The following is a 57,671-nucleotide window of genomic DNA, read 5'->3' as shown; positions in this document are numbered from 1 at the left end:
CGGCGAGCCCGTCGACGACCAGGACGCAGGAGCCGTTCGGGGCGGCCGTGGTGCGCAGATAGGCGAGGCGGCGCCCGTCCGGGGCCGGGGCCGGTGTCATGACCTGCGCGCTCGCGGTCTCGGTGTGCTCGACCACGACGGGGCCCGCGCCCCGGGCCGCCACGGAGGCGACGGTGCGCGCCTCCAGGGTGGTGCCGGTGGCGGTGACGACGCCCTTGGCCCGTACGAACAGGATGCGGGTCCCGTCCGGTGACCAGGCGGGGTCGAAGTCCTCCCACGGCCCGTCCTGGAGCGGCCCTTCCTGCCCGGGCAGACCGGTCACACGGTCCAGGGCGCCGGTGCGCAGGTCCAGGACGTGGATGCGGTACGGGCTGCCCTTGACCGGGTCGCCGCCGCGCTCGGAGGCGAAGGCGAGCCGGGTGCCGTCGGGCGACCAGGCGGGGCCCCGGTCGTCCCAGGGCCCGTCGGTGCGGCGGCGCAGGCCGGTGCCGTCGGGGCGCATCGTCCAGAGGTGGAAGCCGCCGTCGCGGTAGGCGCAGAACGCGACGAGTGCGCCGTCGGGCGCGTAGACCGGGCGGTTGGGTTCGAGGTCCCCCGGGGTGAGGGGCACGGCCTTGCCGCCGTCGCGGGGAGCGGCCCACAGGACGCCCTGCACCTCGGCGATCAGGCCCTCGCCCGTGGGCGAGAGCGTCGCCGAGCCGTTCGTGGCGCGGGTCAGGGACAGGGACACACGGGCGTCGGCTCTGGCCGCGGCGACGGCGGGGGCGGGGACACCGGCGGCCACGACGCCCGCCGCACCTGCGGCCACCAACAGTTGACGTCGCGTCAGTGACACCGGGGCGCATGAGGAGGCGGGAGAGGAAGGGGAGGCGAGAGGAGAGGGGGAGGAGAGAGCGGAGGGAGTGGAGGGAGAGACAGAAGGAGAGGGAGAGGGAGGCCGGGGGGCGGAGTTCCTGTCACGGTCGGAGTTCCTGTCACGGTCCATGACACTGCACACTCGCGCACCTCAGGGGCGCTGAGCAACACCACTTTTACGGACAGTCACGGAGGGGCGGGCGCCCCTGAGGGGGCACAGGGGCCGGGCGCCCCTCGGTGTGCGCCACCCTCACCCGCCGCGTCCGCCACGTCCACCCCAGCCGCATCTCCCCCTTCGCCCTAGGGACTTCCCTAGGTGCCGCACCGACGCGGCGGGCTCACGGCGGCTCCTATCCTGGTCGCCGTTGCCCCGCGTCACGGCTCACGCCCCGCACCGGCCCCGGGAGGCGTTGTGCGCTACGTCATCGAGGTGTACCGGTCGCACGAGGGGGTGGCCGGGAGCGTCGCCTGCGAGGACTCCGAGAGTCCCCGGCCCTTCCACGGCTGGCTGGAGCTGCTCGCGCTGCTCGAACCGCCGTCCCCGGAGATCCCCGGCTGGAGCGGGACGGCGCCGGAGGAGACTTCCTAGACAGCTGGAGACAGCTGGGGAGACCTGCCGGACAGCCGTCGCGTCGGCTCCGCCCACGGGAAGGACTTGCGAAACCCCTTGCGGATACCGGCAATTGGCTTGTGCCGACGGCACACCCCCACCACCCTGGTGTCCAGGGCCATGCGTCCGGCACGGGTCGCCGTCTGCTCACCGGCCACCCGAGGCCGGTACCGACGCGCGCGGGGGCGGTGATGACACCCGAGGACGTGAGCCACGACCTCCGCCACCCCACCGCGCCCGACGAGGCCTTCTGCGGCCGCGCGGCGGAACTCGACGCGCTGCGGGCCGACTTCGCCGACGCCCGCGCGGGCACGCCCCGCCTCGTACTCCTCGAAGGGCCCGGCGGCATCGGCAAGACGGCGCTCGTGCGCCGCTTCCTGGACACGGCGGACGGCACCGCCCTGGTGCTCCAGGCCAGCGGCGAGGAGAACGAGAGCGCGCTGCCCTGGGGGGTGCTCGCCCAGCTCGTCGGGCAGAGTCCGGCGCCGGTCCCTGAGACCCTCGCCGGGCTCGTCCGCGCCCCGCAGTCGCTGCACGCGAACCTGCCGTCGCTCACGGCCGGGTTCGGCCTCCTCGACCTGCTCAGCGAGGCACAGGGCAAGGGGCCTGTGGTGCTCGTCGTGGACGACGCGCACTGGGCCGACCCCGAGTCCCTGAACGCCCTGACCTTCGCGCTGCGCCGACTGCGCCACGACCGCGTCCTCGCGCTCGTCGCCCTGCGCGACCCGCACGTCCCCCAGCTGCCCGAGGGCCTGCGCCGACTCCTCACCGACGCCCGCACGCGCCGCCTCGCCCTCGACGGACTCAGCCCCGAGGAGCTGGCCGCGCTCAGCGACCGCCTCGGCGGCGCGCGCCTGCCGCACTCGGCGTCCCTGCGCCTGCACAGCCACACCCACGGCAACCCGCTGCACGCCCGCGCGCTCCTCGACCAGGTGCCCCCGGCCATGCTCCTCGACGTCACGACGCCGCTGCCCGCGCCCCGCTCGTACGCCATGCTGGTGCTCGCCAACCTCGCGGGCTGCGGCGCCCAGGCGCAGCGCCTGGTCCAGGCCGTCAGCGTGCTCGGCTTCTCCTGCCGGCTGCACGCCGCCGCGCGCCTGGCGCGGGTCGCGCAGCCGCTGCCCGCCCTGGAGCGGGCCGTGAAGGCCGGGCTGCTGCGCGAGTCGCCCGCGGGCGCGTCGGCGCCGGAGATCTCCTTCCCGCACCCCCTGGTGCACGCCGCGGTCTACCAGGACATCGGCCCCGCCCAGCGCGCCGCCCTGCACACCCGGGCCGCCGCCCTGGTCGAGGACGACTACACGAAGCTGCGCCACCGCGTGCTCGCCGCGACCGGCCCTGACGAGCGGCTCGCCGAGGCCCTCGCCGCGTGCGCGCGCCGCGAGGCGGCCACCGGCCAGTGGGCCGTCGCGGGCACGCACCTGCGGCACGCCTCGCGGGTGACGACGAGCCCGCTGGAGCGGGACCGGCTCGCCGTGGAGGCCGTCGAGGCGCTGCTGCTCGACGGCCGGGTGCGGGAGGCCGCCGAGCTCACCGGCGGTCTGCCCGAGGGCGCCGACCCGGCGCTGCGCGGCTACGCGCGCGGCTATGTGGCCCGGGTGCAGGGCCGTACGCAGGAGGCGTGGACCCTGCTGGTCGACGCCTGGCACCAGTGCGACCAGGAGCGCGACCCGGCCCTCGCGGCGCGCGCCGCCGAGCAGTTGAGCTACGCGGCCGTGATGTGCGGGCGGGCCGCCGTGGCCGCGCAGTGGGCCGAGCGGGCCCAGCGCCTGTCCACCGCGCAGGGCCCGAGCCGGATGCTGCGGTTCAACCACCTCATCGCGCTCGGCCTCAGCGGCCGCGCCAAGGACGGCATCGCGCTCGCCGCGGACCTGCCCGACCCCATGATCGTGCCGCTGCGCAGCACCGATCTGCTGCTGGCGCGCGGAGAGCTGCGGCTGTGGTCGGACGACCTGCACGGCGCCCGGCGCGACCTGCTCGGCGCCGTCGCCAACTGCCGCACCACGACGGTGCCGCTGCGGCTGCTCTCGACGTCGGCGCTCGCGCAGACCCTGCACCGGCTCGGGGAGTGGGACGAGGCCCTCATCCACGCCGAGTCGGCCGCCTCGATCGCCGACGACGCCGACCAGTGGTGGCTCAAGCCGGTCACCCACGGCGTCGCCGCCCAGATCCTCGCCGCGCGCGGCGCCTTCGACCGGGCGGCGGAGCACCTGCGCACGGCCGCCGAGGTGCCCGGCGGCGCCGAGACGCCGGTGGCGCACGCGTACGCGGTGTGCGCGCGGGGGCACTGCGCGGACGCCCGCGGCGAGCCGGAGGCCGTCGTGGAGGCGCTGCGGCCGCTCCTGGCCTTCGCCGAGCAGGACGGGGTCAACGAACCGGGCGTCGTGGACTGGCAGCCGCTGTTCGTCGACGCCCTGGTACAGCTCGGCGAGCTCGACGAGGCCGAAGCCGTCCTCGACCCCTTCGAGGAGCGGGCCCGGGCCCGCGGCCGGCACTCGGCGCTCGCCGCCGCCGCGCGCACCCGCGGCAATCTCGCCGCCGCGCGCCGCGACACCCACCGCGCCCAGGCGGCGTACGCGCGGGCGCAGGACCACGCGGCACAGGTCCCGCTGCCGCTCGGACAGGCGCGGGTGGCCCTGGACCACGGCGCGTTCCTGCGCCGCATCGGCCGCCGCTCCCTGGCGATCGCCCAGCTGCAGGCCGCGCACGCCACCATGACGCGGCTCGGCGCGCGGCCCTACCAGGCCCGGTGCGTGCGCGAGCTCAGCGCCTGCGGGCGCGCGGCCCCGCACCTCCCGGCCGAGGAACAGCCGCGCGACAGCGGCGCGCAGGCCCTGGACGGGACGCTCACGCCGCAGGAGCTCGCGGTGGCGCGGCTCGCCGCGCAGGGGCACACCAACCGTCAGATCGCCACCGCGCTCGCGCTGAGCGTGAAGACCATCGAGTACCACCTGGGGCACACGTACGCGAAGCTCGGCATCTCCTCGCGCATCGGCCTCGTCCAGCGGCTCGGGCCGCGGTCGCCCGCGCAGCCGCCGCCCCCGCAATCGTCGCCTTCGGCGGGGTGAGGCCGCGGGCGCGCGGCGCCGCGCGCGGACGCACCGGGGTAAACCCCGGCACGCTCCCGGAGGCGCGCGACGGGCGGCGCCCCGTACGGTCGTGCGCGACGGCAGGGCGTCGACGAGAGCCCCTGGAGGTGGCTCGATGGCTTCGATCACGTGCGCGGCGGCCGGTGACGAACGGACCGCGCTGCGACTGCGCCTGCTCGGCGGTTTCCGCCTCACCCGCGAGGGCCCGGCGAACCGCGGGGTGGGCATGGACTGCGAGGGCCGCCGCGGCCAGGGCGGCGACGAGGTGGACGTGCCCGCGTCCGGCCAGCAGGTCCTCGCCAGACTCGCGCTGTACGGCACGGCGACGCGCTCGGCGCTCGCGGGCACGCTGTGGCCCGACGCCACCGAGGCGCGGGCCCGCGCGAGCCTGCGGACCGCCATGTGGCGCCTGAACGGGGCGGGTTCGGCCCTGGCGGAGGCGCGCGGCGGTGCGCTGGCGCTCAGCTGCCGGGTGCGCCTGGACGTCGACGACTTCACGGACGCCGCCCGGTCGGTGCTCTCGGGGGCGCGGGGGCGCCTCGAGCCCACCGTCTACGTACTGCTCTGCGGGGGCGAGTTGCTGCCGGGCTGGCAGCAGGACTGGGTGTCCTTCGAGCGGGAGCGGCTGCACCAGCTGCGGCTGCACGCCCTGGAGGCGTTGTCGGCCCAGCTGCTTGCGCGCCGGGCCTACGGGGCCGCGCTGGAGGCGGCCTTGGAGAGCACCCGCATCGACCCGCTGCGCGAGAGCGCCCACCGCGCGGTGGTCTCGGTGCATCTGGCGGAGCACAACGTCACCGAGGCCGTGCGGCAGTTCGCGGCGTTCCGCGCGCTGCTGCGCCGGGAGCTCGGCGTCGAGCCGTCCGGGCAGTTCGCGGCGATGCTGCGGCACGTGACCGTGTGACGCGGCGGTGACGGTCGCGCGTCACGATGGTGGGGTCCCGTCCAGGATGCGGGGAGAAGGGGGAACCCCCTGCATGAGCGACGCGCCGGCCCGACAGGCCGCCACCTCGGCGCGCGACGCCCTGGACGGGGCTTTCGCCGCCCGCGCGGCGGCGCCCGCTCTCAGTCCGCGCGCCGCCCGCGCAGCCCCTCGATGGCCCGCTCCACCGGCTTGTGCGGAAGGCCCGTGCGGCGGCACAGCTCGTCCGGGGGCACCTCGCGCAGCACGTCCTCGACGGCCCGGTCCTCCAGGCGTGCGATCTCCTGGACGTAGGCCCGCACTCGGCTGACCGCGTCGGCGGCCAGCGGACGCCCGTCCCGCTCGTCCGCGCGGGGCGCCGCGGGGCCGCCGCGGGCGCTGAGCCTCGCGGGCAGCCGGTCCCGCTCCAGCCACGTCGTCCACACGCCGCGCCCGACCAGGCACTCGGCGACGTCCTCCGCCACGGAGCCGTCCTCGATCACGCCGGGGTCATCGGCGTCCGCCGCGATCAGCAGCCGGCAGGACGCGGCGAGGACGGGCGGCGAGGCGACGCGGGCCGGGGGCCCGTCGAGCAGGGTGCGCAGCGCGGCGAGATCCGGGTGGTCCGGCACGTGCGGTGCGAGGCGCCGTACGACCTCGTCGACGCGCCCCAGGTCGGGCCGGTGGTCCAGGAGCATCGCGTGCGCGCCGACGATGCCGAGGAGCGGGTCGGCGCGCCGCGAGTCGAGCATGGGAAGGAGCTGCTGGTCGGAGATGAGGTCGAGGCCCTGGCGCAGCCCGGACAGGGCGGCCTCGCGGGCGAGGTTCAGCTCCTCGTCGGCCGGGCTCCAGCCGGTGCCGTGCGGCGCCATCTCCACGGACGCGTGCTGCGGCTGGGCGCCGCGCGGCCCGTTGCTGACGAAGACGAGGGTGGTCCAGCCCCGGGACACCCACAGCGCCTGGGCCAGCGGCAGGCCCTCGCCCGAGGGCCTGCGCAGGCGCAGCCGGTAGCCCCCGGGCGGCAGGTCGCCGCTCCAGGCCGACCAGCCCTGCTGCTCGTCGACGCGCCAGCCGCGCTCGCCGCCGTCCACGGCCTCGCCGCCCGCCCCGGTGATCTGCAGGGCGTACGGGTCGAGCCGCCAGCCGCGGCGCAGATTGCGCAGGAGCACCATCAGGCTGGGCGTGCCGTCGCCGCGCGTCGGCTCCCCGCTCCAGCGCTGGGCGGCGGCGCGGTGCTCGTCGTGGGTGGTGGCCGTGCGCCGCACCGGCGCCGGGGCCGGGACGCGCGGCAGCGGCAGCCGCGCGGTGAACGCCTGGTGGCCGACCTCGACGAACTGGACGGCGACGGCGCCCGCGAAGCGCTGCTCGATGCGGTAGAGGCCAGGGGCCACGGTGGTCTCGATGGTGCCCATCCCGTACGCCACTTCGCGCAGCGTCTCGTCGGTGATGGTGACGCGCACCGAGGGGGTGTCGGGAATGACGACGAACGGCACCTCGGGGCGCGCCTGCTCAGAACTGGACACCGTGGCCACCTCCGGTGACGACCTCGAAGAATCCGCCGTCCCTGAAGTCCGGCGCGGTCAGGCTCTCCGGGACGACCTTGTACAGGCCCGGCACGAGCGGCTCGACGTGCCCGGCGCCGTCGGCGTCGGCGGCGCCGTCGACGTACAGCCTGCGGGGCTCGGTGACGTCGCGGCCCCGCAGCTCCACCCAGCCGCGGAACCCGGCGGGGAAGCGCAGGGTCACCGGGTAGGAGCCGACGCCCTCAAGGCCGTCGGCGAAGACGATGGGCGTGCTGGTCTCGCGCAGGAACCGGGCCTCCTGCGGGACGAGCGCGTCGGCCGTGCGGTCGCGCACGTGGCGGCGCACGTACTCGGTGAGGCTGTCGGAGGTCACCTGGCCCGCGGCGGTGACGGTGCCGCCGCCCGCGCCGCGCAGCCCCTCGATGAGCGCGGTGGTGAAGTGCCCGCGGGTCTGGTTGGGGTCGGGCGCCTGCTGTTCGTAGGCCGGGTCGCCGAGCGAACTGGCGTAGCCGACGAGGCACTCGACCTTGTCGGGCGCCTCGGTGGTGTCCGTGAACGGCGGGCCGAAGGCGGCGACCCCGCCGAAGCGGGTGCGGCAGCAGTCGGCGAAGAAGGCGACCTCGTGGAACGGCGACGCCGACTCGTACCACGACAGGTACGGGCGCACCGCGATGTGGTTGCCGAGCAGGTCGATCGCGGCGTTGGCCATGAGCAGCGCGGCGTCGCCGCCGAACGGGGCGATGCCGTGACCCGCGAGGAACAGATAGAGGCGGGTCTCGGACCAGGAGCCGCCGTCGGCGACGGCCCGCCGGACCGCGCGGTGGGCCTCGTACAGGGCGCGGTTGACGCTCTCGCGGGTCGGTACGGCGGTCATCACGTCGGCCTCGCGCTCGTCGCGCTCGGTGGCGGTGACGAGGGCGACGTTGTCCTCGGGCACCTGGCCGCCCGCCGGGTCCACGAGCCAGTCGCGGAACCGGCCCGCGTCGCCGCGCGCCCCGCGCAGGTCGCTGATCGCCGGGTACCGGTTGATCCCGACGACCACGGCGTAGTGCAGGTCGTTCATCGAGCTTTCCCCCTGATGGAGCGCGCTGGCGCGGCTCCCTGAGCGGCGGGGCCCTCCCCCGGCCGCGGTCGTTGGGTCAGTCGGCGAGCATCCGGGCGAGGCTCGCCATGATCTCCGGGTCGTCGTCGAACCCGGTGTGGGTGCGGGCGCCGGAGGTCAGTCCGGGCCCGCCGTCCACGGGTGACCACACGGTGCGGGTGGCGTCCGCGCGCAGGTACGCCCGCAGCTCCCGGCCGTCCTGGCCGCCGGTGTCGCCCTCGGCCAGGAACCAGCGCTGCAGGCCCGCGAGCGGGGCGACGGCCGTGTCGCCTTCGGGGCCGCGCTCCAGGACGCCGGAGACGAAGTACAGCAGGGAGCGCGGGTACAGGAACGGCACCAGGTGGTCGGCGCGTTCGGCGCGGTCGGTCAGGGTGAACATGCGCAGCCGGTCGAAGAGTTCGGCCTGGCGGCGCACGACCGCGGCCAGCTGGCCGACCGTGCAGGCGGGCGCGAGCAGGACGACGTCGCGGACGCGGAAGTCGGCGGGCAGCGGGTCCTCGGCGGCGGCCCGCCTGCGGGCCAGGTCGGCGAGGAGGTTGCCGATGAACACGGCGCCCGCGCTGTGTCCGACCAGCGTCACGCGGGGCCGGTCGCCGGAGCCGAGGAGCTGGCCGAAGCGGTCGAGGAAGCAGCGTCCGGCACGGGGTTCGGCGACGGCTTCGAAGGTCTGTTCGGTCTGCCGCTTCATGGCGTCCCAGAGGGCCGCGCCGACGTTGGCGAGGTAGAACTCGCGCAGGATCTCCTCGACGACCGTCGGGTACAGGCCGTGGTCGGTGCGGTGCCGGAAGCGGCCGACGACGGCGGAGACCACACGCACCGTCTTGCGCACCAGGAGCGCGGAGGTGACGACGGCGCGGCGGTTCTCGGCTTCGGTGGTGTCCGCAGCGAGCTCGGCGACGGTGGCGGGGGACATGAGGGTGGCGACCGCCGCGCGCCCCCCGTTGATGTCGCGCGCGGCGGTCGTCGGGGGTGCCGAGCGCAGGACCGTCCCCGCGATCTCCCGGTTGCGCTCGGCGAGTTCGGTGTCCGCCGACAGGTCGGCGGTGATGCGCACCCGCTCGGCCTCGCTGAGCTCGGGGACCTCCGCGGGCGCGGTCAGGCGCGCGTAGGGCTCCCTGCCGGTGCGCAGCAGGGCGAGTTCGGCGGCGACGGCGCGCGTGGACGGGGCGGCGAAGGAGCCGAGGGCGCGCTGTCCCGGCTGCTGGAAGACGGTGCCGGAGGCGAAGCGCAGGACCCGGTTGAGGAGGGTCTGGAAGACGCCTTCGCTGAGGATCTGGGGGAGGTTGCCCCGCAGGGTCTCGAGGAGGCCGCTGCTCCACACGAAGAACACCGGTTCGGCGCCCGCGGCCCGGTACACCGGGGCGAGCCGCTCGGCCGTCGCGAAGCCCAGCTGGTCGTCGACGAGTCCGCCGTGGAAGTGCAGCACGACGCGCGGCTGGTCCTTCAGGCGCGCGACGAGCGCGTCGATGTCCTCGGTGGTGGTCGAGGCGAGCCGCCCGCTCGGCCCGCTGTGGACGCAGCTCCTGCGGGATGGGTGCATGTCGCGAACCTCCGGCCCGCCCGGAGCTCACCGCAGCCGTCTGCGGCGCCCCTCAGCTCCCGGCGGGTGACCACCGTAGGTCCCGGGCCGCCCCCGCCGCCTCGGGGACGGGCCCAGGGATTACCCCGGGGTGCGCGGCTACGGCCTTCCCAGCCACTGGGCCTCGTACGCCGCGTACGTCCCGTCGTGCGTCGCGAGGTGCACGAACTGGTCGACGTACTCCTTGAACGGCTCGTCGCCGCGCGGCAGCGCGTAGGCCTTCTCGGCGAACGTGAAGGGCTTGTCGGGGTGGATCGAGCACAGTTCGGGGTGGAGCTTCGCCTGGTAGCGGGTCTCGCTGGCGTCCGTCATCATGACGTCCGCGCGGCCGTCGACGATCTCCTGGAAGATGGTGGTGTTGTCCGGGTGGACGGTGAGGGCGGCCCGCTTGATGTGGGCGCGGGCGAACTGCTCGTTGGTGCCGCCCGGGTTGACGATGACGCGGGTGCCGGGCCGGTCGATGTCCGCCAGCGTCTGGTAGGCGTCCTTGTCGGCGCAGCGCGCGATGGGGGTCTTGCCGTCCTCGCGGGTCGGTTCGCTGAAGTACGCCGCGCGGGCGCGCGGCAGGGTGACGGAGAGGCCGCCGACGGCGATGTCGCAGCGGCGCTCGGCGACGTCGTCGACGATCTCCTTCCAGGTGGTGGGGACGAACTTCGCGCTGGCGTCGAGGGACTTGGCGAGGTCGTGGGCCATCTCGATGTCGATGCCGCGGTAGGTGCCGTCGCTCTCGCGGTGGGTGAAGGGGCGGTAGTCGCCGGTGGTGCACACGCGCAGGACGCCGCTCTTCGGTACGGAGTCCAGGAGGGTGCCCTTGGTGCTCGGGTGGCGCCTGGCGGTGTCGGGGGGCGCGGCGGGTGCCGCGGCGGTGACGGCGAGCAGACAGACCAGGGCGGACAGGGTGGCGGCACGCTTGGTGGCGGCACGCTTCAGGACGGCGGGCTTCACGGCGGCGGGCTTCACGGCGGCGGGCTTCATGGCGGCGGGCTTCACGGCGGCGGGTTCCTCTCTCACGCGGTGAGCGGCGGCAGGTGGGACGCCGTCAGGTCGGGGCCAGGGCCCTCTTCGTAGGCGTCCTCGTCGAAGGGGTACAGGGGCCTGTCGACGCGGTGGTGGCCGAGGCGGCGCAGGTCCTGGTCGACGCCGCCGGGGGTCAGCGCGAGCAGCCAGTCGGCGGCCATCGCGTACAGCTCCGGCTCCAGGTAGCCGATCTTCACGACGACCAGGTCGTAGGTCCTGGGGTCGATGCCGAGGCCGCCGTCGGCGGGTCCGGTGAAGTCGGCGAGGGTGTGGAAGGGCTTGCGGCGCTCGACGAGGATCAGGGTGAGGCCGCCGACGCGCACCGCCGCCATGTCGACGCCCCGGTCGTAGGCGCCGCCCTCGGCCCGGTCCTTCTGGTCGGTGGCGCGCTGCAACGCCTCGACGGTGCCGGTGAGTTTGTACGGTCCGCCGTGGCCCGCGTCGACCTTGCCGCCGACGGAGAGCGACACCACCGCGCCCACGCCCGCCTCGAAACAGCGGGCGACCGCGACCGGGTCGGTGATGCCCGGGTGCACGGCGGTGACCTCGCCGGAGCGGATGGCGTCGTTGTCCAGGAGCTTGCCGAGCATGTAGGCGAGGTCGCCCGCGCCGCCCGCGGTGGGGTTGTCGCCGGAGTCGCTGATGAGGAACGGGCGCTTCGTCGAGGCCACGGCCTTGGCGACGCACTCCTCGGCGCTGCCGGTCGGGCCGACGAAGACGAAGTCGCGCCGGGCGTCCCAGTAGCGCCGCGCCAGCTTTCCGGCCTCGGCGGCCGCGCGTTCGGCGTCGTCGCCGGTGACGACGACCGCGGCCTGGCAGCGCGGCTCGTCGGCCCAGGCGTAGCCGACCCACAGGGCGGCGTCGAGGATGCCGGGAAGGCGTTCGATGTCGGCGAGGGAGGCGTACAGAGACTTGGCGGGCTCCAGGCGGGTGCTGGTCTTCTCGCCGGGCAGCAGGACGGGCACCTGGACCCAGGCGCGGTGGGGCCGCTTGCCCTCGCGCAGACAGCGCACCAGGTTGCGGGCGGCGCGCTCGCGGGTCTCCCAGGCGTCCTCGTGCGGCGCGAGGCGGTGCGCGGTGAGCAGGTCGACGGGCGCGGCGAAGCGGTGGGAGACGTTGCCGTGCAGGTCCATGGCCGCGGAGAGCATGGGGCGGCCGGTGCCGTCGGGGGTGCCCGCGGAGTCGAGGGCGGCCCGCACGGCCTCGGTGAGGTCGGCTTCGGCGTCGGTGAGGCCGACGACGCTCATGGCGCCGTGGATGTCGTACACGAGCCCGTCGAGGGGGCCCGCCGCGCGGACGCGGGTGATGAGTTCGTCCTTGAGGGTCAGGTACGACTCCGCTTCCACGGGGCCGCCGGGCAGGGCCGTGGCGTGCAGCAGCGGCACCCACTCGATGGGGCCGCCGAGGCAGGTGAGGTCGCTGTCGGGGCGTGTCCAGGCGTAGCGGTCGAGGAGTTCCTGGCCGCGGGTCTGGCGGAAGTCGTCGGTGGTGGAGCGGTGCGGGCAGAACGTGGACGACTCGATGCCGATGCCGCCGACGCCGATGCGCAGGGGGCGGCCGGTGACGGGGAGTGCGTTCATGCCGGGGTGCTCTCTTCCTGTGTGGTCAGCGGGTGGTGGCGCAGCGCGGTGAGGCCCGCGCCGAGGAGGCCCGCGTCCGGCCCCGTGACGGTCGTCGTGATCTCCAGGTCGGCGGTGGCGAGCGGCAGGCAGCGCTCGTAGAGCACCCCGCGCACGGCGGCGACCAGCGGTTCGGCGGTGGCGAGGACGCCGCCGATGGCCACGGCCTGGGGGTTGAAGAAGTTGACGACGACGGACAGGACCGTGCCGATGTGCCGGCCCGCGGTGCGCACGAGCGTGGTGGCCCGCGGGTCCCCGTCGGCGACGAGCCGCAGGAGCTCGCCGGTGGTGGCCACCTCCACGCCCTGGTGGGCGAGTTCGCGGATGAGGGCGGCGCCGCTCGCGACGGTCTCCAGGCAGCCGATGTTGCCGCAGCTGCAGGGGCGCTCGCCCGCCGCCTCGACGCGGACGTGGCTGATGTCGCCCGCGGCGCCGTTCGCGCCGTCGTGCGGGCGGCCCGCCGCGATCACGCCGCTGCCGATGCCCCGGCCCGCCTTGACGACGACGAGGTGGTCGAGTTCGGGGCGGGCGGCCCGGTGTTCGCCGACGGCCATCATGGTGGCGTCGTTCTCGACGGTCACGGGCATCCCGAGGCGTTCGGTGAGCGCCTCGCGCAGCGGGTAGCGGTGCCAGCCGGGCATGCGCGAGGGGCTGAGCACCCGCCCCTCGCCGGGCCGCACCGGGCCGGGGAAGGCGACGCCGAGGGCGCGCACGGCGCGGCCCGCGGCCCGCTGGCGGGCGGCGAGTTCGGCCACGCGCTCGCACAGCCAGTCGACGACGGGGTCGGGGCCGGCGGTGATGTCGTGCGGCAGGTCCACGGCGTCGTCGACGCCGCCACCGAGGTCGACGGCGGCGAGGCGGGCGTGGTGGCTGCCGAGGTCGGCGGCGAGGGCGACGCCTCCCTGGGCGCGCACCCGCAGGAGCCGGGGGCGGCGCCCGCCCCGGGACGCGCCTTCGCCGGACTCGGTGAGCACTCCGGCCGCGACCAGCTCCTGCACCCGCAGCGACACCGTGGACGGCGCGAGCCCCAGCTCCCGTACGAGGTCGGCCCGCGAGGTGGCCGCGCCCGACGACACCAGATGCACGATGTGCTGCGCCGATCCGGGTGCGCCGTGTGCGCCGCTTGCCATACCGCCCCCGTACGTTCGACGACTTGATTTGTTGCTCGGCCGAACACTAGAGGCCAGCAAAGGAAGTTGACCAGTCCCGTCAAAGAAATGCCGGGCCACACTCGGCTTTTCGCATTCTTTGCCGAACGAAGCTCTTGACTTGCTTTTCGCCACGGGCCTAGCGTGCGGGCCTCCCACCGCTCACCCGTGCGGACCCGGTCCCGGCGGAGGCAGTTCCCGTCCCGGCAGCTCCTGGAGGCCCCACCATGCGCTCACTGAAGGCGGTCGCGGCCGTGGGCCTCGCGCTCGCCGCCCTCGCGGGCTGCACCCGGGAGGGCGGCCGCGTCGACATGGGGCCGACCGGCGGCACGCCCGTCGAGGGCGGCGTCGTCACCATGGCCCTGCCCCCGGCCGCGACCCCCAACTGGATCTTCCCGATCGGGGCGCCCGGCTACGGCGCCTCGTACAACTCGGCCATCTACTCCCTGCTGTTCATGCCGGTGTACGACGCCGTCCTGGACAAGGCCAAGGGCGCGCTGACGACGCGCGGGCCGAGCACGCTGGGCCTCAAGCCGAGGTACTCCGACGGCAACAAGACCGTCACCGTGCCGCTGCGCGAGGGTGTGACCTGGTCCGACGGCAAGCCCGTCACGGCCCGCGACCTGGAGTTCTGGTTCAACCTCGTCAAGGCCAACAAGAAGTCCTGGGGCAATTACTCGGTCGGCACGATGCCCGACAACGTCAAGCGGTTCGAGACCCTCGACGCCCACACCGTCCGGCTGCGCCTGAACCGCGCGTACAACCCCGACTGGTTCACCGCCAACCAGCTCACGCTGATGCGCGTGCTGCCCCAGCACGCCTGGGGCGCGACCTCGGACGGCGGCGAGGCCGGTGACGCCGACCGCACCCACAAGGGCGCCGAGCAGGTCTTCGCGCGGCTCACCCGGCACGCCAAGAGCCTCGGCTCCTACGGCAGCGATCCACTGTGGAAGACCGTCAACGGCCCCTGGAAACTGGCGGGCTGGCGCGACAACGGCCAGGTCACCCTCGTACCGAACGAGAAGTTCACCGGACCGGCGTCCCAGCGCCCGCACTTGGACAAGGTCGTCTTCAAGCCCTTCACGACGGCCGACTCCGAGTACAACGTGCTCAGGTCCGGCGGCGTCGACTACGGCTACATCCCGCCGTCGGTCATGGCGCAGAAGGAGAAGTTCGAGGACCGGGGCTACCGCGTGGACCCCTGGGAGGGCTGGGCGGCCACGTACATCGTCTACAACTTCAACTCCACGCACGCCGGTCCGCTGCTGCGCCAGCTCTATCTGCGGCAGGCCATGCAGCACCTCGTGGACCAGAAGGCCATGAGCGAGGTCATCTGGCAGGGCAGCGCCACGCCCACGCTCGGCCCGGTGCCGGTGACCCCGAAGAGCCAGTACCTGTCGAAGGCCATGGAGCGCGATCCGTACCCCTTCTCCGTCGCCAGGGCCAAGGCCCTCCTGGCGGCGCACGGCTGGCGGACCGGGGACGGCACCGCGCGGTGCGTGCGCCCGGGAACCGGCCCGGACGAGTGCGGCGAGGGCATCGACGGCGGCGCGCGCCTGGAGCTGACCCTGCTGTCGCAGTCGGGCTCCACGGAGACGACGAACACGATGCAGGAGCTCAAGTCGTCGCTGTCCAAGGCCGGTATCGATCTCACGGTGCGCCAGCAGCCGCTCAACTCGGTGCTCGGCAACTCCGTGCCGTGCACCGCGAAGGACCCCGGCTGCGACTGGGACATGTCGTTCTTCGGCACGGCGGGCAGCTGGTACTACCCGCTCAACCCGAGCGGCGAGCAGCTGTTCTCCACCGGGGCGTCCGCCAATTTCGGCAACTACAGCGACAAGAAGGCCGACCGGATCATCCGGGCCGTGCAGTACGCGCCGGACATGAAGGCCGTGCACGCCTACGGCGAGTTCCTCGCTAAGCGGCTGCCCGTGATGTGGCTGCCCAACCCCGCCTACCAGGTCTCGGTCATCCGCAACGACCTGCGCGGCATCGAGCAGAACCCGACGGTCACGTTCGCGCCGCAGGACTGGTACTACGTCAAGAAGGCCCCCCGGGGCGAGAAGGGCGGGGCCAAGTGACCGCGTTCCTGGTCAAGCGCTTCCTCCAGGCGCTCGTCGTGCTCTTCCTCGTGTCGGTCATCGTCTTCGTCCTGCTGCACCTGCTGCCCGGAGGCCCCGCGCGGGCCATCCTCGGCCCGAAGGGCACACCGCAGCAGATCCAGGACTTCAACCACCAGCAGGGCTACGACCGTTCGCTGCCCACGCAGTACGTCATGTACCTCAAGCGCCTGTTCACCGGCGACCTCGGCGACTCGTACAAGCTCAACTCGCCCGTCGTCGAGCTGCTGCGGCAGCGCCTGCCCAAGACGCTGCTCCTCACCGTCCTCTCCACGGCGCTCGCCGTCATCATCGCGGTCCCGCTGGGGCTGCTCCAGGCCGTGCGGCGCGGCAAGGCGTCCGACTACGCGCTCACCGGACTCGCGTTCCTGCTGTACGCCACGCCGGTGTTCTTCCTCGGCCTCATCATGATCATCCTGTTCGCGCAGGTGCTTCCCGTCCTCCCGGCGGAGGCCCCGCAGGGCGAGTCGATCGGCGATCTGCTCGGGGACGTGACCGGCCTGGTCCTGCCGGTGGTGACGATGGCGTTCGGCATCGTGGCCATGTTCAGCCGCTATATGCGCTCGGCGGTCCTGGACAACCTCAGCGAGGACTACGTCCGCACGGCCATGGCCAAGGGCCAGTCCAGCCGCCGCGTCCTCGTCCGGCACGTGCTGCGCAACGCCCTGATCCCGCTCGCCACGCTGCTCGGCCTGTATCTGCCGACGCTGTTCAGCGGCGCCCTCGTCGTCGAGTCGATGTTCAACTACCCCGGCATGGGGCTGCTGTTCTGGAACGCCGCCCAGGGCTCGGACTTCCCCGTCCTGCTCGGCGTGACCCTCGTCGTCGGCATCGCCACCGTCGTCGGCTCCCTGCTCACCGACGTCCTCTACGCCGTCCTCGACCCCCGGATACGGAGCGTGGCATGAGCCAGACGACCGCCCCTGTCGGCACGCCCGCCCCGGGCCACGAGGAGGCCGCCCTCGCCACACCCTCCCTGGCCCGCCGCACCCTGCGGGTCTTCACCGGCAACAAACTCGCCCTGACGGGCGTGGTCCTGCTGGCGCTGCTCCTCGCCTTCAGCTATCTCGGCCCGCTCCTGTACGACACCGAGCAGGTGCACACCGACCTGTCACGGGCGAACCTCTCCCCCGGCACCGACGGGCACCTCCTGGGCACCACCGACCTCGGCTACGACATGCTCGGGCGGCTGATGGTCGCCGGGCGGACGTCCCTGGAGATCGGCCTGGCCGCGGGCCTGCTCGCCACGCTCTTCGGCACCGTGTACGGCGCGGTGTCCGGCTACTTCGGCGGCTGGCTGGACGCCGCGATGATGCGGATCACGGACGCGGCCCTCGCGATCCCCGCGATGTTCCTGCTGGTCGTGGTCGCCGCGATCGTCACGCCCACCAAGGGCGTCCTCGTCCTCATCATCGCCGCCGTCGCCTGGCTGTCCCCGGCGCGCCTGGTGCGCGGCGAGGCGCTGTCCCTGCGCGACCGCGAGTATGTGCAGGCCATGCGGATGATGGGCGGCGGCGGCAGCCGCGCGGTGTTCCGGCACATCGTGCCGAACGCGATCGGCACCGTCGTCGTCAACTGCACGTTCCAGATCGCCGACGCCATCCTCTACGTCAGCTACCTGGCGTTCCTCGGCCTGAGCATCCCCCCGCCGTCGGCCGACTGGGGCTCGATGCTGTCGGCGGGGATCACCTACACGCAGAACGGCTACTGGTGGCTGATCTTCCCGCCGGGCATCGCGATCGTGCTGGTCGTCGCCGCGTTCAACTTCATCGGCGACGGGCTGCGGGACGCCTTCGACGTACGGCTGCGGAAGTAAGGACTCCACGACATGGCTCACGCCCTGCCCCACCACACCTCCGCGCCGCGCTCCACGGACGGGCCGCTGCTGCGCGTCGAGGACCTGCGCGTCGACATCGTCGCGCGCGAGCGCACCGTGCACGCCCTCGACGGCGTCTCCTTCGACCTCGCGCCCGGTGAAACCCTCGGCATCGTGGGCGAGTCCGGCTGCGGCAAGACCGTGACCGCGCTGAGCGTCCTCGGGCTGCTGCCGCCCGGCGGCCGGATCACCGGCGGCCGCGTCGAGTTCGCGGGCCAGGACCTCGCGACCGCCCCCGAGCCCGTCCTGCGCGGGGTGCGTGGGGACAGAGTCGGCATGGTCTTCCAGGACCCGCTCACCTCCCTCAACCCGACGATGACGATCGGCGCGCAGGTCGCCGAGCCGCTGCTCCTGCACCGCCCGGGCATCGCCCGCAAGGAGGCGTGGGAGCGCGCCGAGGAGATGCTGCGCCTCGTCGGGATGCCCCAGGCCGCGGAGCGGATGCGGTCCTATCCGCACCAGCTGTCGGGCGGCATGCGCCAGCGCGTGGCCCTCGCGATGGCGCTGGTGTGCGAGCCGAAGCTGCTGATCGCCGACGAGCCGACGACGGCGCTCGACGTGACGACCCAGGCCCAGATCCTGGAGCTCGTCGACCGGCTGCGGCAGACCCTGGGCATGGCGATGATCCTCGTCACCCACGACCTCGGCGTCATCGCGAGCCGCGTGGACAGGGTCGCGGTGATGTACGCGGGCAAGGTCGCCGAACAGGCCGGCGTACGGGGCCTGTTCGCCCGGCCCCGCCACCGCTACACCGAGGCCCTGTTCGCGGCGCTGCCCGAGCGTGCCGCGCGGCGCGGGGCCGCGCTGCACACCATCAAGGGCCTGCCGCCGAGCCTGACGACGCGGCCCACGGGGTGCCGGTTCGCGCCGCGCTGCTCCTTCGCGACGGACGAGTGCCGCACGCGTGAGCCGGAGCTCACCGACTCCGAACTGGCGGGCGCGTCCCACCGGTTCGCCTGCTTCCATCCGGTGCCGCGGGGCGATGAGGTGCCTGACCGTGCTGAGGTGCCCGTCGCCAAGGCCGTGGCTTCGTCCGTCGCCGAAGCCCCCGAGCCGGGCGGCGCGCTCCTCGAACTCGACGCCCTCGTCAAGGAGTTCCCGCTCACCGGCGGCCCCTTCTCCCGCCGCAAAGGCACGGTCAGCGCGGTCGGCGGCGTGGGCCTCAGCCTGCGCAGGGGCGAGACGTACGGCATGGTCGGCGAGTCCGGCTGCGGCAAGACCACGCTCGGCCGGATCGTGGCGGGCCTGGAGGAGCCGACGGCGGGCACGGTCCGCTTCGACGGCCGCGACCTGGCGTCGCTCAGCCGTGCCGAGCGGCGCGCGCACCGGCGCCGGGTCCAGCTGATGTTCCAGGACTCGACGGCGGCCATGGACCCGCGCATGCGCGTCGGCGAGATCCTGCGCGAGCCACTGGTCATCCAGCGCGTGGGCGGCCGCGCGGAGCAGGAGGAGCTGGTCGCCGGGCTGCTTGACGCGGTCGGCCTGCCGCGCGGCGCAGTGCGCCGCTACCCGCACGAGTTCTCCGGCGGCCAGCGCCAGCGCCTGGGACTCGCCCGGGCCCTCGCCCTCTCCCCCGACCTGGTGGTGGCCGACGAGCCGGTCTCGGCCCTCGACGTGTCGGTGCAGGCCCAGATCCTCAACCTGATGCGGGACCTCCAGCGCGAGCGGGGCCTGACCTACCTGTTCATCTCCCACGACCTGGCGGTGATCCGCCACCTCGCCGACACCGTCGGCGTCATGTACCTCGGCAAACTGGTCGAGTCGGGCCCCGCCGAGCGCGTGTACGCGCACCCGCTGCACCCGTACACGCGGGGCCTGCTCGACACCGTGAACGTCCCGGACCCCGAGGCCGCCGCCCCCGGCCGCGAACCGCTGACCGGCGAGGCTCCCTCCGCGCTCAGACCCCCCTCCGGCTGCCGCTTCCGCACCCGCTGCCCGCTCGCGCGGGACGTGTGCGCGAGTGCCGAGCCGCCCGTCACCACCCCGGGCGGCGCGGGCCATCAGGTCGCGTGTCACTTCCCCCTTACCTCGCCTCGGCTAGCGTCGGCGGTATGAACCAGGCAGCGAGAGCGGGGACGGGCCACGGCGATGAGCTGACGGCGGCGCTCGCGCGCGGGCCGCTGGTGCTCGACGGCGGCCTCTCCAACCAGCTGGCGGCCGCCGGTCACGACCTGTCCCACGACCTGTGGTCGGCGCGGCTGCTCGCCGAGCGGCCGGACGCGGTGCGCGCGGCGCACCGCGCGTACTACGCGGCGGGCGCGGACCTGGCGATCACCGCGAGCTACCAAGCCACGTTCGAGGGCTTCGCGCGCCACGGCGTCGACGCCGTCAGCACCGCCGAGCTGCTCCGCCTGAGCGTCACGCTGGCACGCGAGGCCGCCGCCCTCACCGGGGCGGCGCGCCCGCTGTGGGTGGCGGCGTCGGCGGGCCCGTACGGCGCGATGCTCGCCGACGGCTCCGAGTACCGCGGCCGGTACGGCGTGAGCGAGGCCGTCCTCGAGCGCTTCCACCGCCCCCGCCTCGAGGTCCTCGCCGACGCGGCCCCCGACGTCCTGGCCCTGGAGACGGTCCCGGACACCGACGAGGCCCGCGCCCTGCTGCGCGCGGTCCGCGGCCTCGGCGTCCCGGCCTGGCTGTCGTACAGCGTCAGCGGCGACCGCACCCGCGCGGGCCAGCCGCTCACCGAGGCCTTCGCCCTGGCCGCGGCCGCCGACGAGATCGTCGCCGTGGGCGTGAACTGCTGCGACCCCCGCGACGCCGACGCCGCCGTGGCCCTGGCGGCCCGCGTCACCGGCAAGCCCGTCGTGGTCTACCCCAACTCGGGCGAGCGGTGGGACCCGGCGGCCCGCGCCTGGAGCGGTCCCGCCACCTTCGCGCCGGGCCGGGTGACCGCCTGGCGGGACGCGGGGGCGCGGCTCATCGGAGGGTGCTGCCGGGTGGGTCCGGACGCGATCGCACGGGTGGCGGCCGAGCTCCGCGGCACCGCCCCCGGGGCCGGGCGGGGGCCGACCTCACCGCGTTGACCTGGGGGAAAGCGGTGTCCGGGGGTGACTGTCAGTGGTGCGGTGCAGACTGAAGCCCTATCGAGACAACGCCGTCCGAAAGGTGTCCGCCATGGCCGACATCCTGCTCACCATCGGCACTCGCAAGGGCCTGTTCCTCGCCCGCAGGAAGCGGGGCGCCTGGCAGTTCGACGAGGGCCCCTGCTTCAACGCGCAGGCGATCTATTCGATCGCGATCGACACCCGCGGCCCGGCCCCCCGCCTCCTCGTCGGTGGCGACAGCGCCCACTGGGGCCCGTCGGTGTTCCACTCCGACGACCTGGGCCGCACCTGGACCGAGCCGTCGAAACCCGCCGTCAAGTTCCCCCAGGACACCGGCGCCTCCCTGGAGCGCGTCTGGCAGCTGCACCCGTCCGCCGCCGAGCCGGACGTGGTGTACGCGGGCACGGAACCCGCCGCGCTGTACCGCTCGCAGGACCGGGGCGAGACCTTCGACCTCGTCCGCCCGCTGTGGGAGCACCCCTCCCGCTCGCAGTGGCAGCCGGGCGGCGGCGGAGAGGGCCTGCACACGATCCTCACGGACGCCCGCGACAAGGACGCCGTGACGGTGGCGGTGTCCGCCGCGGGCGTCTTCCGCACCCGGGACGGCGGCGCGAGCTGGGCCCCGTCGAACGCGGGCGTCTCGGCGGTGTTCATGCCCGACCCCCACCCCGAGTTCGGCCAGTGCGTGCACAAGGTCACGCGGGACGCCGCCGACCCGGACCGCCTGTATCTCCAGAACCACTGGGGGGTGTACCGCAGCGACGACGCGGGCGCCCACTGGACCGACATCGGCGAGGGCCTCCCCTCGGACTTCGGCTTCGCGGCCGTCGCCCACCCGCACCGCGGGGACACGGCGTATGTGTTCCCCATCAACGCGGACGCCGACCGCGTCCCCGCCGAGCACCGCTGTCGCGTCTACCGCACCGAGGACGCGGGCGCGAGCTGGCAGCCGCTCAGCGCGGGCCTGCCGGGGGACGACCACTACGGCACGGTCCTGCGGGACGCGATGTGCGCGGACGACGCCGACCCCGCGGGGGTGTACTTCGGCAACCGCAACGGCGAGGTGTACGCCTCGGCGGACGACGGCGACAGCTGGCAGCAGCTCGCCTCGCACCTGCCGGACGTGCTGTGCGTACGGGCGGCGGTGGTCGCCTGAGCACCCCGCCAAGGGCCGTGGCCGGGCCCGGGGCGGCGGTGGAGTCGCCCTGGGCCATCGGTTGCCGGGCGGGACATGTACGGCAGTAGAGTGACGCTCCGTGGCACCACGACCCTTGCATGAAATCGTCGAAGCCGGCTGGGCCAAGGCCCTGGAGCCGGTGGCCGATCGGATCGCCTCCATGGGTGACTTCCTGCGCGCGGAGATCGCCGCGGGACGCACCTATCTGCCCGCCGGAGCGAACGTGCTGCGCGCCTTCCAGCAGCCGTTCGACGAGGTGCGCGTCCTGATCGTCGGCCAGGACCCCTACCCCACGCCCGGACACGCGGTGGGCCTGTCGTTCTCGGTGGCGCCGGAGGTGAGACCGCTGCCCGGCAGCCTCATCAACATCTACCAGGAGCTGAACAACGACTTGGGGCTGCCGAGGCCGTCCAGCGGGGATCTGACGCCGTGGACCCAGCAGGGCGTGCTGCTGCTCAACAGGGCGCTGACGACGGCCCCGCGCAAGCCGGGCGCGCACCGCGGCAAGGGCTGGGAGGAGGTCACCGAGCAGGCCATCCGAGCCCTCGCGGCGCGGGGGCGGCCGCTGGTGTCGATCCTGTGGGGCCGTGACGCCCGCAATCTGCGGCCGCTGCTCGGCCAGTTGCCGTCGGTGGAGTCCTCGCACCCCTCGCCGATGTCGGCGGACCGCGGCTTCTTCGGCTCGCGGCCCTTCAGCCGCGCCAACGACCTGCTGGTGCGGCAGGGCGCGCAGCCCGTGGACTGGCGGCTGCCGTGACGACGGCCGTGCTCGGCGTGGACTCGGGCGGCTCCGGGCTGCGCGTCGCGCTCGCCGTCGACCCCGCCGCGCCAGACGCCCGCCGCCCGGCGCCGAAGAGCTCCACGGAGCCGGTGCGCACCGGGCCGCACGGCATCGACGCCGGGCACCTCCTTGAGCAACTGGAGCCGATGGCGCGGGCGTTGCTCACCGAGGCGGGCGGCGGGGCGCGGCTCACGGCGGTCGCCGTGGGCGCCGCGGGGATGGCGACGCTGGGCGACGAGCTGCGCGCGCGGCTGCCCTCGGCACTGGAGGCGCTGTTCGGGGTGCGCCGGGTGGCCCTTGCCGCGGACGCCGTGACCGCGTACGCGGGCGCCCTCGGCCAGCGGCCGGGCGTGGTCGTCGCCGCGGGCACCGGTCTGATCGCGCTCGGCACGGATCTGACGGCGTGGCGGCGCGCGGACGGCTGGGGGCATCTGCTCGGTGACTGCGGCAGCGGCGCGTGGATCGGGCGGGCGGGCCTGGAGGCGGCGATGCGGGCGTTCGACGGGCGGCGGGGCGGTTCGGCCGCGCTGCGGGCCCGCGCGGAGGCCCGGTTCACGAGCCCCCTGTCGGACCTGCCCGGCCTGCTGTATCCGCGCCCGGACCGGCCCGCCGCGCTCGCCTCGTTCGCCCCGGACGTGGGCCGGTGCGCGCGGGAGGGCGACCCGGTGGCCGTGCGCGTCCTGCGCGAGGCCGCCGGGCACATCGCGGACGCGGCCGTCGCCGCCTGCCCGGACGGTGCGGGTCGCGAAGTCGCTGTGACCGGCGGCCTGGTGAAGCTCGGCGAGGTGCTCCTCGCACCGCTGGAGGCGGAACTGACGGAGCGTCTTCCGGGGGCACGCGGGGTGCCAGCTGCGGGCGACCCGCTCGACGGCGCCGTCCGCGTCGCCGCCGACCTCGCCCGCGACGCCCTCAAGCTCCCTCGCGATCCTCGCCTGTTGCACGTGACGGCGAGCCCGTGACGGGAGGGTTACCGCGCGTACGCGAGCGCGGCGACGCGGCTGCTCACGGGCGAATCGGAAGGGTGGCATCCACCACCGCCCGACAAAGCGGACTAAAGCCCCTGACCTGCACCCTCCCCGAACAGGGCGGCCCCTCAAGCCAGTAGCATGCGGCGCCATGAGCTCCCCCACTGGGCCCGTATCCGGCCTGCCTGTACGAATGCCGCGCCCCCGCCAGCCGGGCCGGCACCGACGTCCGGAGCCCGTCGCGGCTCCCGAGGGCGCGCCCGCGCTCGTCCTCGCCGTACCGGGCGTCCCCAGCACGACCGCGCGCGCCCTCGCCGAGGAAGTCATCAGCATCGCGCGCTCCGAGCTCCCCGGCCTTGACGCCAGAATCGGCTACATCGACGGGGACGAGACCGAGGCCACGGAGTTCCCCGCACTGCGGGCCGTGCTCGCCCACACCGCCGCCGAGCGCGTCGCCCGCTACGAGCGGGCGCTGGCCGCGGGCGTCGAGGCCAAGGAGCCCGAGGGCCCCGCCGCCGTCGTGGTGCCGCTGCTCGCGGGCCCCGACAGCACCCAGATCCGGCGCGTGCGCCAGGCCGTCGTGGACAGCGGCGCCCTCGCCGAGCTGACCGATGTGCTCGGCCCGCACCCACTGCTCGCCGAGGCGCTGCACGTGCGCCTGTCGGAGGCCGGTCTGGCCCGCGCGGACCGGGCGCGCCTGTTCACGGTGGCGACCGCGGCGGACGGCATCGTCCTGGCCACGGTCGGCGGCGAGGAGGCCGTGCAGGCCGCCGGGATCACCGGCATGCTGCTCGCGGCCCGGCTCGCGGTGCCGGTGATGGCCGCGGCCCTGGACGCGGAGGGGTCGGTGGCCGCCGTGGCCGACCAACTGCGCTCCTCGGGCTCGACCCAGCTCGCCCTCGCCCCGTACCTGATCGGTCCCGAGGTCGACGCGAGCCTGCTGGAGGCGGCGGCGCGGGCCGCGGGCTGTGCCGTGGCCGGGCCGCTCGGCGCCTACCCGACGATCGGCAAGCTGACCCTGTCGAAGTACGCGACGACGCTGGGCATCGCCCCGCAGCCGTCGGGCGCGCCGGTGCGCTGACCCGCGGACGGCTCTCTACGCCGATGGGCCCGCCCCCGAGCTGGGGTACGGGCCCATCGGCGTACGGGCGGGACGCCGGGTCAGCCGAACACCACGCAGGAGGGCGCGGGCACGTCCACCTCGCCCGCGCGCGAGGGCAGCCCGGTCGAGGGGTCGACGGCGAACCAGGTGACGTTCCCGGAGCGCTCGTTGGCGGCGTACAGGAAGCGCCCGGAGGGGTCCAGGGCCAGGTCGCGCGGCCAGTGGCCGCCGCACGGCACGGTGGCGGTCAGCCGCGCGGCGCCGTCGGCGGCGTCGAGCGCGAAGACGGACAGGACGTCCTCGCCCCGGGTGGCGGTCCACAGGAAGCGGCCGTCGGGGGCCACGACGACCGCGGAGGGGTAGGCGTCGCCGTCCGGCGTGCCGGACAGCACGGAGGTCTCGGCCAGGGGCGTGAGCAGCCCCTGGGCGGCGTCCCAGGCGCAGACGGTGAGCGTGGGCGCGAGCTCGTTGAGGACGTAGGCGCGGTCGCCGCGCGGGTGGAAGGCCAGGTGGCGCGGTCCCGAGCCGGGCCGCAGGGCGATCTCGCGGTGCAGGGCCAGGCCGTCGCCGCCGAGGGCGCACACGCGCACGGAGTCGGTGCCGAGGTCGACGCTCACCACCCAGCGGCCGCTCGGGTCGGGCAGGACCTGGTGGGCGTGCGGGGCGCGCTGGCGGTCGGGGTGGGGCCCCGAGCCCTCGTGGCGCAGGACGCCCGCGGGAGCGGCGGCCAGGGTGCCGTCGGGGCGCACGGGCACGGCGGTGACGCTGCCGGAGCCGTAGTTGGCGGCCAGCACGTGGCCCGCGTGCAGCGCGAGGTGCGTGGGCCCGTCCCCGCCCACGGGCACGGGAGCGGCGAGCGGCTCCGGGGCGTCGCCCGAGACCCGGAAGGCGGCCAGGGCGCCGTCGGCGGTCTCGCTGACCGCGTACAGCGTGTCCGTGGCGGGCGAGAGGGCGAGGTAGGACGGGTCTGGGACGGCGTCGCTGGCCGCGAGGAGGTCCAGGGCCCCGCTGTCGGGGTCGAGCGCCGCGCTGACGACGCCGCGCCCGCCCGCCGCCGTGAACGACCCCACGTACGCCCGCCCCGCCCGCCTGACACCCATCGCACGCCCCTCTCACCCGCGCCCGTGCCACGCCGCGTGCGCGCCCTGACGCGTCCCCAAGTCACCGCGTGCCGTCCGGCACGCGTGGGGCAGACGCTAGCAGCTGGTCTGGACCAGTAGGGGGAGATGTGGGGATGAGGGGAAGGGCCCGGGGCGGGCGGGCCGGGGAGGTGTCAGGCGCTGATGAGGGGGGCGCGGGGCGAGCTGCGCAGGGGCGTGGCAATCTCGATGAGGGCCCGCTCCAGGCTGTGCAGGTGCGCGAGGGCCGGTTCGGTGGCGCAGGGCGCGGGCGCGGCCTCGGCGGGGGCGGCGCCGGGCGCGAGGGCCTCCTCGGACGCGGTGAGGGCCTCCACGGCGGCCTCGACGCGGGCGCAGGCGGCCACGATCCGGTCGTCGTAGGCGTCGCGCGGCTCGCCCGCGAGCGCGGCGAGGCCCCGTACCTCGCGCGCGCACACGTCGAGGAGCTGGAGGATGTGGCGCGCGCGGGCCTTGCGCGCGGGCATCGGGCTCAGCGGGTGCACGAGCGGTGCCAGGGAGAGCCGTACCCGGCCGAGGACGACCTCGAGTTCCGCGACGTGGGGCGCCGGGTCGGCGGTCGCCGAGCCCGAGAGGCGGGCCGCCGCCTCCCTGGTGCAGGCGTGCACGCAGCGGACGGCGTGCCGGGCCCAGGCGTTGGTGACGGTGTGGGTGGTGACCGGAAGGACCAGGAGCACGGCGAGCACCGCGCCGAGCGCCCCGGCGCCCGTCTCAAGGAGGCGCAGGCCGAGCAGCGCCGGATCGAGGACCCCGAGCAGCCCGTACAGGCCGCTGACCATGACGGTCACGGAGAACATCATCCAGGTGTAGGAGACGGCCGCCGTGTAGAAGATCCCGAAGACGCAGGCGGCGACGAGGACGGCCGTCGGTACGGGGGCCGCGTGCAGCGGGACGACGAGCACGCCGCCCGCGGCGATGCCGATGAGGGTGCCGAGCACGCGGCGGAAGCCGCGCACCAGCGTCTCGCCGCGCGACACGGTGGCCACGAAGATCCACCACGCGGCGCCCACCGCCCAGTACCAGCGCTCGCCCGACAGGGCGTGGCCGATCACGAGGGCGACGCCGCCGCCGACGGTGGCCTGGATCGCCTGGCGCGTGGTGGTGCGGGCGAGGCCGCGGCTCTCGGGCAGAGCGGGCGCGGCCGCCCCCGGCCGGTGCCGCTCGTAGCACCACAGGCCGAAGCGGACGGTGGAGGAGGCGCACAGGGAGAGCGCGACCGCCGCGTACAGCTCGGGCAGCTGGCCGGGCACCGTGTGCAGGAACTGGGTGGCGAAGAAGGCCATGAACGCGAACACGCCCAGGGAGTGCCCGCGCGGGCCCCAGCGCCGGGCGTAGACGCCCGCGCCCATGATGGCGAGGAAGGCCAGGTCGCGGGCCACCGGGTAGTCGTGCAGGAGCGCGGCGAGCGCGAGCACGGGGAAGCCCACGACGGGCAGCAGCAGCGTGGTGACGGCCTGCCCGCGCACGGTCGCGTCGGTCACCGTGAACAGGGCGAGCAGCGCGGCGAGGCCGCCGGTGATGGCCGCGACCAGCGAGTGTCCGACGAGGCCGCAGAGCGCCACGGCCAAGGAGATGCCGAGGACGGCCCGGGTCGCGCCGCGCAGTCGCAGGCGGCCCGGATCCGGAGCCACGAACACCTTCTTCAGCACAGTTTTCCCGCCCTCGACAGTCCTGACATGAGAAAGGCGCCGCGGAATCCGCAGCGCCATCGACGGACCCATCTCACCATCCGGAACCCCACTGGCTCAACCGGACCTCTGGAGAGTGGGCCAATGGCACAGGTTTCCCGCTCTCCACTCGGCCACGGGCGATCCAACGGACCACTGGCCGGGGCTCGCCGCGCCTGACTCCGGTCTCCCCGTGGTGGCGATGTCGCAGGTCACTCCCCCGGCGTCGCGGGCCGCTCCGCCCGGCGCCCTGGCCACCGCGATGCGGCCCCACTGAGCCATTGGTACGGTCATCGCCGATCACCCCCCGCACTTGGGAGAGCACCGCGCCATGGCCGTCGACGAGCTGGACACCCGCATCCTGCGACTGCTCCTTGAGCAGCCGCGCACGAGCGTGCGCGAGTACGCGCGGCTGCTCGGCATCGCGCGCGGCACGCTGCAGGCGCGGCTCGACCGCATGGAGCGGGACGGAGTGATCACGGGTACGGGGCCCTCGCTGTCGCCCGCGGCCCTGGGCCACCCGGTGCTCGGCTTCGTGCACATCGAGGTCATGCAGGGGCACCTGGACGACGTCGGCGACGCGCTCGCCGAGGTGCCGGAGATCATCGAGGCCTTCTCCATCACCGGCGGCGGGGATCTGCTGACGCGGGTGGCCGCGCGCGACAACGCGCACCTGGAGGACGTCATCCAGCGCCTGATCCAGCTGCCGGGCGTGGTGCGCACCCGCACGGAGGTGGCGCTGCGCGAGCGCGTCCCGCACCGGCTGCTGCCGCTCGTGGAGTCCGTGGGCCGGGCGGCGGCCGCCCGGAAGTGACGGCGGCCGCCCGGAAGTGACCGGGGCTGCCGGGAGGTGGCAGTCGCCGCCCTGGAGGTGACGGCGGCCACACCGTCATGATCACCGCCTTGGCATGCTGGGGGCATGAGCGCCTTGAACGACCTCTCGGTCATCTTCGATCTCGACGGCACGCTCGTGGACAGCGAGCCCAACTACTTCGAGGCGGGGCGGCAGCTGCTCGCCGCCCACGGCGTCACCGGCTTCACCTGGCGGGACCACGAGGACTACGTGGGCATCTCCACGCAGGAGACCCTCGCCCACTGGAAGGACCGCTACGGCCTGACGGCGCCGCTGTCCGAGCTGCTCGCGGAGAAGAACCGCCGCTATCTGGAGCTGGCCCGCGCCGCCACCCGCGTCTACCCGCAGATGGCGGCCTTCGTGGAGGTCCTGCACGACGCGGGCGTGCCGATGGCGGTGGCCTCGGGTTCGTCGCGCGCCGCCATCGAGGCGATCCTCCAGGGCACCGGTCTGGACGCGCGCCTGAAGACCTATGTATCGGCCGAGGAGGTCGCGCACGGCAAGCCCGCCCCGGACGTGTTCCTGGCCGCCGCCCGGCTGCTCGGCGCGGAACCGGCGCGCTGCGTGGTCTTCGAGGACGCGGTGCCGGGGGCGCGCGCCGCGCGGGCGGCGGGCATGCGCTGCGTCGCGATCCCCTACGTCCCCGCGCAGGCCGACGACCCGGCGTTCGCCACGGCGGACCTGGTGCTTCGCGGCGGGCAGGCGGAGTTCTCCGCGACGGCGGTGGTGGACTGGCTGCGAGCGGCGGACTGACCGCGCCCGGCCCGCTGACCGGCCGCGGGGCATCGGGGTTGAGGGCGCGCCGCGCCGTCGGTCATGATCATCGGCATGTTATCGCGCAGGAATCGCCGCCCCACGTCCGCCGTGCTCCTCCGGGCCTGGGAGTGCCTGGACGCCGATGACGTCCCGCGGGCCCTCGCGCACCTGCGCGAGGGACACGAGGGAGCCGCGTCGCTGCCACTGGACGAGGTGGCGCTCGTGGTCGCCCGCGCGGCGGGCCTCGCCGGGTTCGACGACCTGCGCGAGGCGGCGACGGAGCTGTCCGCGCACCCCGATGAGGGGCGGCGGCTGTACGACTTCGGGGCCGCGTGCGTCGCGCGCGGCCTTCCGCACCTGGCCGTGCCCGCCCTGCGCGAGGCGCTGCGGCAGCGTCCGGGCGCGCTCCCCGTGGTGCGCGCGCTCGTGGCGGCGTACGAGGCGCGGGGCCGCCACCGTGAGGCCGTCGACCTGCTCACCCGGCACGAGGACGGCTTCGAGGACTGGCCGGACCGCTTCTCGCTGGCCCACCACGCGGTCATGGCGGGCGACCTGGCCCTGGCGAGCCGTCAGCACGCGCTCCTCGCGGACCCCGAGGACGCGCGCTGGCTGCCCGCGCGGGACCGCCAGCGCCGCGTCCTCGACCGTGCGGGCGCCGCCGGTGCGGTGAGCGCCCTCGACCTGGCCGACCTGCGCGGCTGGCAGTTCGTGATCGGCGGCACGGTGCTCACCACCCTGTCCCCGTACGGCTTCGACGCGGGCATGACGGGGCGGTACGCCTGGCTGCAGGACACCCACGGCCAGTGCCTGCGCGGGCTGCTGCGGCTGCGCGCGCTCCTCGACGCCACCGGGACGATTCCGCGCTCGGTGTCGCTGCTCCCCGACCGCGGCGGCGAGATCCTCGGCCTGGCGGCCGCCGAGGTCCTCGGCCTTCCGGCGCTGCCGTTCGAGCCGGGCCGCGAGGACACCGTCGTCGTCGCGTACGACCTGGGCGAACTGGCCGAGGCGAGCGGGGGCCTTGAGGTGATCGGGGCGCTGCGGGCGCGAGCGCCGGGCCAGGTCCTGCACGAGCACGCGAGCAACTGGACCGACCCGCCCGCCGTCACCGCCGACAGCGTCACGCTGCTGCACCAGGCGGTCACCGCCCCCTGGGACGGGCATCTGCGCCCGGAGGCCGACGGCGAGGCGCGCTGGACGGAGCCCGACGACCGCCCGGCGGCCCTGGTCGCCGCGGAGGTCACCGCCGCGGACCCGACGCCGGACGACGGCGACGGCGCGTCCCCCGCGGACCCGGACGACGGCTTCGCGGCCTTCGCGCGCGCCGTCGGCGGCCAGTGGCTGCGGGGCGACCGGGCCCGGCTCGCGTCGTCCGGGCCGGTGCCGAGTTCCCGGTTCAGCTGAGCGCCGGGCCCGCGCGCGGCGCTCGGCGCGCGCGGGCCGCGCCGCTACCGGTGGCGGAACTCCGGCGCCCGCTTGTCCACGAACGCCGCCATGCCCTCCTTCTGGTCGGCGGTCGCGAACACCGCGTGGAACAGGCGCCGTTCGAAACGGACGCCCTCGGCGAGGGTCGTCTCGAAGGCGCGGTCGACGGCCTCCTTGGCCATCATGGCGACGGGCAGGGACATGCCCGCCACGGTCTCGGCGACCGCGAGCGCCTCGCTGAGCAGGTCTTCGGCGGGCACGATCCGCGACACGAGCCCGGCGCGCTCGGCCTCGGCGGCGTCCATGGTGCGTCCGGTCAGGCACAGCTCCATGGCCTTCGCCTTGCCGATCGCGCGGGTCAGGCGCTGGGAGCCGCCGATGCCGGGGATCACCCCGAGTTTGATCTCGGGCTGGCCGAAGACGGCGGTGTCGGCGGCGAGCAGGATGTCGCAGAGCATGGCGAGTTCGCAGCCGCCGCCGAGGGCGTAGCCGGAGACGGCCGCGACGGTCGGCGTGCGCAGCCGCCCGAGCCGGTCCCAGGCCGTGAACCAGTCGCTCAGGTACATGTCCATGTACCCCTGCGGGCGCATCTCCTTGATGTCGGCGCCCGCCGCGAACGCCTTCGCGGAGCCGGTCAGGACGACGCAGCCGACGTCCGGGTCCCGGTCGAGGGCCTCGGTCGCCGCGACGACCTCCTCCATCACCTTCAGGTTCAGCGCGTTCAGCGCTTTCGGCCGGTCCAGCGTCAGCAGGGCGACACGGCCCTTGCGCTCGACGCGGATGGTCTCGTACGGCGCCTCGCCCGCCGCCTCGTGCGTGTCCGTCATCGCCCTTGCTCCTGTCCGTGCCCGTGTCCGTGTCCGTGCTCGGCCGCGGCGGTCGCCGGGCCCGTGTCCGACCGCTCCCTGATCGCGCGCACGATCCCGGAGAAGTCCTCGCCGCCGCCCGCCCCTTCGGCGAAGGCCGCGTACAACGCGGCGGCCCGCAGCCCCAGTTCGGCGTCGACGCCGCCCAGGCGCGCCGCGTTGGCGGCGAGGCTGAGGTCCTTGGCCATCAGGGGCGCGGCGAAGCCGGGCCGGTAGTCGCGGTTGGCGGGCGAGGCGGGGACCGGGCCCGGCACCGGGCAGTTGGTGGTGAGCGCCCAGCACTGGCCCGACGCCGTGGACGCCACGTCGTACAGCGCCTGGTGGGACAGGCCGAGGCTCTCGCCGAGGACGAAGGCCTCACTGACGGCGATCATGGAGATGCCGAGGATCATGTTGTTGCAGATCTTCGCCGCCTGTCCGGCGCCCTCCGCGCCGCAGTGGACGGCCCTGCTGCCCATGACGGCGAGCAGCGGCTCGGCGCGCGCGAAGGCGTGCTTGGTGCCGCCGACCATGAAGGTGAGCGTGCCCGCCTCCGCGCCCATGACGCCGCCGGAGACCGGCGCGTCCACGGCCTGGTGCCCAGCGGCGACGACGGCCTGGTGGGCGGCGCGCGCGTCGGCGACGTCGATCGTGGAGCAGTCCACGAACAGCGTCCCGGGCCGGGCCGCCGCCAGCAGGCCCTCGTCGCGGTAGAGCGCGAGGACGTGGCGGCCCGCGGGCAGCATCGTGACGACGACGTCGGCGTGCTCGGCGGCCGCCACGGCCGAAGGCGCGGCCTCGACGCCCGCCGCGACGGCCGCGTCGAGCGCCTCGGGCACGAGGTCGTGGCCGAGCACGCGGTGGCCCGCCTTGACGAGGCCCGCGGCCATGGGCCCGCCCATGTGGCCGAGGCCCACGAACGCGATGACGGTGCTCACCAGGGCACCTCCGTTGCGGTGTCGTGCCCGGCGAGGCGCAGTTCGCCCTCGCCGAGCGGCTGGAAGTAGCGGGCCACGTCGTCGTCGGTGACGTCGGCGAGCGTGGCGGGGGACCAGCGCGGGGCGCGGTCCTTGTCGATGACCTGGGCGCGGATGCCCTCGACGAGGTCGGCGGAGGCCAGGGCCGCGCACGAGACGCGGTACTCCTGCTCCAGGACGCGCTCCAGGGGGCCGAGCCGCCGGGCCCGGCGCAGCGCGGCGAGGGTGACCTTCAGGGCGGTGGGCGACTTGCCGAGCAGGGTCTCGGCGGCCTCCTTCGCGGCGGGCGCGCCGTGGTCCTGGAGCCGCTGGACGATCTCCTCGACGGTGTCCGCGCGGTAGCAGGCGTCGATCCACTCGCGCCGCTCGTCGAGCACTCCGGGCGGCGGTTCGGCGACGTGCCGGGCGAGGACGTCGTGCACGGGGTCGGCGGCGAGGTCCGCGACGAGGCGGGGCAGCAGGTGCGACGGCACGAAGTGGTCGGCCAGGCCGCACAGGAGCGCGTCGCGGGCGCCCACCGGCTCGCCCGTGAGGGCCAGATGGGTGCCGAGTTCGCCGGGCGCGAGGGCGAGGAGATAGGTGCCGCCCACGTCCGGGGCGAAGCCGATGCCCGTCTCCGGCATGGCGATCCGGGACCGCTCGGTGACGACGCGGACGCCGCCGTGGGCCGAGATCCCGACGCCGCCGCCCATGACGATGCCGTCCATCACGGCCACGTACGGCTTGGGGTAGCGCGCGATGCGGGCGTTGAGCCGGTACTCGTCGCGCCAGAACGCGGCGGACGCGCTCCCTCCGGTGCGGGCGTCCTCGTGGATCGCGCGGATGTCGCCGCCCGCGCACAGGCCGCGCTCCCCCGCGCCGGTGACCACGACCACCTGGACGGCCGGGTCGTTCTCCCAGGCGGTCAGGGCCGCGTCGACGTCGCGCACCATCGCGTGGGTCAGGGCGTTCAGGGCGCGCGGCCGGTTCAGGACGACGTACGCGGCGCGGCCCTCGGTGCGGGTGAGCACCTCGTCGGCGGCGGGCGGCGGGGCGGCGCCCTGTCGGGCGGCGGTCATCGCACGGCTCCCGTCAGGCCGCGGGCCACGATGAGGCGCATGATCTCGTTCGTTCCTTCCAGGATGCGGTGGACCCGCAGGTCGCGGACCAGCTTCTCGATGCCGTACTCGGTCAGGTAGCCGTAGCCGCCGTGGAGTTGCAGGGCGCGGTCGGCGACGGAGTGGCCGGTGTCGGTGGCGAACCGCTTGGCCATGGCGCACAGCTGGGGCGCCTGCTTGTCGCCCTGGTCGAGGGCGTCGGCGGCCTGGCGGACCAGGGCGCGGGCGGCGGCGAGTTCGGTCGCCATGTCGGCGAGCTCGAACCGGAGCGCCTGGGCTTCGAGCAGCGGCGCCCCGAAGGCCTCCCGGTCCGCGAGGTGGGTCAGGCTGCGGTCGAGGGCGCTGCGGGCGCCGCCGAGGGAGCAGGCGGCGATGCCGAGGCGGCCGCCGTTCAGGGCGTTCATGGCGATGCGGAAGCCGTTGCCCTCGCCGCCGAGCAGCCGGTCGGCGGACACGCGCACGCCGTCGAGGATGACCTGGCGGGTCGGCTGGGCGTTCCAGCCCATCTTCTTCTCGTTGGCGCCGAAGGACAGGCCGGGGTCGTCGCGTTCGACGACGAACGCGGACACCCCGTCGGGGCCTTCGCCGCCGGTGCGGGCCATCACCACGTACAGGTGGGAGGCGCCCGCGCCGGAGATGAACTGCTTGACGCCGGTGAGGACGTAGCCGTCGCCGTCGCGCTCGGCGCGGGTGCTCAGCGCGGCGGCGTCCGAGCCCGCCCCCGGTTCGGTGAGGCAGTAGCTGGCGAGCAGGTCCATGGTGGTGAGCGAGGTGAGCCAGCGGGCGCGCTGGGCCTCGTCGCCGTAGTGGTCGATCATCCAGGCGACCATGTTGTGGATGGACAGGTAGCCCGCGACGGACGGGCAGCCGGAGGCGAGCGCCTCGAAGACAAGGACGCCGTCGGCGCGGGTCAGGCCTGAGCCGCCCGCGTCCTCGCGGACGTAGACGCCGCCGAGGCCGAGCCCGGCCGCCTTGCGCAGCACGTCGACGGGGAAGTGCTTGTCCTGGTCCCAGGCGAGGGCGTGGGGGGCGAGGTGTTCCTCGGCGAAGTCGAGGGTGGTCTCGACGAGCGCGAGCTGGTCCTCGGTGAGCAGGGTGGTGGTCGTCATGGGTCCGCTCATCCCATCGTCGGGATCGTGAAGCTGGCGCCTTCCTTGGTCCCGGAGGGCCAGCGCGAGGTGACGGTCTTGGTGCGGGTGTAGAAGCGGATGGCGTCGGGGCCGTGCTGGTTCAGGTCGCCGAATCCGGAGCGCTTCCAGCCGCCGAAGGTGTGGTACGCGACGGGGACCGGGATGGGGACGTTGACGCCGACCATGCCGGTGTCGACGCGGCGGGTGAAGTCGCGGGCCGTGTCGCCGTCGCGGGTGAACAGGGCGACGCCGTTGCCGTAGGGGTGCTCGGTGGGCAGCCGCAGCGCCTCTTCGTAGTCGGCGGCGCGGACCACGGACAGGACCGGGCCGAAGATCTCCTCCTGGTAGATCCGCATGTCCGGGGTGACGCGGTCGAAGAGCGAGGCGCCCGCGAAGAAGCCGCCCTCGTGGCCGGGCAGGGTGAAGCCGCGGCCGTCGACGACGAGTTCGGCGCCCTCCTTCACGCCGAGGTCGACGTAGGAGCGGACGCGGTCGACGGCGTCGGGGCCGACGAGCGGCCCGAAGTCGGCCTCGGGGTCGTCCGAGCGGCCGATCCGCAGGGCGCCGACGCGCTCCTTGAGGCGGGCGACGAGGGCGTCGGCGGTGGCCTCGCCGACCGGGACGGCCACGGAGATGGCCATGCAGCGCTCGCCCGCGGAGCCGTAGCCCGCGCCGATCAGCGCGTCCACGGCCTGGTCGAGGTCGGCGTCCGGCATCACGATCATGTGGTTCTTGGCGCCGCCGAAGCACTGGGCGCGCTTGCCGTGGGCGGCGGCGGTGGCGTAGACGTGCGCGGCGATGGGGGTGGAGCCGACGAAGCCGAGCGCCTTGACGCGCGGGTCCTCCAGGAGCGTGTCGACGGACTCCTTGCCGCCGTTGACGACGTTCAGGACGCCGGGCGGCAGGCCCGCTTCGAGGAACAGCTCGGCGAGGCGCAGCGGGACGGAGGGGGCGCGCTCCGAGGGCTTGAGGATGAAGGCGTTGCCGCAGGCGAGGGCGGGTGCGGCCTTCCACAGGGGGATCATCGCGGGGAAGTTGAAGGGCGTGATCCCGGCGACGACGCCGAGGGGGCGGCGCAGGGAGTGCACGTCGATGCCGGTGCCGGCGTTGTCGGTGAACTCGCCCTTGAGGAGGTGCGGGATGCCCGCGGCGAACTCCACGACCTCCAGGCCGCGCTGGAGGTCGCCGTGTGCGTCGGCGACGGTCTTGCCGTGCTCGGACGACAACAGCCGGGCGAGGGCGTCGCGTTCGCCCTCCACGAGCTGGAGGAACCGCAGCAGCACGCGGGCGCGGCGCTGCGGGTTCCACTCGCCCCACGCGTGCTGCGCCTCGACGGCGTCGGCGATCGCCGCCTCGGTGTCCGCGCGGCTGGCGAGCGGTACGCGCGCCTGCACGTCACCGGTGTTGGGGTCGTACACGTCGGCGTGCGTTCCCGAGGTTCCCGGGGTGTGCTCGCCGCCGATGAGATGGGTCAGTTCACGGACCATGGGGAGCCTGCTTCTTTCGTCAGGTGGGGTCCGGGGATGGCAGGGCTGGGCCGCGTGCCGCGTCGGGGCACGCCGAACAGCTTTCAGGCAGCGGGGGTCACCGCTCGCAGGACCGGTTCTCCAGGGTCGCGGGTGCGCACCGGGGCCATGCGTGTCTGCTCCATCCTCGTGGACAACACGGAAAACATCCCGCGGCCGGTATCCTGACTCCCGGATCAGCGCGCGTCCCCTCGCCTTCCCAACGGACTTCTCCGTCAGTGGCGTTCGAGCCTTTGTGGGAACGCACTCCCCGGTCACAGTGGCGGGACCGCGCCGGATTCACACCGGCTTCCCTGCACCGCGGGCCTTCGACACGAAGATATACTTGGACGTCCTAGTAAGTCCACAGCGGCCAACCCCTGCGCCACCCCTGTCCGGCACCCGGGACGGGGGCAGATGAGGCCGGATGGCTATAGGGGCGTGACGGTGGCAGTGCGCCCGGGGTGGTGCGGGCCGAGGAAGACGGCGGTGGCGAAGCCGTTCGGCGCGGGGTGGGTGGCCTGCCGCCAGCCCAGTCGCTCGTAGAAGCGGACGGTGGCCTCGGCCTTCGTGGAGGTGAGCAGCCAGCTGCGGCCGTCGGGGGCGTCGCGGGTGACCGCGTCGAGGAGCGCCCGGCCAAGGCCCCGCCCGTGCGCGTCGGGAGCGACGGCGAGTTCGTCGACCTCCAGGCCGCCGCACAGCCACGCGGCGGTGCGCTCGGCGCCGAGCGCTGCGGTGACGTGCGGGTAGGAACGGGTGCCGGGCAGGGGCGTCGCGGAGGTCCAGGCGGTGGCGAAGCCGAGTACCCGCTCGCCGTCGAGCGCCACCGCGCCCGTGAATCCGGGCCGGTCCACGTCGTGGACGAGACGCTCCACGTAGACGTCGGCCTCGGCGGGGTCCTCGTTCCAGGGCGGCTCGGCGAACGCGGCGGCGTAGACCGCGCGGACGCCGTCGCGGTGGGCGAGCAGCGCGGGGCCGGGCAGTCGGCGCACGACGGGGGCGGCCATCAGGCGGCCCTCGCGCCGGTCCCGGCCGGACGCGGCACGCCTGCGCCGCCCCTGACTGTGCTCATCACTGCCCACCCCACTCCCGCCGACGCCTTATTGCTGGGTCAGTGTAGTTGCAAACCTTGTGCAATAAGAGGGTGGGAAGGTCCGCCCGCGCGAGGGGTACGTGGTCGTGGAAGCGGCGGGCGGCCGGGTGCCTGAGGTGCGGGTTCGGCCGGGTGCGGGTCCAGCCGGGTGCGCGGTGGGCGCCCGGCCCGGGGGGCGTCAGCGCCCGTGCCCGGCCAGGACGGCCTCGGCGAGTTCGCGCGCGTAGGCCGGGGTCAGCCCTTCGGGCCGGAACAGGACGCGGAACAGGAGCGGGGCGACGACGTGGTCCATGACGGCCTCGCGGTCCGGCAGCGGGCCCTCGCCGCGCTCGGCGGCACGGGCCAGGACGAGGTCGATCTGCTCGGCGGAGTAGTCGGAGCAGCGGCCCGCGTTGCCGCCGTCCGGGTCGCCGAGGAGGGCGTCGCGCAGGAAGGCCCGGCCCGGCGCGGACGACATCTCCTCCAGGAAGTGCTCGGACCACGCGGTGAGGTCGGCGCGCAGGCCGCCGTGGTCCGGCGGCGGCGCCTCGGGCCGCAGCCGCTCGACCGCCACGTCCGACAGGAGCTCCTGGAGGTCGCCCCAGCGGCGGTAGATCGTCGACGGCGTGACCCCGGCCCTGGCCGCGACCAGCGGCACGGTCAGGGCCGCGCGGCCCTGCTCCGCCTCCAGTTCGCGCACCGCCGTGTGCACGGACGCCTGCACCCGGGCGCTGCGCCCGCCGGGTCGGGCCATGGGCCTGGGACTCATACCGGACACCTTAACGCAAATTCCTAGCTTCTACGGGGTCGGGGCGGCCCGTGGAAGGGTGGCACCGGCGGCGGCCGGGTCCGGGTCCGGGTCCGGGGCGAGCGCACCCGCGTCCGGCCGGGTCCGCTCGTACGCCCGACCGGCCCGCAGCACCGTCCACTCCCCCAGGGGGCGCCCGATGAGCTGCATGCCGATGGGCAGGCCCGCGCCGTCGCGCCCCACCGGGACGGTCAGGGACGGTAGGCCGGTGATGTTGGCGGGGGCGGACAGCCGTACGTACGCGTCGGGGACGGTCTCGACCGTGCCGTCGGGCCAGGTCACCGCCGCCTGGTCCCGGGGAGCGGCGGTCACGGGCACGGCGGGCGCGGCGACGACGTCGACGGCGGTGTCCGTCAGGAGCCGTGCCCACTCGCGGCGCATCAGGGTCCGGGCGCGCTGGGCCCGCAGGTGGTCGCCCGCGCCCATCAGCTCCCCGGCCTCCAGCAGGACGCGCACGTCGTCCCCGTACAGTTCGGGCGTCGCGCGCAGGGTCCGCTCGTGGTTGGCGGTGGCCTCGGGGACCATCAGGCCCCACTGGACCGCCTGGACGTAGCGCGTCATGGGGATGCGGACGTCGACGAGCCGGGCCCCGAGGTCGCGGAGTCGGTCTATGGCGGCGCGCACGGCGGCCGCGACGTCGTCGGCGACCTGGTCGAAGTAGTAGTTCACCGGGACGCCGACCCGAAGGCCCGTCAGATCGCCCAGATCGCCCTCGGGCAGGGGGCGTTCGGGGCTGCCTCCGGTGAGGGCGGAGAGGACGAGGGCGGCGTCATCGGCCGTGCGCGTGAGCGGGCCGACGTGGTCCAGGGACCAGGACAGGGAGGTCACCCCGTCCGTGGGGACGAGGCCGTAGGTGGGCTTCAGGCCCACGACGCCGTTGAGCGCGGCCGGGACCCGGATGGAGCCGCCGGTGTCGGTGCCGATCGAGAACGTGGCCGCCCCGGCCGCGACGGCGACGGCCGAGCCGCCGCTGGAGCCGCCCGCGACCCGGCCCGCGTCCCAGGCGTTGCGGGTCTGCGGGGTCGTCAGGCCGTAGGCGAACTCGTGGGTGTGGGCCTTGCCGAGCAGGACCGCCCCGGCCCGCGCGAGCCGGGCGGCCACGGCGCTGTCCCGCGTCGCCCTGTGGCCGTCCCGGACGCGTGAACCGGCGCCGGTGGGCCAGCCCTTGACGTCGACGAGGTCCTTCAGGGCGAGCGGGACGCCGTGCAGCGGCCCGCGGCGGCGCCCGGCCGCGAGCTCGCGCTCCGCGTGCGCGGCGGCGGCGCGGGCGGCCTCGGGGCGCAGGGCGGCGTACGCGTTCAGGGCGGGCTCGACCCGGTCGATCCGCGCGAGGACGGAGTCGGTGAGCTCCACCGGGGACAGTTCGCGGGCCGCGATCGCGGCGGCCGCGTCGGCGAGGGTCAGCTCAAAGGGCCGCATCGCGCACCTCCGCCCCCGCGGTCGCGGGCGCCACGCCGGTCAGGTCGAGCTCGCGCAGCACGGCGACCACGGACTGGATGTGGCGGGCGGTGGCCGTCACGGCGTCGAGGCGATCGTCGGCGAGCGGGAGCCCGGCACGCAGGGCCTGACGGGCCGCTTCGCGGGGGTCGAGTTCGAGTTCGGCAGGGGGCATGGGGCGTCCTTCCGGGGCACACGGCAAAAGCTAAGTGTTTGCGTTAGGTGAGCCTAGGGGCTAATGTCCACTAACGCAAAGTCGTAGCTTTTAAAGCCGCGGCGCCCGCCGACGCCTGGAGCGACCTATGCAGCACCCCACCGCGCCCGCCCACACCGCGCCCGCCGAGACCCCCGGGACGCCCGCGCCCCCCGACACCCCCGAAACCCCCACCTGGACCCTCGGCGACCTCACCGTCCACCGCGTCGACGAGCTCACCCTGCCGCCGGAGACCGGCGCCTGGCTCCTGCCCGACGCCACGCCCGGCCTGGTCGGCCAAAGCCCCTGGCTCGCCCCGGACTTCGCCGACGCCGACGGGGTCCTGCGCGCCTCGGTCCAGTCCTTCGCGTTCACCCTGGACGGCCTGCGCGTGCTCGTCGACACGGGCATCGGCAACGGCAAGCGGCGCGCGAACCCCGCCTGGGACGGCCTGGACACCGACTACCTCGACCGCCTCGCGGCCGCGGGCCTCCCGCCCGAGTCGGTCGACCTCGTGCTCCTCACCCATCTGCACGCCGACCACGTCGGCTGGAACACCCGCATGGAGGGCGGGAGTTGGGTGCCCACCTTCCCCAACGCCCGTTACGTCACGGCCCGCGCGGAGTGGGACCACTGGACGTCCGTGGAAGTGGACGAGTCCCGGCGCCAGATGCTCGACGACTCGGTGCACCCCATCAAGGAGGCGGGCCTGCTCGACCTCGTCGACACCGCCGACGGGCCCGTCACCCTCACCCCGGGCCTCACCCTCCTGCCCACGCCCGGCCACACCCCCGGCCACGTCAGCGTCGAACTGCGCGGCGCCGACGGCACCGCGGTCATCACCGGCGACGCCGTCCACCACCCCGTCCAGCTGGCCCACCCCGGCCTGAACAGCTGCGCGGACACCGACACCGCGCAGGCCGCGCGGTCCCGCGCCGCCCTGCTCGCCGCCGCCGCGGACAGCGGGACGCTGCTGCTCGGCACCCACTTCGCGCCGCCGACGGCGGGCCGGGTGGTCGCCGACGGGGACGCCTACCGCCTGGAGCGGCCCTGAGCGGCGAGCCCGCGCGCGGTCGACGTACGTGACGTATCACCGCACAACTCCCCGACCAGCGGCCCGCATTGGACCAGACCTATTGACGACAGGTCTATACCTACTTACCGTCTGCCGCATCACATCCCATCCGTAGCACGGCCTCCCGAGGGAGCACGCGATGATCGGTCGGACGGTACGTCTGTTGGGAGCGGCGCTCGCGCTGGCCTTCGCGGCACAGTTGCCGGCCGCGGCGGCGCCGGACGCGCCGAGAGCACCCCAGGAAGAGACCTGCGCGGTCAAGTCAAAGCCCGCGGGCAAGGTGCTCCAGGGCTACTGGGAGAACTGGGACGGCGCGGCGAACGGGGTGCACCCGCCGTTCGGCTGGACCCCGATCACCGACTCCCGCATGGGCGCGCACGGTTACAACGTCTTCAACGCCGCCTTCCCGGTCATCCGCTCCGACGGCACCGTGCTGTGGGAGGACGGCATGGACGCGACGGTGAAGGTGGCCACGCCCGCCGAGATGTGCCAGGCGAAGGCGAACGGCGCCACCATCCTGATGTCCATCGGCGGCGCGACGGCCGGGATCGACCTCAGTTCGAGCACCGTCGCCGACCGCTTCGTCGAGACCATCGTGCCGATCCTGAAGAAGTACAACTTCGACGGGATCGACATCGACATCGAGACGGGCCTCGTCGGCAGCGGCAACATCAACCAGCTGTCGCCCTCGCAGTCCAACCTGATCCGCATCATCGACGGCGTGCTCGCCAAGATGCCGTCCAACTTCGGCCTGACGATGGCCCCGGAGACGGCGTACGTCACCGGCGGCAGCGTCGTGTACGGCTCCATCTGGGGCGCGTACCTGCCGATCGTCAAGAAGTACGCGGACAACGGCCGCCTGTGGTGGCTGAACATGCAGTACTACAACGGCAGCATGTACGGCTGCTCCGGCGACTCCTACTCCGCGGGCACCGTCCAGGGCTTCGTCGCCCAGACCGACTGCCTCAACAAGGGCCTGGTCATCCAGGGCACCACGATCAAGGTGCCGTACGACAAGCAGGTGCCGGGGCTCCCGGCGCAGCCGGGCGCGGGCGGCGGCCACATGTCGCCGAGCCTGGTCTCGCAGGCCTGGAACCACTACAACGGCGCCCTCAAGGGCCTGATGACCTGGTCGATCAACTGGGACGGCTCCCGGAACTGGACGTTCGGCGACAACGTCAAGCGGCTCCAGGGACGCTGAGCCCACCCGGTGGCGGGGGCGCCCGGCACGCCCCCGCCACCAGGACTCCTTGACCCGCCCGCGGCACCCGGGCGCGTCAAGGAGCCGTCATGACTGGCGCCGTGGGCGTCAGACCCGCGCCAACACCGGCCGCCTCCCGCGCGCCGAGGCGTGACCTTGGACTCTCGGGTCCCAGGAGTCGTACGAGGTGGTCAGCGGTGCACGGTGTCGAAGGACGGCGGGTCCTCGTCGGAGTCAGCGGGTCGTGGAGCAGCCTCACCGCCCTGCACCGGGGCGCCGACGAGGCGCGGCGGACCGGCGCGGTGCTCGTGCCCGTGCTCGCCTGGGCGCCGCCCGGCGGCGAGCTCGGCTACCGCAGGGCGGTGGCGCCGCCCTCCCGCGAGACGCTGCGCGCGCAGGCCGCGCGGCGGCTGCTCACGGCCGTCGACGACGCCTTCGGGCCGAGGGGCCCCGGCGTCCCCTGGGAGGGCCTCGTCGTGCGCGGCGCGCCCGGTCCCGCGCTCGTGGACTGCGCCGACGCGGCCGGTGACGTGCTCGTCGTCGGCGCGGGGCGGCGCGGCGGGCTGCGGCACCTGCTGTTCGGCTCGGTGGTGCGCTACTGCGTCGCGCACGCCGACTGCCCGGTCCTCGCCGTGCCGCCCTCGCCGCTCCAGCGGGAACTCACCTCGGTCCACCGGCGCATCGGCAGACTGCTGCCCCTTGACGCCCGCGAACTCACCGAAGGACGCGCCTGACAGGACCGTCGGCACCCGCCCCGTCAGCATCGCGTTACGGGACCGGGCGCCCGCGTCAAGCACCCGTCAGCGAGGTGGAGCGGCCCCGGGCCGCCGGGCATAGCGTCACCGACAGCACGCGCGGCCCCCGGCCGCGCGGCGCCCTTCGACTGTCACGTTTCGCGAGGAGCACCACCACCATGGCGCCTGTCGAGTACTCCGAGGACCCCGAGCCTTCCGAACCCGGCGCGGCCGAGCCGCCGTCCGTTCCGGCCCTCCTGATCGGCTGAGGGGGCCACGTCATGACTGTCTCCCCCGCCGTCGCACCGGCCGCCGACACCGAGGGCCTCACGGTGTGGCCGCGCTCCGCGCGCGCCGCCGACGACGCCGACGTCCAGGTCGGCGGCGTCTCGCTCACCGAGGCCGCAGGCCGCTTCGGCACCCCGCTGTACGTCCTCGACGAGGACGAGGTCCGCGAGCGCTGCCGCGCCTACCGCACCGCCTTCCCCGAAGCCGACGTCGTCTACGCCGCCAAGGCCTTCCTGTGCCGGGCGCTCGTGCGCTGGGTGCACGAGGAGGGCCTCGGCCTCGACGTGTGCTCCGCCGGTGAACTCGCCCTGGCCGCCGCGAGCGGCTTCCCGCCGGAGCGGATCATCCTGCACGGCAACGCCAAGAGCCCCGAGGACCTGGAGCTCGCCGTGCGGCTCGGCGTCGGGCGCGTCGTCGTCGACAGCACCTCGGAGATCGCGCGGCTCGCCGCCCTGGTCCCGGCGGGCTCCCGCCAGGGCGTCATGGTGCGCGTGGTGCCGGGCGTCGCCGCGGGCGGCCACGCGAAGGTGCGCACCGGCACCGAGGACCAGAAGTTCGGCCTGTCGATCACCGACGGCTCCGCGCAGCACGCCGTCGCCCGCGTCCTCGGCCAGCCGCGCCTCGAACTCGTCGGCCTGCACTGCCACATCGGCTCCCAGATCACCGCCGTCAAGCCGTACGTCGCCGCGGTGCGCCGCATGGTCGGACTCCTCGCCCGCGTCCGCGACCAGCACGGCCTCGAACTGCCGCAGCTGAACATCGGCGGCGGCCACGGCATCGCCTACCGGCCCGGCGAGGACAGCCTGAACGTGTCCGTGCTCGCGGGCCGCGTGCGCGCCGAGCTTGAGGACGGCTGCGCCCGCTCGGGGCTGCCCGTGCCGCGGCTCACCATCGAGCCGGGCCGCGCGGTCGTCGGGCCCGCCGGAGTCGCCGTCTACCGGGTGCTCGCGGTCAAGCGGACGGGCACGCGCACGTTCGTCGCCGTCGACGGCGGCATGAGCGACAACCCCCGGCCCGCGCTGTACGGCGTGCGCTACGCGCCCCGTCTGATCGGCCGTCACTCCGTGGTGCCGCCAGAGCTCGTGACCGTCGTGGGGCGCCACTGCGAGGCCGGTGACGTCCTGGCCGACGAGGTGCCGCTGCCCGGTGACGTGCGGCCCGGCGACCTGCTCGCCGTGCCCGCCGCCGGGGCGTACCACCTGTCGATGGCCTCCGGCTACAACCTGGTCGGGCGGCCGCCGGTGGTGGCCGTCGCGCACGGCGCCGCGCGCACCCTCGTACGGCGCGAGTCCCTGGACGACATGAGCCTGCGCGACATCGGGCTCTGACCCGCCGCGCCCGCCCTCGGGCGGCGGCCCCCCGGCGGGGCCGCCGCGCCGCGCCCCTGCCGCGCGCCCGTACGCACCTCCATCCGCCGCTTTCCCAACTATGAGCACGAGGTCTCCTCGATGTCCGTGGAAAACGTCGTCGGCCTGATCGTGGCCGTCGCCCTGCTCGCCTACCTCGTGGTGGCGCTGATCAAGCCGGAGCGCTTCTGATGACCGCTCCCCCGCTGCTCGAGCCGGCCACCGACGCCCCTGTCCGGAGCCCGGAACCCGGGCCGCCGCGCCGCGTTGGCGCGGGCCTGCTCGACCCGGTGCAGCTGTGGCGCGCGCTGCCGCGGGCGCTGCGCAAGCTCAACCCGCTCACGCTCGTGCGCAACCCCGTCATGTTCGTCACCGAGGTCGGCGCCGCGCTCACCACCGGTATCGCCGTGGTCGACCCGAGCGGCTTCGGCCTGCTCATCACCTGCTGGCTCTGGCTGACGGTGGTCTTCGCCAACCTCGCCGAGGCCGTGGCCGAGAGCCGCGGCAAGGCCCAGGCGGACTCCCTGCGCAGGACGCGGCAGCAGACCACGGCGCGCCGCCTCGCGGGCTGGGAGCCCGGCGCGGCCCCCGGCGGCTACGTCGAGGAGGCCGTGGGCGCCGGGGAGTTGCGGCGCGGCGACATCGTGTCGGTGCCCGCGGGCGAGCTCGTGCCCGGCGACGGCGATGTCATCGAGGACGCGGCGAGCGTCGACGAGTCCGCGATCACCGGCGAGTCCGCGCCCGTCATCCGCGAGTCCGGCGGCGACCGCAGCGCCGTGACCGGCGGCACCCGGGTGCTCTCCGACCAGCTGGTCGTACGGATCACGCAGGAGCCCGGCGAGAGCTTCCTGGACCGCATGATCTCCCTGGTGGAGGGCGCCGACCGGAAGAAGACCCCCAACGAGCTGGCGCTCAACTTGCTGCTCGTGATGCTGACGTTCGTCTTCCTGGTCGCGGTCGTCACGCTCCAGCCGATGGCGATCTTCTCCAAGGAGGCCATGGGCGCGGCCCCCGACACCGCGGCGCTGACCTCGGACGGCGTCACCGGCATCGTCCTGGTCTCGCTGCTCGTCTGCCTGATCCCGACGACGATCGGCGCGCTGCTCTCGGCCATCGGCATCGCGGGCATGGACCGCCTGGTGCAGCGCAACGTGCTCGCCATGTCCGGGCGCGCGGTGGAGGCCGCGGGCGATGTGCACACCCTGCTCCTGGACAAGACCGGCACCATCACCTACGGCAACCGGCGCGCGAGCGCCTTCCTGCCGGTGGGCGGGGTCGCCATGGACCGCCTCGCGCGGGCCGCGCTGCTCTCCAGCCTCGCCGACGAGACCCCCGAGGGCCGGTCGATCGTCGAGTACGCCAACACCGAGCACCACTCCGTCGTCGAGGGCACGCGGGACGCGCGCGGTGCCCAGTGGGTGCCGTTCACCGCCGTCACCCGGATGTCGGGCGTGGACCTGCCGTCGGGGCGGCGGCTGCGCAAGGGCGCGGCGGCCTCGGTCGCCGCGTGGGTGCGCGAGGAGGGCTCCGCCGTGCCCGCGTCCCTCGACGCCGCCGTCAAGGAGGTCTCGGCCGCCGGTGGCACGCCGCTGGCCGTGGCCGAGCTGACGCCCGAAGGCACCGCCGAGGTGCTCGGCGTCATCCACCTCAAGGACGTCGTCAAGCCTGGTCTGCGCGCCCGCTTCGACGAGCTGCGCGCCATGGGCATCCGCACCGTCATGATCACCGGTGACAACCCGGTGACCGCCAAGGCCATCGCCGACGAGGCGGGCGTCGACGACTTCCTCGCCGAGGCCACCCCCGAGGACAAGCTCGCCCTGATCGAGAGGGAGCAGGAGGGCGGCAAGCTCGTCGCGATGACCGGCGACGGCACCAACGACGCCCCGGCCCTCGCCAGGGCGGACGTCGGCGTCGCGATGAACACCGGTACGTCGGCCGCCAAGGAGGCCGGCAACATGGTCGACCTCGACTCCGACCCCACGAAGATCATCGAGATCGTGGAGATCGGCAAGCAGCTCCTCATCACGCGCGGCGCCCTGACCACGTTCTCCATCGCCAACGACATCGCGAAGTACTTCGCGATCCTGCCCGCGATGTTCGCCGCCGTGTACCCGGGGCTCGGCCGCCTCGACGTCATGGGCCTGCACTCGCCCCTTTCGGCGATCCTGTCCGCGGTCGTCTTCAACGCCCTGGTCATCGTGGCGCTGATCCCGCTCGCCCTGCGCGGCGTGCGCTACCGGCCTGCGTCGGCCTCCGCGCTGCTGACCCGGAACCTGTGGGTCTACGGCCTCGGCGGTGTCATCGCGCCGTTCCTCGCCATCAAATTCATCGACTTCGCCCTCGTCCAGTTCGTCCCAGGGGTCTGACCATGAACCACCGACTGCCGCCCTGGCTCGCCCAGAACACCGTGGCCGTGCGCGTCGTCCTGCTGCTCACCCTGCTCACCGGCCTCGCCTATCCGCTGGCCATGACGGCCGCCGCGCAGCTGCCAGGACTGCGCGAGAAGGCCGAGGGGGCCCTGGTGAAGGGCGCCGACGGCCACGCCGCGGGCAGCTCGCTCATCGGCCAGTCCTTCCTCGACGACAAGGGCGATCCGCTGCGCGCGTACTTCCAGTCGCGGCCCTCGAACGCCGGTACGGGCTACGACGGCACGGCCTCCGGCGCGGGCAACCAGGGCCCGGAGTCCGTCGTCGACGCCCCGGACAAGCCGAGCCTGCTCACCCTGGTGTGCGCCCGCGGCAAGCGGGTCGCCGACCTCGAAGGCGTCGACGGCTCGCGTCCGTTCTGCACGCCCGACGGCGTCGGCGCGGTGCTCGGCGTGTTCCGCGAGGACGGCACCACGGGCGCGGTCACCAAGGTCGTCAGCCTCAACCAGGCCTGCCCCGCCAAGCCGTTCGTCGCCTCCTACCAGGGCACCGCCGTCACCTGCGCGAAGCCAGGGGCCGACTACCGCCGCGCCCTGACCGTGCCGGTGCGCGGCGACGCCCCGGCGCGGCCGGAGGTGCCCGCCGACGCCGTCACCGCGAGCGCCAGCGGACTCGACCCGCACATCAGCCCCGCGTACGCGCGGCTCCAGGCGCCGCGCGTAGCCCGTGAGCGCGGCCTGAGCGCGGACGCGGTCCGCGCCCTGATCAAGAAGCACACCACCGGCCGCGCCCTCGGCGTGTTCGGCGAGCCCGGCGTCAACGTCGTGGAGCTGAACATCGCGCTGGACCGCGACCACCCCGCCCGGCCGGAGACGACGTCCCCGGCCCTGTCGAAGCAGGGAGCCTGACCATGGCGGCCTGGATCCAGGCATCGCTCGTCCTCGCCGTGGTCGTGGGCCTGCACGTGCCGCTCGGTGACTACATGGCCCGCGTCCTGGACGGCGGGAGACACACCCGGGCGGAGCGGGCCGTCTACCGCGTGTGCGGCGTCGCCCCCGACAAGCAGCAGAACTGGAAGCACTACCTCACCGCGCTGCTCGCGTTCACGGCGATGAGCGTCGCCGCCCTGTTCGCCCTGTTCACGCTCCAGGACGAGCTGCCCTGGTCGACGGGGCACGCGGGCATGCCGTGGCGCACCGCCCTGCACACGGCGGTGTCGTTCACCACCAACACCAGCTGGCAGAACTACGCGGGTGAGTCCACCACCGGGCACCTCGCGGTGATGGCGGGCCTCGGCGTGCAGGCGTTCGCCTCCGCGGCCGTCGGCATCTGCGTGGCCCTCGTCCTGATCCGCGGCCTCACCCGCCGCTCGACGGACGACCTCGGCAACTTCTGGGTCGACCTGCTGCGCACCGTCTTCCGCCTCCTCGTCCCGATCGCGGTCGTCGGCGGCCTGGTCCTGATGGCGGGCGGCGTCATCCAGAGCCTCGGCGACGCCCGGGTCCTCGACACCGTCACGGGCGCCGAGCAGACCCTCCTGGACGGACCCGTGGCCGCCTGGGAGCCGGTGAAGCTGTTCTCCGGCGACGGCGGCGGCGTCTTCAACGCCAGCAGCGCGCACCCCTACGAGAACCCCACCGCGTGGACGAACGCCTTCGAGATCGTCCTGATGCTCCTCATCCCGACCGCGTGCGTGCGCATGTTCGGCCGGATGATCGGCAGCACCCGGCAGGGCTGGACGCTCCTGACGGTCGTCGGCATCCTCTTCGGCCTGCTCCTCGCGGCCGGTTCGCTCGCCCAGACGGCAGGCACCGGCACCGTCACCGAGGCGGTCGGCGGCCCCTACGAGGGCACCGAGACCCGTATCGGCGTGCCCGGCTCCACCCTGTTCGGCGTGTCCGCCACCGCCACGGCGGACGGCGCGGCCAACGCGTCGTACGACAGCTTCTCGAGCCTCGGCGGCGGGGTGCTGCTCTCCGCGATGATGCTCGGCGAGGTCGCCCCCGGCGGCACAGGCAGCGGTCTGTACGGCCTGGTCGTGGTGGTCCTCGTCGCCGTGTTCATCGGCGGTCTGATGGTCGGCCGCACCCCCGAGTACCTGCGCAAGCGCATCGGGTACGGCGAGATGCGCTGGGTCGTGGTGTACGCGCTGATCCCGCCCACGGTGATCCTCTCCTGCACGGGCCTGTCGCTGGCCACGGACCACGGCCAGAGCTCCATGGGCAATCAGGGTGCCCACGGACTGACCGAGCTGATCTACGCCTACACCAGCAACACCATGAGCAACGGCAGTTCGATGGCCGGTTTCAACGGCGCCACCGACTTCCACAACCTGCTGATGGTGGTGGCGATGCTCGCCGGGCGCTATCTGCCGATGGTCTGCGTCCTCGCCCTGGCCGGGCGCCTGGCGCGGCAGCGGCCCGGTGTGGAGACGGTGGGCACGCTGCGCGCGCAGGGCCCCAACTTCGTGGTCCTGGCCACGGCGGCCTCGGTGCTCCTCGCGCTGCTCAACTTCCTGCCCGCCCTGTCGCTCGGGGCGGTGGCCGACGGCACGATGTAGCGCGGCTCAGACGCGCAGCCGGTACGGCAGCACGCACACGACGACGTCGGTGCGGGCGCGCAGCGCGGCGGCGAGGAGCAGGCCCCGCTGGTTCTGCAGGATGCGGTAGCGGCGGTGGCGCGGCTCGACCTCCGGGATGAGCACGGCCACCTGCCGTCCGCACTCCGCGACCCGCCGTACGTACGCGACGACCGGCTCCACCAGCGAGCGGTGCGGGCTGTCGATGACGTCGAGCCGCACCCCGGGGTCCCAGCGGTCCCACCGCTCCTGAAGGGCCCGCGCCGCCGCCGGGTCGGAGTGCACGGCGACGGCGACGACCTCGCGCCCGAGTCCGCGCGCCGCCGTCAGCGCGGCGTGGGCGAGCCTGCTGACCTCGCCGACGGGCACGATGACCAGGCAGTCGGCGCGCTCCAGGGGCGGCGGCACCTCGCCGAGCCGAAGTTCGCGCCGCACCTCGGTGTAATACCGCTCGATCCGTGAGAAGAGCAGCATCAGCAGCGGGACGGCCACCGTCACCACCCAGGCGCCCTCCAGGAACTTGCTGGTCAGGAGCACGATCCCGGCGGCGCAGGTGAGGAGCGCCCCGAACCCGTTGAGCAGCGCGCGCGGCAGCCAGCCCGGCGGCCGCCGCCGCGCCCAGTGCAGCACGAGGCCGGTCTGGCTGATGGTGAAGCCGACGAAGACGCCGATGGCGAACAGCGGCACCATGCGGTGGGTGTCGGCGTCGACGGCGACGAGCAGCAGTATGGCGAGCAGCGCGAGGGCCACGACGCCCCAGCGGTACACGGGCCGTTCCGTGCGCAGCCCGAACAGGTGCGGCAGCCGGTGGTCCTTGGCGAGCAGGCTCATCAGGACGGGAAGGCCGCCGAAGCTGGTGTTGGCGGCGAGCAGCAGCGCCAGGGCGACGACGAGGTTGGTGGCGTAGTAGGGCCAGCCGGTGCCGAAGGAGCCCGCGGTGAGCTGGGCGAGCACGGTGACGCCGCCCCGGGGTTCGACGCCGTCCCTGCGGATCAGGACGGCGATGCCGATGAGCATCAGCGCGAGCAGCGACCCCAGCATCAGCTCGGTGCGCTGGGCGCGCTTGACGCGGGGCTCCCGGAAGGCGGGCACGCCGTTGGAGATGGCCTCGACGCCGGTGAGCGCCGAGCAGCCCGAGGCGAACGCCTTCAGGATCAGGACGGCGCCGAGCGCCTCGGTGACGTGGACGGGTTCGGGGTGCCCCACGGCCGCGACGGGCTCCGAGCGGGCGAGCCCGACGGCGATCACGGCGAGGACGGTCCCCACGAACACCACGGTCGGCACGATCAGTGCCCGGGCGCTCTCGGCGACGCCGCGCAGATTGACGGCGGTGAGGAGCGCGAGCCCGATCAGCGTGACCGGCAGCAGGTTGGCGCCGACCCAGGGGAACGCGGAGGCGAGGCTCGCCGCGCCCGCCGCGAGGCTGACGGTCACGGTCAGCACGTAGTCGACGACGAGGCTGGCCGCGGCGAGCAGGCTCACGCGCCGCCCGAGGTCCTTCTTCGCCACGGCGTAGGCGCCGCCGCCGTCCGGGTGCACGGCGATGACCTGCCCGTAGCTCACCACGAGCACGGCGAGGAGCACCGCGATGACCAGCGTCACGGGCAGCGTCGCCGACACCGCCCCGGCGCCCGCCGCGGCCAGGACGAGGACGATCGCCTCGGGCCCGTAGGCGACCGAGCTGAGCGCGTCCAGGGACAGCGCCGCGAGCCCTTCGAAGCTGGTCAGATGGTGCTTGCCGCCTTCGCCGTGGCGCAGCGGGACACGCGGGCGCAGTTGGCGGCGGGCCAGGCCATATGCCATGCGGCGACCTCGGGAGCGAAGGGGGGCGGGGGCACCGGTCAGTGTGGCCGGGGCGCGCGGGCGCGGCGGGGCACGGGGCCGGTGACGCGCCGGGATTGGTGCGGACGGTGCAGCCGGGGCACTCCCGCCGGGACGCGTCCGCCGCCCGGCGCGCGCGGACCCTTGCCCGCGCCCCGCCCCTCTGCTTGACTCCGCCCGCCGAGAAGGCCATCCCCCTCGCGGAGGACCCCATGGACCTCACCCGCAGACGTCTGCTCTCCGCCCTCGCCGCCGCCGGGCTGCTGACCGTGCTGCCCTCGCGGCAGGCGACCGCCGCCGACCGGGAGCGGCTGCTCGCCAACGTGGTCGCCGTGTTCGCCGGCACGGCGGCCGTCAACGCCCGCCCCGAGGTCGCCGCCAAGCTCGCCGCCGTCGAGAGCGCCGCCCGCACCAACCTGAGGGCCATGGACGCGGCGGGCGCCGGTGAACTCTTCGACGGACTGCCGCTCGGCACGGACGAGGCGCACCTCAACACCGCGTTCCGCAAGCTGTACGAGATCGCGCTCGCCACCCGGACACCCGGCCTCCCCTCCCCCGGCCTGTACGGGAACGAGGCCGTGCGGCGGCGCGTCGTCGACGGCCTGGTGTGGCTGCACGAGCGGTACTACGGCGACCAGGCCAGGGGCTACTACGGCAACTGGTTCCACTGGGAGATCGGGATCTCCCAGCACGTCAGCAAGACGCTGGTGCTGCTCGCCGACACGGTGGCCGCCCACCGCCCCGGCCTGCTGCGCACGTACGTCGCCTCCATGGACGCGTATCTGCGCAACGGCACGAACGGGGACGTGAACCTGGACTCCCGGTTCCACACCGGGGCCAACCTCGCGGACATCACCACCAACCGCGTGCTGCAGGGCGTGCTGCTCGGCGACGACGCGCGGGTGCGCAAGGCGCTCACCGACCAGCTGACGGTGTTCGCGACCGTCGACCCCTACGACCTCAAGCACGGGGTCACGGACGGCTATTACGCCGACGGATCGTTCATCCAGCACGCGTCGGTGGCCTACACCGGGTCGTACGGCAAGGGTCTGCTGACGCGCGTCGTGCAGACCTTGAAGTTCCTCGAAGGAACGGGGTTCGCGCACGGCGAGGAGCTGGTGCCGGTCGTCCTTGGGTGGGTGCGGGACGGCTTCGCCCCGGTGGTCTTCGAGGGCTGGATGATGGAGATCGTCAAGGGGCGCGCGGTGTCCCGCACGGACTCCGGCTACACGGACGTGGGGGTCGTCGTCGAGGCCGTCGTCGACCTCGCCTCGCTGGCGCGCGGCGCCGACGCGACGGCTCTGAAGGGGTATGTGAAGCACGTGCGGGAGACGTCCCGCGTCGCGCTCGACCCCGGCCGGTTCGTGTCCCCGGTGAGCGTCGTGCGCTACGCGGACATCCTCGCCGACGCGTCCGTCCCCGCCGCCGACCTCAATCCGGCCGCGCGCAGCGTCGCCTTCAACGCCATGGACAAGACCGTGCACCGCAGGCCCGGTTACGCCTTCGCCGTCGCCCGCAGTTCGGAGCGGATCAGCAAGTACGAGTACATGAACGGCGAGAACCTGATGCCGTGGTTCCAGGGCGAGGGCGCCCACTACCTGTATCTGTCCGGGCAGGACCAGACGCAGGCGTTCGGCGTCGACTACTTCACCGTTGTGGCGCCCTACGGCCTCGCCGGGGTCACGGCGCCGGTCGAGCACCGGCGGACCGTGCCCGAGCTGTACGGCAAGCCGTACTACGACAACCCCGGCCATCCGCTGCGGTTCACGTCGTCGTCCGAGTCGCAGAACACGTACGTGTACTTCCCGCGCGGGACGAATCGTTTCTCGGGCGGTGCCGTGCTCGGGGCGTACGGCGCCGCCGGGATGACGCTGTCCAGCGATGTCGCCCATCGCGACCGGGCGCTGCTGCCCGAGGACTTCGTGACGTACCGCAACGCGTCGGCCGCCAAGTCGTGGTTCCTGTTCGACGAGGAGGTCGTGGTCCTCGCTGCGGGCGTACGGGACGCGGCCGGGCGGGCTCTCACCACGACCGTGGACACGCGGATCGCCGACCCGGACGGCGAGGTCTCCCTCACGGGGGCGCTGCGCGACGGACGCCCCTGGAGCGGCACGGGGGTGGGCGCGCTGTCCTGGCTGCGCTTCGCCGACCGCGCACGGGGCGCGGCGGTGGGGTACGTGTTCCTGGACGCGCCCCCGGTGCGGGTCGCCCTGGACCGGGTCACCCGCAGCCGCCGCGCGGTGCGCACGGCGAACCCGGACACCGCCGTGACCCGTCAGGTGTTCGCCGTGCGCGTGGAGCAGGAGGCCGGTGCCGCGCCGGTGCGGCTCGCGTATGCCCTGGTGCCCCACGCCCGCGAGGACCGGCTCACGGCGTACGACGCGGTGCGGGTCATCGCCAACTCGCCGCGCGTCCAGGCGGTGACGCACGCCGGGCTCGGTCTGACGGCCGTGAACACCTTCGTGCCCGGGCGGCACGACGTCGGGCGTGGCCTGCGGGTCGAGGGGGCCGCTTCCGTCCTGGTGCGGGCGCCCGGGCGGCGCGGCGGCGGGCGGACCGCGCTCGCCGTGTCCGATCCGACGATGGCCAGGGACAGCGTCGGCGTGCTGCTGCGCGGCCGGACGCTGCGCCCCGTCGACGCGGACGACGGGGTGCGGGTGCGGGCGGTGCCGGGCGGGACCCGGATCGACGTCGACACCCGCCGCGCGTACGGGCGCAGCTTCACGGTCACGCTGCGCCCGTGACGGGTGCCGTCGCGGGGCCCCCGGTCAGCGGCGCGCCCCCTCGCTGTCCAGGCGTGCGGCGAGCGCGGCGACGGTGGGGGCCTCGAACACGGCCCGGATGCCGAGCTCCACGTCCAGGGCCGCGCGGATGCGGGTGACGAGCTTGACGGCGAGCAGGGAGTGCCCGCCGACGTCGAAGAAGCTGTCGTCGACGCCGATGTCCGCACGGTCCAGGGCTTCGGCGAACAGCGCGCACAGGGCCGCCTCGGTGGGGGTGCGCGGGGCTTGCCCCGCGGACGGCGCGGCCGTCTCGTCGGGCGCGGGCAGGGCCCGCCGGTCCAGCTTGCCGCTGGGGTTCAGCGGCAGCTGTGCCAGCGGCACGAACACCGACGGGATCATGTACTCGGGCAGGGAGCGGGCCAGATGGGCGCGCAGTTCGGCGGCGTCGGGGACGCCGGGCGCCTCGGGGGCGGGGACGCAGTACGCCACCAGGCGGGCGTCGCCGGGCCGGTCCTCGCGGACGGCCGCCGCGGCCCGGGCGAGGCCTGGGTGGGCGGCGAGCGCGGACTCCACCTCGCCGAGCTCGATGCGGAAGCCCCGCAGCTTGACCTGGTCGTCGGCGCGGCCGAGGTAGTCCAGGGCGCCGTCGGCGCGGCGGCGGACCACGTCGCCGGTGCGGTACATCCGCTCACCGGGCCCCCCGAACGGGTCGGGCACGAACCGGTCGGCGGTCAGACCGGGGCGGCCGAGGTAGCCGCGGGCGAGACCGGCCCCCGCGACGTACAGCTCGCCGGTCACGCCCACCGGCACGGCCTGGAGGTGCGCGTCGAGGACGTACGCGCGGGTGTTGCGGACGACGCGGCCGATGGGCGGGGCGGACGTGTCGGCGGCGTCGGGGAACGCGGCGGTGCTGTAGACGGTCGCCTCGGTGGGGCCGTAGAGGTTGCCGACGCGCGCCCCGGGCACGGCGGCGCGGACCTCGGCGAGGGTGTGCGAGGTCAGCGCCTCGCCGCCGAGCGCGACGACGTCGGCCCGCAGCCGGACGTCGTGCCTGGCGACGAGGTGCGAAAGGGCCGAGGGCACGGCGCAGATGAGGCTGCCCGACCACTGTCCGCCCGCGTCCTCGGCGAGCGCGAGCACATCGGCGAAGACGTCGAGGCGGCCGCCCGTGAGCAGCGGCGCGAAGACCTCGAAGACGGCCACGTCGAAGGTGGCGGGCGTGGCGGCGAGCACCTTGGCGAGCCGCTCGGGGCCCAGCTCCTCGCGGCCCCACAGCACGAGGTCCACGACGTTGGCGTGCGGGACCACGACGCCCTTGGGGCGGCCGGTCGAGCCCGAGGTGTAGAGCACGTACGCGGCGTTGGCGGGGGTGAGGGGGGCCGTCCGGTCGCGGTCGGTGGGGTCGGTGGTGTCGGGGTACGCGCCCGGTTCGCCGTCCAGGAGCACGCGGGGCACGGAGTCCGGCAGCGGGCAGGTCGTGTCGGCGGTGGTCACCACGCAGGCGGGGGCGGCGTCGGCGAGCATGTAGGCGATGCGGTCGGCGGGGTGGCGCAGTTCGATCGGCAGATAGGCGGCGCCGGACTTCAGGACGGCGAGGAGCGCCACGATCAGGTCGGCGGAGCGCGGCAGGGCCAGGGCGACGAGGTCTTCGGTGCCGGTGCCCGCGGCGATGAGCCGGTGCGCGAGCCGGTTCGCCCGCGCGTTCAGCTCCGCGTACGAAAGGCGGATTCCGCCGTGGACGACGGCGATGGCGTCCGGGGTCAGGGCGGCCTGCCGCTCGAACATCTCCGGCACGGTGACGGGCGGCACGGGCCGCGCGGTGTCGTTCCACTCCTCGATCAGCAGGCGCCGCTCCTTGGCGCTGAGCACGTCCAGGCGCCCGATCGGCGTGTGCGGGGCGTCGGCGGCCGCGCTCAGGAGCCGGGCGAGGCGGGTGGCGAGGGTGCCCACGGCCTCGGGCTCGAACAGGTCGGTGCTGTACTCCAGGAAGCCGGTGAGGCCCGCGGGCCGCCCGTCGGGGGTGAGGCGTTCCTCGACGTTCAGGAGCAGGTCGAAGCGGGCCGAACCGGGGTGCAGCAGCCCGGTGGTGACGTCGAGCCCCGGGGTCCTGAGGCGGGGCGCGGGCGCGTTCTGCAGGACGAGCGAGACCTGGAAGAGCGGGTGGCGGCCGATCGCGCGGGGCGGGTTGAGCTCGTCCACCAGGTGCTCGAAGGGCACGTCCTGGTGGTCGTACGCGCTCAGGGCCACGTCGCGCACGCGGTGCAGCAGGTCGCGGAAGGTGGGGTTGCCGGAGGTGTCGTTGCGGATGACGAGGGTGTTGACGAAGAAGCCGACCGAGCGGTCGAGCCCCTGGTCGGTGCGGCCCGCGATCGGCGAGCCGATGGGGATGTCGTGTCCGGCGCCGAGCCGCGTGAGCAGCGTCGCGAGCCCGGCCTGCAGGACCATGAACAGGCTGGTCCCGGTCTCCTGGGCGAGCGTGGCGAGGCGCCGGTGCAGCTCGGCGTCCCAGGCCACGGAGAGCGTCTCGCCGCCGTAGGTCGGCTCGGCGGGGCGGGGGCGGGCGGAGGGCAGGTCCACCTGGCCGGGCAGACCGGCGAGTTGGCGGCGCCAGTAGGCGAGCTGGCGGGCGAGCGGGCTCGACGGGTCGGCGGCGTCACCGAGCACGTCGCGCTGCCACAGGGAGTAGTCCGCGTACTGGACGGCGTCGGCGGCGCCTGACGCCGTTCCGCCGCCGTCTTCGCGGCCCGCCGCGCGCGCCTCGTACGCCGCCATCAGGTCCTCGGCGATCGGCGCGAACGACCAGCCGTCGCAGGCGATGTGGTGGACGAGGAGCAGCAGCACGTGCTCGCGGGCACCGACGCGGAACAGGTGGGCCCGTACGGGAATCTCGCCCGCCAGGTCGAAGGGGTGGGCGCTGGCCGCGGTGAGCAGTCCCGCCAGGTCCGCCTCGGGCGTGTCCGTCACCTCCAGCGGGGGGCGCGCCCGCTCCGGGGCGAGCACGCGCTGGTAGGGCTCGCCGTCGCGGTCGGGGAAGACGGTGCGCAGGGACTCGTGGCGGGCGACGAGGTCGGCGACGGCGGCGCGCAGCGCGGGCACGTCGAGCGCGCCGGTGAACCGCAGCGTCCAGGGGACGTTGTAGGCGCGGCTGCCGCCTTCGAGGCGGTGCAGGAACCACAGGCGGCGCTGGGCGAAGGACAGCGGCAGCGGGTCGGGCCGCGCACCGGCGCGCAGCGCGGGCCGGGCGGGGGCCGCGTCCGGCGCCGGGGCGAGCGCGCGGGCGAGGGCGGCGACGGTGGGGTGCTCGAAGAGGGTGCGCACGGCGAGCTCCGCGCCGAGCCTGGCGCGGACCCGGGCGGCGAGCCGCGTGGCGAGCAGGGAGTGGCCGCCGAGCGCGAAGAAGTCGTCGTCGACGCCGACGCCGTCCACGCCGAGGACCTCGGCGAACAGGGCGCACAGCACGCCTTCGCGCTCGGTGCGCGGGGCCCGGGTGGACTGGGCCTCGACGACCGGGGCGGGCAGGGCCCGCCGGTCCAGCTTGCCGTTGACGGTCAGCGGAAGGCGCTCCAGGAGCACCACCGCCGACGGCAGCATGTAGTCGGGCAGCCGCTCACGCAGATGGGCGCGCAGGTCGGCGGGGAGGCGGCCGCCGCGCCGGGCGGCGCCGGGGCTGGAGGCGTGGGCGAGCGGGTCGCCGGGCGCGGTGTCCGGTGCGTACGGCTCGTCGTGTTCGGGGGCGCCGGTGCCGGTGTCGCCGGGGGTGCCCCTGAGCCGTACGAACAGCGCGTCCACGGCGTCCACGGCCGTCGCGGCGGGGGTGACCGCGACGCGGTAGCCGAGGCGCTCGCCGAGCGCGTACAGGTCCTCGGGGTCGACGCCGCCGGGGGCGGCCGCGAGGGCGCGGTGGGCGTCGGCGACGGTGGCGCCGTTGTCGAACGCCCGGGCCGCCGCTGCCTCTTGGGCGGTGCGGGCGTTGGGGACGCCGAGCAGCCGGAGCCGGTCGGGGGCGTGCTCCTCCAGGTGGGCGGCGAGGGCGCCGGTGCCGGGCAGGTCCTCGCCGAAGCGCAGCCGGGGACCGGTCGCGGGGGCCCGGGTGGCGGGCGCCTTGTGCAGGACGGCGTCGTAGCGGTAGCGGGTCATCT

Annotated in this window: 43 protein-coding genes, 1 pseudogene and 1 riboswitch (2 of these 45 only partly in view); of the genes and pseudogenes, 24 read left to right on the top strand and 20 right to left on the bottom strand. The window is 74.6% G+C overall.

The features are described from left to right. Nucleotides 1–814, bottom strand: partial view of an amidohydrolase family protein gene (locus AC07A4_RS33115; protein ID WP_478606253.1) — the 5' portion only. Its footprint begins 2,327 nt before the window's first position; the window shows 814 of its 3,141 coding nt (coding positions 1–814); the start codon lies at nt 812–814; the stop codon falls past the left edge of the window. Between the two features lie 453 nt (nt 815–1,267). Between AC07A4_RS33115 and AC07A4_RS33110 the strand changes: the two genes are divergently transcribed. The 3 genes from AC07A4_RS33110 to AC07A4_RS33100 all read left to right on the top strand — a co-directional run bounded on the left by AC07A4_RS33110 (nt 1,268) and on the right by AC07A4_RS33100 (nt 5,452). After that, on the top strand, nt 1,268–1,444 hold the full coding sequence (locus tag AC07A4_RS33110) for a hypothetical protein (RefSeq protein WP_478605911.1): 177 nt from the start codon (nt 1,268–1,270) through the stop codon (nt 1,442–1,444). Nucleotides 1,445–1,671: 227 nt separating this feature from the next. After that, nucleotides 1,672–4,530 (top strand): helix-turn-helix transcriptional regulator, encoded by a 2,859-nt coding sequence (locus tag AC07A4_RS33105; RefSeq protein WP_478605908.1) that lies wholly within the window; start codon nt 1,672–1,674, stop codon nt 4,528–4,530. 136 nt (nt 4,531–4,666) lie between these two features. After that, on the top strand, nt 4,667–5,452 hold the full coding sequence (locus AC07A4_RS33100) for an AfsR/SARP family transcriptional regulator (protein WP_478605906.1): 786 nt from the start codon (nt 4,667–4,669) through the stop codon (nt 5,450–5,452). Between the two features lie 161 nt (nt 5,453–5,613). Here AC07A4_RS33100 and AC07A4_RS33095 read toward each other — a convergent pair whose 3' ends face one another. From AC07A4_RS33095 to AC07A4_RS33070, 6 genes are all read right to left on the bottom strand, one after another. After that, nucleotides 5,614–6,972: a hypothetical protein gene (locus tag AC07A4_RS33095; RefSeq protein WP_478605903.1), complete on the bottom strand. Its 1,359-nt coding sequence runs from the start codon at nt 6,970–6,972 to the stop codon at nt 5,614–5,616. Then, nucleotides 6,959–8,035: a caspase family protein gene (locus AC07A4_RS33090; protein ID WP_478605901.1), complete on the bottom strand. Its 1,077-nt coding sequence runs from the start codon at nt 8,033–8,035 to the stop codon at nt 6,959–6,961. The genes AC07A4_RS33095 and AC07A4_RS33090 overlap by 14 nt, the downstream gene beginning before the upstream one ends. Before the next feature lie 76 nt (nt 8,036–8,111). After that, nucleotides 8,112–9,614 (bottom strand): hypothetical protein, encoded by a 1,503-nt coding sequence (locus AC07A4_RS33085; protein WP_478605898.1) that lies wholly within the window; start codon nt 9,612–9,614, stop codon nt 8,112–8,114. A gap of 138 nt (nt 9,615–9,752) precedes the next feature. Continuing rightward, nucleotides 9,753–10,664: a transporter substrate-binding domain-containing protein gene (locus tag AC07A4_RS33080; RefSeq protein ID WP_478605896.1), complete on the bottom strand. Its 912-nt coding sequence runs from the start codon at nt 10,662–10,664 to the stop codon at nt 9,753–9,755. Continuing rightward, complete coding sequence (locus AC07A4_RS33075; RefSeq protein WP_478605894.1) at nt 10,661–12,250, bottom strand: M81 family metallopeptidase; 1,590 nt, start codon at nt 12,248–12,250, stop codon at nt 10,661–10,663. The genes AC07A4_RS33080 and AC07A4_RS33075 overlap by 4 nt, the downstream gene beginning before the upstream one ends. Then, the gene (locus AC07A4_RS33070; protein WP_478605891.1) at nt 12,247–13,419 is read right to left on the bottom strand and encodes an ROK family protein; all 1,173 of its coding nucleotides are present in this window, start codon (nt 13,417–13,419) and stop codon (nt 12,247–12,249) included. The genes AC07A4_RS33075 and AC07A4_RS33070 overlap by 4 nt, the downstream gene beginning before the upstream one ends. A gap of 245 nt (nt 13,420–13,664) precedes the next feature. Between AC07A4_RS33070 and AC07A4_RS33065 the strand changes: the two genes are divergently transcribed. The 9 genes from AC07A4_RS33065 (at nt 13,665) to AC07A4_RS33025 (ending at nt 24,481) form a co-directional block, all read left to right on the top strand. Then, entirely contained in the window at nt 13,665–15,518 is a 1,854-nt protein-coding gene (locus AC07A4_RS33065; protein WP_478605889.1) for a peptide ABC transporter substrate-binding protein, read from the top strand. Then, entirely contained in the window at nt 15,515–16,465 is a 951-nt protein-coding gene (locus AC07A4_RS33060; RefSeq protein ID WP_478605886.1) for an ABC transporter permease, read from the top strand. The genes AC07A4_RS33065 and AC07A4_RS33060 overlap by 4 nt, the downstream gene beginning before the upstream one ends. After that, nucleotides 16,462–17,373, top strand: coding sequence for an ABC transporter permease (locus AC07A4_RS33055; RefSeq protein WP_478605884.1), 912 nt, complete (start codon nt 16,462–16,464; stop codon nt 17,371–17,373). Before AC07A4_RS33060 ends, AC07A4_RS33055 begins: the two co-directional genes overlap by 4 nt. Nucleotides 17,374–17,385: 12 nt before the next feature. Continuing rightward, nucleotides 17,386–19,488: an ABC transporter ATP-binding protein gene (locus tag AC07A4_RS33050; protein ID WP_478605881.1), complete on the top strand. Its 2,103-nt coding sequence runs from the start codon at nt 17,386–17,388 to the stop codon at nt 19,486–19,488. Then, the gene (gene mmuM / locus AC07A4_RS33045) at nt 19,485–20,456 is read left to right on the top strand and encodes a homocysteine S-methyltransferase (protein ID WP_478605879.1); all 972 of its coding nucleotides are present in this window, start codon (nt 19,485–19,487) and stop codon (nt 20,454–20,456) included. The genes AC07A4_RS33050 and mmuM overlap by 4 nt, the downstream gene beginning before the upstream one ends. 91 nt (nt 20,457–20,547) lie before the next feature. After that, nucleotides 20,548–21,633 carry a WD40/YVTN/BNR-like repeat-containing protein gene (locus AC07A4_RS33040; RefSeq protein ID WP_478605877.1) on the top strand — a complete coding sequence of 362 codons (1,086 nt, stop codon included), beginning with the start codon at nt 20,548–20,550 and terminating at the stop codon, nt 21,631–21,633. Nucleotides 21,634–21,733: 100 nt separating this feature from the next. Next, nucleotides 21,734–22,411: a uracil-DNA glycosylase gene (locus AC07A4_RS33035; RefSeq protein ID WP_478605874.1), complete on the top strand. Its 678-nt coding sequence runs from the start codon at nt 21,734–21,736 to the stop codon at nt 22,409–22,411. Beyond that, nucleotides 22,408–23,394, top strand: coding sequence for an N-acetylglucosamine kinase (locus AC07A4_RS33030; RefSeq protein WP_478605871.1), 987 nt, complete (start codon nt 22,408–22,410; stop codon nt 23,392–23,394). Before AC07A4_RS33035 ends, AC07A4_RS33030 begins: the two co-directional genes overlap by 4 nt. Before the next feature lie 157 nt (nt 23,395–23,551). Continuing rightward, entirely contained in the window at nt 23,552–24,481 is a 930-nt protein-coding gene (locus tag AC07A4_RS33025; protein WP_478605869.1) for a sirohydrochlorin chelatase, read from the top strand. Nucleotides 24,482–24,561: 80 nt separating this feature from the next. Here AC07A4_RS33025 and AC07A4_RS33020 read toward each other — a convergent pair whose 3' ends face one another. Both AC07A4_RS33020 and AC07A4_RS33015 read right to left on the bottom strand, forming a co-directional pair. Continuing rightward, nucleotides 24,562–25,602, bottom strand: coding sequence for a lactonase family protein (locus AC07A4_RS33020; RefSeq protein ID WP_478605867.1), 1,041 nt, complete (start codon nt 25,600–25,602; stop codon nt 24,562–24,564). 173 nt (nt 25,603–25,775) lie between these two features. Next, nucleotides 25,776–27,287 (bottom strand): FUSC family protein, encoded by a 1,512-nt coding sequence (locus AC07A4_RS33015; protein ID WP_478605865.1) that lies wholly within the window; start codon nt 27,285–27,287, stop codon nt 25,776–25,778. A 349-nt stretch (nt 27,288–27,636) separates the two neighbouring features. On the opposite strand from AC07A4_RS33015, the gene AC07A4_RS33010 reads away from it, so the two are divergent. The 3 genes from AC07A4_RS33010 (at nt 27,637) to AC07A4_RS33000 (ending at nt 30,315) form a co-directional block, all read left to right on the top strand. Further along, nucleotides 27,637–28,119: an Lrp/AsnC family transcriptional regulator gene (locus AC07A4_RS33010; protein ID WP_478605862.1), complete on the top strand. Its 483-nt coding sequence runs from the start codon at nt 27,637–27,639 to the stop codon at nt 28,117–28,119. A 105-nt stretch (nt 28,120–28,224) separates the two neighbouring features. Next, the gene (locus tag AC07A4_RS33005; RefSeq protein WP_478605860.1) at nt 28,225–28,911 is read left to right on the top strand and encodes an HAD family hydrolase; all 687 of its coding nucleotides are present in this window, start codon (nt 28,225–28,227) and stop codon (nt 28,909–28,911) included. Between the two features lie 75 nt (nt 28,912–28,986). Continuing rightward, nucleotides 28,987–30,315, top strand: coding sequence for a hypothetical protein (locus tag AC07A4_RS33000; RefSeq protein ID WP_478605859.1), 1,329 nt, complete (start codon nt 28,987–28,989; stop codon nt 30,313–30,315). 44 nt (nt 30,316–30,359) lie between these two features. Here AC07A4_RS33000 and AC07A4_RS32995 read toward each other — a convergent pair whose 3' ends face one another. From AC07A4_RS32995 to AC07A4_RS32955, 9 genes are all read right to left on the bottom strand, one after another. Then, a complete protein-coding gene (locus AC07A4_RS32995) occupies nt 30,360–31,163 on the bottom strand; it encodes an enoyl-CoA hydratase (protein WP_478605857.1) in 804 nt (267 codons plus the stop codon). Next, nucleotides 31,160–32,119, bottom strand: a complete 960-nt coding sequence (gene mmsB / locus AC07A4_RS32990; protein WP_478605855.1) for a 3-hydroxyisobutyrate dehydrogenase — start codon at nt 32,117–32,119, stop codon at nt 31,160–31,162. Before mmsB ends, AC07A4_RS32995 begins: the two co-directional genes overlap by 4 nt. Then, nucleotides 32,116–33,216, bottom strand: a complete 1,101-nt coding sequence (locus tag AC07A4_RS32985; RefSeq protein WP_478605852.1) for an enoyl-CoA hydratase/isomerase family protein — start codon at nt 33,214–33,216, stop codon at nt 32,116–32,118. The genes mmsB and AC07A4_RS32985 overlap by 4 nt, the downstream gene beginning before the upstream one ends. Further along, on the bottom strand, nt 33,213–34,364 hold the full coding sequence (locus tag AC07A4_RS32980; RefSeq protein WP_478605850.1) for an acyl-CoA dehydrogenase family protein: 1,152 nt from the start codon (nt 34,362–34,364) through the stop codon (nt 33,213–33,215). Before AC07A4_RS32980 ends, AC07A4_RS32985 begins: the two co-directional genes overlap by 4 nt. An 8-nt stretch (nt 34,365–34,372) precedes the next feature. Beyond that, nucleotides 34,373–35,872, bottom strand: coding sequence for a CoA-acylating methylmalonate-semialdehyde dehydrogenase (locus AC07A4_RS32975; RefSeq protein WP_478605848.1), 1,500 nt, complete (start codon nt 35,870–35,872; stop codon nt 34,373–34,375). A 176-nt stretch (nt 35,873–36,048) separates the two neighbouring features. Continuing rightward, nucleotides 36,049–36,229: riboswitch (cobalamin riboswitch) on the bottom strand. A gap of 92 nt (nt 36,230–36,321) precedes the next feature. Continuing rightward, entirely contained in the window at nt 36,322–36,897 is a 576-nt protein-coding gene (locus AC07A4_RS32970; RefSeq protein WP_478606251.1) for an N-acetyltransferase family protein, read from the bottom strand. A 264-nt stretch (nt 36,898–37,161) separates the two neighbouring features. Next, nucleotides 37,162–37,731, bottom strand: coding sequence for a TetR/AcrR family transcriptional regulator (locus AC07A4_RS32965; protein ID WP_478605846.1), 570 nt, complete (start codon nt 37,729–37,731; stop codon nt 37,162–37,164). Nucleotides 37,732–37,761: 30 nt separating this feature from the next. After that, complete coding sequence (locus AC07A4_RS32960; RefSeq protein ID WP_478605844.1) at nt 37,762–39,189, bottom strand: amidase; 1,428 nt, start codon at nt 39,187–39,189, stop codon at nt 37,762–37,764. Beyond that, on the bottom strand, nt 39,176–39,382 hold the full coding sequence (locus tag AC07A4_RS32955) for a hypothetical protein (protein ID WP_478605842.1): 207 nt from the start codon (nt 39,380–39,382) through the stop codon (nt 39,176–39,178). The genes AC07A4_RS32960 and AC07A4_RS32955 overlap by 14 nt, the downstream gene beginning before the upstream one ends. 127 nt (nt 39,383–39,509) lie before the next feature. On the opposite strand from AC07A4_RS32955, the gene AC07A4_RS32950 reads away from it, so the two are divergent. The 8 genes from AC07A4_RS32950 to kdpA all read left to right on the top strand — a co-directional run bounded on the left by AC07A4_RS32950 (nt 39,510) and on the right by kdpA (nt 48,970). Further along, nucleotides 39,510–40,454 (top strand): MBL fold metallo-hydrolase, encoded by a 945-nt coding sequence (locus AC07A4_RS32950; RefSeq protein ID WP_478605839.1) that lies wholly within the window; start codon nt 39,510–39,512, stop codon nt 40,452–40,454. Nucleotides 40,455–40,614: 160 nt separating this feature from the next. After that, nucleotides 40,615–41,676, top strand: coding sequence for a chitinase (locus AC07A4_RS32945; protein WP_478605837.1), 1,062 nt, complete (start codon nt 40,615–40,617; stop codon nt 41,674–41,676). A 197-nt stretch (nt 41,677–41,873) separates the two neighbouring features. Continuing rightward, nucleotides 41,874–42,410, top strand: a complete 537-nt coding sequence (locus AC07A4_RS32940; RefSeq protein ID WP_478605835.1) for a universal stress protein — start codon at nt 41,874–41,876, stop codon at nt 42,408–42,410. A 281-nt stretch (nt 42,411–42,691) separates the two neighbouring features. Beyond that, the gene (gene lysA, locus AC07A4_RS32935) at nt 42,692–44,026 is read left to right on the top strand and encodes a diaminopimelate decarboxylase (protein ID WP_478605833.1); all 1,335 of its coding nucleotides are present in this window, start codon (nt 42,692–42,694) and stop codon (nt 44,024–44,026) included. 120 nt (nt 44,027–44,146) lie between these two features. Then, entirely contained in the window at nt 44,147–44,236 is a 90-nt protein-coding gene (gene kdpF / locus AC07A4_RS32930; RefSeq protein WP_478605831.1) for a K(+)-transporting ATPase subunit F, read from the top strand. Beyond that, nucleotides 44,236–46,410 (top strand): potassium-transporting ATPase subunit KdpB, encoded by a 2,175-nt coding sequence (kdpB, locus tag AC07A4_RS32925; RefSeq protein WP_478605828.1) that lies wholly within the window; start codon nt 44,236–44,238, stop codon nt 46,408–46,410. Before kdpF ends, kdpB begins: the two co-directional genes overlap by 1 nt. A gap of 2 nt (nt 46,411–46,412) precedes the next feature. Further along, nucleotides 46,413–47,318: a potassium-transporting ATPase subunit C gene (locus tag AC07A4_RS32920; RefSeq protein WP_478605826.1), complete on the top strand. Its 906-nt coding sequence runs from the start codon at nt 46,413–46,415 to the stop codon at nt 47,316–47,318. A 2-nt stretch (nt 47,319–47,320) separates the two neighbouring features. Next, the gene (kdpA, locus tag AC07A4_RS32915) at nt 47,321–48,970 is read left to right on the top strand and encodes a potassium-transporting ATPase subunit KdpA (RefSeq protein WP_478605824.1); all 1,650 of its coding nucleotides are present in this window, start codon (nt 47,321–47,323) and stop codon (nt 48,968–48,970) included. 6 nt (nt 48,971–48,976) lie between these two features. Here the strand turns inward: kdpA and AC07A4_RS32910 are convergent, their stop codons facing one another. Next, nucleotides 48,977–50,791, bottom strand: a complete 1,815-nt coding sequence (locus tag AC07A4_RS32910) for an APC family permease (RefSeq protein ID WP_478605821.1) — start codon at nt 50,789–50,791, stop codon at nt 48,977–48,979. Nucleotides 50,792–51,021: 230 nt separating this feature from the next. On the opposite strand from AC07A4_RS32910, the gene AC07A4_RS32905 reads away from it, so the two are divergent. Then, nucleotides 51,022–53,553, top strand: coding sequence for a polysaccharide lyase family 8 super-sandwich domain-containing protein (locus AC07A4_RS32905; RefSeq protein ID WP_478605819.1), 2,532 nt, complete (start codon nt 51,022–51,024; stop codon nt 53,551–53,553). A gap of 24 nt (nt 53,554–53,577) precedes the next feature. Here AC07A4_RS32905 and AC07A4_RS32900 read toward each other — a convergent pair. Continuing rightward, a pseudogene (locus AC07A4_RS32900) lies at nt 53,578–57,671 on the bottom strand (amino acid adenylation domain-containing protein) (its annotated part continues 2,266 nt past the right edge of the window); the annotation flags it as partial.

Source organism: Streptomyces sp. NPDC043996 (genome assembly GCF_056435225.1).
The sequence above is the reverse complement of the archived record's forward strand: the minus strand, read 5'-3'. Positions and strand labels throughout refer to the sequence as shown.

Bases quoted from the DNA above. Each gene is read 5' to 3' on its own strand.
- AC07A4_RS32905 (WP_478605819.1), top strand. From the start codon at position 51,022: ATGGACCTCACCCGCAGACGTCTGCTCTCCGCCCTCGCCGCCGCCGGG.
- kdpA (WP_478605824.1), top strand. From the start codon at position 47,321: ATGGCGGCCTGGATCCAGGCATCGCTCGTCCTCGCCGTGGTCGTGGGC.
- AC07A4_RS33055 (WP_478605884.1), top strand. From the start codon at position 16,462: ATGAGCCAGACGACCGCCCCTGTCGGCACGCCCGCCCCGGGCCACGAG.
- AC07A4_RS32960 (WP_478605844.1), bottom strand. From the start codon at position 39,189: ATGCGGCCCTTTGAGCTGACCCTCGCCGACGCGGCCGCCGCGATCGCG.
- AC07A4_RS32910 (WP_478605821.1), bottom strand. From the start codon at position 50,791: ATGGCATATGGCCTGGCCCGCCGCCAACTGCGCCCGCGTGTCCCGCTG.
- AC07A4_RS33020 (WP_478605867.1), bottom strand. From the start codon at position 25,602: ATGGGTGTCAGGCGGGCGGGGCGGGCGTACGTGGGGTCGTTCACGGCG.
- AC07A4_RS32950 (WP_478605839.1), top strand. From the start codon at position 39,510: ATGCAGCACCCCACCGCGCCCGCCCACACCGCGCCCGCCGAGACCCCC.
- lysA (WP_478605833.1), top strand. From the start codon at position 42,692: ATGACTGTCTCCCCCGCCGTCGCACCGGCCGCCGACACCGAGGGCCTC.
- AC07A4_RS33085 (WP_478605898.1), bottom strand. From the start codon at position 9,614: ATGCACCCATCCCGCAGGAGCTGCGTCCACAGCGGGCCGAGCGGGCGG.
- AC07A4_RS32985 (WP_478605852.1), bottom strand. From the start codon at position 33,216: ATGACCGCCGCCCGACAGGGCGCCGCCCCGCCGCCCGCCGCCGACGAG.
- AC07A4_RS32965 (WP_478605846.1), bottom strand. From the start codon at position 37,731: ATGAGTCCCAGGCCCATGGCCCGACCCGGCGGGCGCAGCGCCCGGGTG.
- AC07A4_RS33050 (WP_478605881.1), top strand. From the start codon at position 17,386: ATGGCTCACGCCCTGCCCCACCACACCTCCGCGCCGCGCTCCACGGAC.
- AC07A4_RS33025 (WP_478605869.1), top strand. From the start codon at position 23,552: ATGAGCTCCCCCACTGGGCCCGTATCCGGCCTGCCTGTACGAATGCCG.
- AC07A4_RS33005 (WP_478605860.1), top strand. From the start codon at position 28,225: ATGAGCGCCTTGAACGACCTCTCGGTCATCTTCGATCTCGACGGCACG.
- AC07A4_RS33010 (WP_478605862.1), top strand. From the start codon at position 27,637: ATGGCCGTCGACGAGCTGGACACCCGCATCCTGCGACTGCTCCTTGAG.
- AC07A4_RS33090 (WP_478605901.1), bottom strand. From the start codon at position 8,035: ATGAACGACCTGCACTACGCCGTGGTCGTCGGGATCAACCGGTACCCG.
- AC07A4_RS32975 (WP_478605848.1), bottom strand. From the start codon at position 35,872: ATGGTCCGTGAACTGACCCATCTCATCGGCGGCGAGCACACCCCGGGA.
- kdpB (WP_478605828.1), top strand. From the start codon at position 44,236: ATGACCGCTCCCCCGCTGCTCGAGCCGGCCACCGACGCCCCTGTCCGG.
- AC07A4_RS33100 (WP_478605906.1), top strand. From the start codon at position 4,667: ATGGCTTCGATCACGTGCGCGGCGGCCGGTGACGAACGGACCGCGCTG.
- AC07A4_RS33000 (WP_478605859.1), top strand. From the start codon at position 28,987: ATGTTATCGCGCAGGAATCGCCGCCCCACGTCCGCCGTGCTCCTCCGG.
- AC07A4_RS33040 (WP_478605877.1), top strand. From the start codon at position 20,548: ATGGCCGACATCCTGCTCACCATCGGCACTCGCAAGGGCCTGTTCCTC.
- AC07A4_RS32920 (WP_478605826.1), top strand. From the start codon at position 46,413: ATGAACCACCGACTGCCGCCCTGGCTCGCCCAGAACACCGTGGCCGTG.
- mmuM (WP_478605879.1), top strand. From the start codon at position 19,485: ATGAACCAGGCAGCGAGAGCGGGGACGGGCCACGGCGATGAGCTGACG.
- AC07A4_RS32995 (WP_478605857.1), bottom strand. From the start codon at position 31,163: ATGACGGACACGCACGAGGCGGCGGGCGAGGCGCCGTACGAGACCATC.
- AC07A4_RS32970 (WP_478606251.1), bottom strand. From the start codon at position 36,897: ATGGCCGCCCCCGTCGTGCGCCGACTGCCCGGCCCCGCGCTGCTCGCC.
- AC07A4_RS32945 (WP_478605837.1), top strand. From the start codon at position 40,615: ATGATCGGTCGGACGGTACGTCTGTTGGGAGCGGCGCTCGCGCTGGCC.
- AC07A4_RS33065 (WP_478605889.1), top strand. From the start codon at position 13,665: ATGCGCTCACTGAAGGCGGTCGCGGCCGTGGGCCTCGCGCTCGCCGCC.
- AC07A4_RS32955 (WP_478605842.1), bottom strand. From the start codon at position 39,382: ATGCCCCCTGCCGAACTCGAACTCGACCCCCGCGAAGCGGCCCGTCAG.
- kdpF (WP_478605831.1), top strand. From the start codon at position 44,147: ATGTCCGTGGAAAACGTCGTCGGCCTGATCGTGGCCGTCGCCCTGCTC.
- AC07A4_RS33075 (WP_478605894.1), bottom strand. From the start codon at position 12,250: ATGAACGCACTCCCCGTCACCGGCCGCCCCCTGCGCATCGGCGTCGGC.
- AC07A4_RS32980 (WP_478605850.1), bottom strand. From the start codon at position 34,364: ATGACGACCACCACCCTGCTCACCGAGGACCAGCTCGCGCTCGTCGAG.
- AC07A4_RS33070 (WP_478605891.1), bottom strand. From the start codon at position 13,419: ATGGCAAGCGGCGCACACGGCGCACCCGGATCGGCGCAGCACATCGTG.